At 65.2% G+C, this 55,657-nt stretch carries 54 protein-coding genes and 1 tRNA gene (2 of these 55 only partly in view); 22 read left to right on the plus strand and 33 right to left on the minus strand.

Annotation, left to right across the window (positions count from 1 at the left end; genetic code table 11):
* The 10 genes from ArtHe_RS12135 to ArtHe_RS12180 all read left to right on the plus strand — a co-directional run.
* A protein-coding gene (locus ArtHe_RS12135) for an SseB family protein (protein ID WP_248317151.1) crosses the window boundary here: on the plus strand, positions 1-251 show its 3' portion. Its footprint begins 232 nt before the window's first position; 251 of the gene's 483 nt are visible here — the last part of the coding sequence; its start codon lies beyond the left edge, outside the window; the stop codon is at positions 249-251.
* Between the two features lie 158 nt (positions 252-409).
* On the plus strand, positions 410-1,474 hold the full coding sequence (locus ArtHe_RS12140) for a M4 family metallopeptidase (RefSeq protein ID WP_248317152.1): 1,065 nt from the start codon (positions 410-412) through the stop codon (positions 1,472-1,474).
* Positions 1,471-1,746, plus strand: a complete 276-nt coding sequence (locus tag ArtHe_RS12145; RefSeq protein WP_066296700.1) for a protealysin inhibitor emfourin — start codon at positions 1,471-1,473, stop codon at positions 1,744-1,746. The genes ArtHe_RS12140 and ArtHe_RS12145 overlap by 4 nt, the downstream gene beginning before the upstream one ends.
* An 83-nt stretch (positions 1,747-1,829) precedes the next feature.
* Positions 1,830-1,903, plus strand: a tRNA-Gly gene (locus tag ArtHe_RS12150).
* 124 nt (positions 1,904-2,027) lie between these two features.
* Positions 2,028-2,447 carry an aspartate 1-decarboxylase gene (gene panD, locus ArtHe_RS12155; RefSeq protein WP_248317154.1) on the plus strand — a complete coding sequence of 140 codons (420 nt, stop codon included), beginning with the start codon at positions 2,028-2,030 and terminating at the stop codon, positions 2,445-2,447.
* A gap of 237 nt (positions 2,448-2,684) precedes the next feature.
* A complete protein-coding gene (locus ArtHe_RS12160) occupies positions 2,685-3,971 on the plus strand; it encodes an extracellular solute-binding protein (RefSeq protein ID WP_248317159.1) in 1,287 nt (428 codons plus the stop codon).
* A complete protein-coding gene (locus ArtHe_RS12165) occupies positions 3,968-4,933 on the plus strand; it encodes a sugar ABC transporter permease (protein WP_248317165.1) in 966 nt (321 codons plus the stop codon). The genes ArtHe_RS12160 and ArtHe_RS12165 overlap by 4 nt, the downstream gene beginning before the upstream one ends.
* Entirely contained in the window at positions 4,934-5,776 is an 843-nt protein-coding gene (locus tag ArtHe_RS12170) for a carbohydrate ABC transporter permease (protein ID WP_248317167.1), read from the plus strand.
* A gap of 36 nt (positions 5,777-5,812) precedes the next feature.
* A complete protein-coding gene (ugpC, locus tag ArtHe_RS12175) occupies positions 5,813-7,090 on the plus strand; it encodes a sn-glycerol-3-phosphate ABC transporter ATP-binding protein UgpC (RefSeq protein ID WP_248317169.1) in 1,278 nt (425 codons plus the stop codon).
* 91 nt (positions 7,091-7,181) lie between these two features.
* A complete protein-coding gene (locus tag ArtHe_RS12180; protein WP_248317175.1) occupies positions 7,182-8,165 on the plus strand; it encodes a hypothetical protein in 984 nt (327 codons plus the stop codon).
* Positions 8,166-8,260: 95 nt separating this feature from the next.
* Here ArtHe_RS12180 and ArtHe_RS12185 read toward each other — a convergent pair whose 3' ends face one another.
* The 10 genes from ArtHe_RS12185 to ArtHe_RS12230 all read right to left on the minus strand — a co-directional run bounded on the left by ArtHe_RS12185 (position 8,261) and on the right by ArtHe_RS12230 (position 18,482).
* The gene (locus ArtHe_RS12185) at positions 8,261-10,171 is read right to left on the minus strand and encodes an NHL domain-containing thioredoxin family protein (RefSeq protein WP_248317184.1); all 1,911 of its coding nucleotides are present in this window, start codon (positions 10,169-10,171) and stop codon (positions 8,261-8,263) included.
* Entirely contained in the window at positions 10,168-12,201 is a 2,034-nt protein-coding gene (locus ArtHe_RS12190) for a cytochrome c oxidase assembly protein (protein WP_248319788.1), read from the minus strand. Before ArtHe_RS12190 ends, ArtHe_RS12185 begins: the two co-directional genes overlap by 4 nt.
* A 259-nt stretch (positions 12,202-12,460) precedes the next feature.
* Positions 12,461-12,745 carry an HU family DNA-binding protein gene (locus ArtHe_RS12195; protein WP_066296719.1) on the minus strand — a complete coding sequence of 95 codons (285 nt, stop codon included), beginning with the start codon at positions 12,743-12,745 and terminating at the stop codon, positions 12,461-12,463.
* Positions 12,746-12,981: 236 nt separating this feature from the next.
* Complete coding sequence (gene rpsN, locus ArtHe_RS12200; RefSeq protein ID WP_055239038.1) at positions 12,982-13,287, minus strand: 30S ribosomal protein S14; 306 nt, start codon at positions 13,285-13,287, stop codon at positions 12,982-12,984.
* 2 nt (positions 13,288-13,289) lie between these two features.
* A complete protein-coding gene (gene rpmG, locus ArtHe_RS12205) occupies positions 13,290-13,457 on the minus strand; it encodes a 50S ribosomal protein L33 (protein WP_013602737.1) in 168 nt (55 codons plus the stop codon).
* Positions 13,457-13,693, minus strand: a complete 237-nt coding sequence (gene rpmB, locus ArtHe_RS12210) for a 50S ribosomal protein L28 (RefSeq protein WP_066296721.1) — start codon at positions 13,691-13,693, stop codon at positions 13,457-13,459. The genes rpmG and rpmB overlap by 1 nt, the downstream gene beginning before the upstream one ends.
* A 366-nt stretch (positions 13,694-14,059) precedes the next feature.
* A complete protein-coding gene (locus ArtHe_RS12215) occupies positions 14,060-15,202 on the minus strand; it encodes a sugar phosphate nucleotidyltransferase (protein WP_066296725.1) in 1,143 nt (380 codons plus the stop codon).
* Positions 15,203-15,709: a MarR family transcriptional regulator gene (locus tag ArtHe_RS12220; RefSeq protein ID WP_248317186.1), complete on the minus strand. Its 507-nt coding sequence runs from the start codon at positions 15,707-15,709 to the stop codon at positions 15,203-15,205.
* A 155-nt stretch (positions 15,710-15,864) separates the two neighbouring features.
* Positions 15,865-17,469 (minus strand): MFS transporter, encoded by a 1,605-nt coding sequence (locus tag ArtHe_RS12225; protein WP_066296729.1) that lies wholly within the window; start codon positions 17,467-17,469, stop codon positions 15,865-15,867.
* 239 nt (positions 17,470-17,708) lie between these two features.
* Positions 17,709-18,482, minus strand: a complete 774-nt coding sequence (locus ArtHe_RS12230) for an SGNH/GDSL hydrolase family protein (protein WP_248317188.1) — start codon at positions 18,480-18,482, stop codon at positions 17,709-17,711.
* A 97-nt stretch (positions 18,483-18,579) separates the two neighbouring features.
* Here ArtHe_RS12230 and ArtHe_RS12235 point away from each other — a divergent pair, with 97 nt between their 5' ends.
* Positions 18,580-19,569: a diacylglycerol kinase family protein gene (locus tag ArtHe_RS12235; RefSeq protein ID WP_248317189.1), complete on the plus strand. Its 990-nt coding sequence runs from the start codon at positions 18,580-18,582 to the stop codon at positions 19,567-19,569.
* A 72-nt stretch (positions 19,570-19,641) separates the two neighbouring features.
* On the opposite strand, the gene ArtHe_RS12240 is transcribed toward ArtHe_RS12235, so the two are convergent.
* The 3 genes from ArtHe_RS12240 to ArtHe_RS12250 form a co-directional block, all read right to left on the minus strand.
* Positions 19,642-20,553, minus strand: coding sequence for a M23 family metallopeptidase (locus ArtHe_RS12240; RefSeq protein WP_248317191.1), 912 nt, complete (start codon positions 20,551-20,553; stop codon positions 19,642-19,644).
* A 298-nt stretch (positions 20,554-20,851) separates the two neighbouring features.
* The gene (locus ArtHe_RS12245; protein ID WP_248317193.1) at positions 20,852-21,718 is read right to left on the minus strand and encodes an alpha/beta hydrolase; all 867 of its coding nucleotides are present in this window, start codon (positions 21,716-21,718) and stop codon (positions 20,852-20,854) included.
* Complete coding sequence (locus ArtHe_RS12250) at positions 21,711-22,742, minus strand: NADP-dependent oxidoreductase (RefSeq protein WP_248317194.1); 1,032 nt, start codon at positions 22,740-22,742, stop codon at positions 21,711-21,713. Before ArtHe_RS12250 ends, ArtHe_RS12245 begins: the two co-directional genes overlap by 8 nt.
* A 126-nt stretch (positions 22,743-22,868) precedes the next feature.
* Here ArtHe_RS12250 and ArtHe_RS12255 point away from each other — a divergent pair, with 126 nt between their 5' ends.
* Positions 22,869-23,282, plus strand: coding sequence for a helix-turn-helix domain-containing protein (locus tag ArtHe_RS12255; RefSeq protein WP_083521399.1), 414 nt, complete (start codon positions 22,869-22,871; stop codon positions 23,280-23,282).
* A 61-nt stretch (positions 23,283-23,343) separates the two neighbouring features.
* On the opposite strand, the gene ArtHe_RS12260 is transcribed toward ArtHe_RS12255, so the two are convergent.
* From ArtHe_RS12260 to ArtHe_RS12280, 5 genes are all read right to left on the minus strand, one after another.
* Positions 23,344-24,423: a siderophore-interacting protein gene (locus tag ArtHe_RS12260; RefSeq protein WP_248317196.1), complete on the minus strand. Its 1,080-nt coding sequence runs from the start codon at positions 24,421-24,423 to the stop codon at positions 23,344-23,346.
* A complete protein-coding gene (locus tag ArtHe_RS12265; protein ID WP_248317198.1) occupies positions 24,420-25,307 on the minus strand; it encodes an ABC transporter ATP-binding protein in 888 nt (295 codons plus the stop codon). Before ArtHe_RS12265 ends, ArtHe_RS12260 begins: the two co-directional genes overlap by 4 nt.
* Before the next feature lie 3 nt (positions 25,308-25,310).
* A complete protein-coding gene (locus ArtHe_RS12270; protein WP_248319789.1) occupies positions 25,311-26,279 on the minus strand; it encodes an iron chelate uptake ABC transporter family permease subunit in 969 nt (322 codons plus the stop codon).
* Between the two features lie 92 nt (positions 26,280-26,371).
* Positions 26,372-27,361, minus strand: coding sequence for an iron ABC transporter permease (locus tag ArtHe_RS12275; RefSeq protein WP_248319791.1), 990 nt, complete (start codon positions 27,359-27,361; stop codon positions 26,372-26,374).
* Between the two features lie 254 nt (positions 27,362-27,615).
* The gene (locus ArtHe_RS12280; protein WP_248317200.1) at positions 27,616-28,680 is read right to left on the minus strand and encodes a glutathione S-transferase C-terminal domain-containing protein; all 1,065 of its coding nucleotides are present in this window, start codon (positions 28,678-28,680) and stop codon (positions 27,616-27,618) included.
* Between the two features lie 144 nt (positions 28,681-28,824).
* Between ArtHe_RS12280 and ArtHe_RS12285 the strand changes: the two genes are divergently transcribed.
* Positions 28,825-29,862 (plus strand): NAD-dependent epimerase/dehydratase family protein, encoded by a 1,038-nt coding sequence (locus ArtHe_RS12285; RefSeq protein ID WP_248317201.1) that lies wholly within the window; start codon positions 28,825-28,827, stop codon positions 29,860-29,862.
* A gap of 13 nt (positions 29,863-29,875) precedes the next feature.
* Positions 29,876-30,829: a DUF368 domain-containing protein gene (locus tag ArtHe_RS12290; protein ID WP_248317202.1), complete on the plus strand. Its 954-nt coding sequence runs from the start codon at positions 29,876-29,878 to the stop codon at positions 30,827-30,829.
* 79 nt (positions 30,830-30,908) lie between these two features.
* Here ArtHe_RS12290 and ArtHe_RS12295 read toward each other — a convergent pair whose 3' ends face one another.
* The 7 genes from ArtHe_RS12295 to ArtHe_RS12325 form a co-directional block, all read right to left on the minus strand.
* Complete coding sequence (locus tag ArtHe_RS12295) at positions 30,909-31,973, minus strand: YihY/virulence factor BrkB family protein (protein WP_248317203.1); 1,065 nt, start codon at positions 31,971-31,973, stop codon at positions 30,909-30,911.
* A 78-nt stretch (positions 31,974-32,051) separates the two neighbouring features.
* Complete coding sequence (locus ArtHe_RS12300) at positions 32,052-32,363, minus strand: PRC-barrel domain-containing protein (protein WP_066296753.1); 312 nt, start codon at positions 32,361-32,363, stop codon at positions 32,052-32,054.
* Between the two features lie 94 nt (positions 32,364-32,457).
* Positions 32,458-33,678, minus strand: a complete 1,221-nt coding sequence (locus tag ArtHe_RS12305) for a mechanosensitive ion channel family protein (RefSeq protein WP_248317204.1) — start codon at positions 33,676-33,678, stop codon at positions 32,458-32,460.
* Positions 33,679-33,807: 129 nt separating this feature from the next.
* Positions 33,808-34,857 carry an iron-siderophore ABC transporter substrate-binding protein gene (locus tag ArtHe_RS12310; protein ID WP_248317205.1) on the minus strand — a complete coding sequence of 350 codons (1,050 nt, stop codon included), beginning with the start codon at positions 34,855-34,857 and terminating at the stop codon, positions 33,808-33,810.
* Positions 34,858-34,981: 124 nt separating this feature from the next.
* Positions 34,982-36,226, minus strand: a complete 1,245-nt coding sequence (locus tag ArtHe_RS12315; protein ID WP_248317206.1) for an FAD-dependent oxidoreductase — start codon at positions 36,224-36,226, stop codon at positions 34,982-34,984.
* 2 nt (positions 36,227-36,228) lie between these two features.
* A complete protein-coding gene (locus ArtHe_RS12320; protein ID WP_066296760.1) occupies positions 36,229-36,573 on the minus strand; it encodes a bifunctional 3-phenylpropionate/cinnamic acid dioxygenase ferredoxin subunit in 345 nt (114 codons plus the stop codon).
* Between the two features lie 53 nt (positions 36,574-36,626).
* Positions 36,627-37,073, minus strand: coding sequence for a MarR family transcriptional regulator (locus tag ArtHe_RS12325; RefSeq protein WP_066296765.1), 447 nt, complete (start codon positions 37,071-37,073; stop codon positions 36,627-36,629).
* Positions 37,074-37,346: 273 nt separating this feature from the next.
* On the opposite strand from ArtHe_RS12325, the gene ArtHe_RS12330 reads away from it, so the two are divergent.
* Positions 37,347-39,326: an acyl-CoA dehydrogenase family protein gene (locus ArtHe_RS12330; protein ID WP_248317207.1), complete on the plus strand. Its 1,980-nt coding sequence runs from the start codon at positions 37,347-37,349 to the stop codon at positions 39,324-39,326.
* 366 nt (positions 39,327-39,692) lie between these two features.
* On the opposite strand, the gene fmdA is transcribed toward ArtHe_RS12330, so the two are convergent.
* The 3 genes from fmdA to ArtHe_RS12345 are packed head-to-tail and all read right to left on the minus strand — an operon-like array spanning position 39,693 to position 41,934.
* Positions 39,693-40,949, minus strand: a complete 1,257-nt coding sequence (fmdA, locus tag ArtHe_RS12335) for a formamidase (protein WP_066296768.1) — start codon at positions 40,947-40,949, stop codon at positions 39,693-39,695.
* A 25-nt stretch (positions 40,950-40,974) separates the two neighbouring features.
* Positions 40,975-41,268 (minus strand): zinc ribbon domain-containing protein, encoded by a 294-nt coding sequence (locus ArtHe_RS12340; protein ID WP_248317208.1) that lies wholly within the window; start codon positions 41,266-41,268, stop codon positions 40,975-40,977.
* A gap of 12 nt (positions 41,269-41,280) precedes the next feature.
* Positions 41,281-41,934, minus strand: coding sequence for an AmiS/UreI family transporter (locus tag ArtHe_RS12345; RefSeq protein WP_248317209.1), 654 nt, complete (start codon positions 41,932-41,934; stop codon positions 41,281-41,283).
* Positions 41,935-42,195: 261 nt separating this feature from the next.
* Between ArtHe_RS12345 and ArtHe_RS12350 the strand changes: the two genes are divergently transcribed.
* On the plus strand, positions 42,196-42,990 hold the full coding sequence (locus ArtHe_RS12350; protein ID WP_248317210.1) for an SDR family oxidoreductase: 795 nt from the start codon (positions 42,196-42,198) through the stop codon (positions 42,988-42,990).
* Here ArtHe_RS12350 and ArtHe_RS12355 read toward each other — a convergent pair.
* On the minus strand, positions 42,982-44,040 hold the full coding sequence (locus ArtHe_RS12355; RefSeq protein ID WP_248317211.1) for an AsnC family transcriptional regulator: 1,059 nt from the start codon (positions 44,038-44,040) through the stop codon (positions 42,982-42,984). The two genes, ArtHe_RS12350 and ArtHe_RS12355, sit on opposite strands and share 9 nt — an antisense overlap.
* Positions 44,041-44,165: 125 nt before the next feature.
* Here ArtHe_RS12355 and ArtHe_RS12360 point away from each other — a divergent pair, with 125 nt between their 5' ends.
* The 3 genes from ArtHe_RS12360 (at position 44,166) to ArtHe_RS12370 (ending at position 48,452) form a co-directional block, all read left to right on the plus strand.
* Complete coding sequence (locus tag ArtHe_RS12360; protein ID WP_066296777.1) at positions 44,166-45,497, plus strand: MFS transporter; 1,332 nt, start codon at positions 44,166-44,168, stop codon at positions 45,495-45,497.
* Positions 45,494-47,014 (plus strand): M81 family metallopeptidase, encoded by a 1,521-nt coding sequence (locus ArtHe_RS12365; protein ID WP_248317212.1) that lies wholly within the window; start codon positions 45,494-45,496, stop codon positions 47,012-47,014. Before ArtHe_RS12360 ends, ArtHe_RS12365 begins: the two co-directional genes overlap by 4 nt.
* A gap of 70 nt (positions 47,015-47,084) precedes the next feature.
* Entirely contained in the window at positions 47,085-48,452 is a 1,368-nt protein-coding gene (locus ArtHe_RS12370; RefSeq protein WP_248317213.1) for a D-serine ammonia-lyase, read from the plus strand.
* An 81-nt stretch (positions 48,453-48,533) separates the two neighbouring features.
* On the opposite strand, the gene ArtHe_RS12375 is transcribed toward ArtHe_RS12370, so the two are convergent.
* Both ArtHe_RS12375 and ArtHe_RS12380 read right to left on the minus strand, forming a co-directional pair.
* Entirely contained in the window at positions 48,534-49,571 is a 1,038-nt protein-coding gene (locus tag ArtHe_RS12375; protein WP_248317214.1) for an NAD(P)-dependent alcohol dehydrogenase, read from the minus strand.
* Between the two features lie 277 nt (positions 49,572-49,848).
* Complete coding sequence (locus ArtHe_RS12380) at positions 49,849-51,285, minus strand: OFA family MFS transporter (protein WP_248317215.1); 1,437 nt, start codon at positions 51,283-51,285, stop codon at positions 49,849-49,851.
* 372 nt (positions 51,286-51,657) lie between these two features.
* On the opposite strand from ArtHe_RS12380, the gene ArtHe_RS12385 reads away from it, so the two are divergent.
* The gene (locus tag ArtHe_RS12385; RefSeq protein ID WP_248317216.1) at positions 51,658-53,256 is read left to right on the plus strand and encodes a hypothetical protein; all 1,599 of its coding nucleotides are present in this window, start codon (positions 51,658-51,660) and stop codon (positions 53,254-53,256) included.
* A gap of 118 nt (positions 53,257-53,374) precedes the next feature.
* Entirely contained in the window at positions 53,375-54,031 is a 657-nt protein-coding gene (locus tag ArtHe_RS12390) for a class I SAM-dependent methyltransferase (protein WP_248317217.1), read from the plus strand.
* A gap of 22 nt (positions 54,032-54,053) precedes the next feature.
* Here ArtHe_RS12390 and ArtHe_RS12395 read toward each other — a convergent pair whose 3' ends face one another.
* Positions 54,054-54,656, minus strand: coding sequence for a dihydrofolate reductase family protein (locus ArtHe_RS12395; protein ID WP_248317218.1), 603 nt, complete (start codon positions 54,654-54,656; stop codon positions 54,054-54,056).
* Between the two features lie 112 nt (positions 54,657-54,768).
* Complete coding sequence (locus ArtHe_RS12400; protein ID WP_248319793.1) at positions 54,769-55,323, minus strand: acyl-CoA thioesterase; 555 nt, start codon at positions 55,321-55,323, stop codon at positions 54,769-54,771.
* Positions 55,324-55,450: 127 nt separating this feature from the next.
* Between ArtHe_RS12400 and ArtHe_RS12405 the strand changes: the two genes are divergently transcribed.
* On the plus strand, positions 55,451-55,657 hold the 5' portion of the coding sequence (locus tag ArtHe_RS12405; RefSeq protein WP_248317219.1) for a DUF2945 domain-containing protein. 6 nt of this gene lie beyond the right edge of the window; 207 of the gene's 213 nt are visible here — the first part of the coding sequence; the start codon lies at positions 55,451-55,453; its stop codon lies off the right edge, out of view.

Below are 55,657 nucleotides of genomic sequence, written 5' to 3' on the forward strand. Positions count from 1 at the left end.
AAGGCGCAGCCCCGGTTGCGGCAACGTTCACGGAAGCCCAGCGCATTCCGCAGCGCATCCGCGACACGGCCCCGATCATGGTGAAGGCATCAGGGGAAGCAACCCTGCGCAGCATCGCACCCGGGTACGGGTTGGCGATCAACCCCGGCAATTCGCTGGGCCTGGAGCTGGGACCGGAAGGCGTGGCCGCCGTCGTCGCCGCTTTTGACAATGCCGCTGGAAGCACCGGACCCGAAACCGCTGCCGACTAGCCTCCCGTGCAGCACCCGCCCAGGCGGGCAGCAGTCTTACAGCATTATTGTTTTGGTTGCCTTATGGATAACAGGACCCGGTTTTGCCGGGTCCTGCCTTGCCGTGGGGGTGGCGCCGTCTAGTCTGGGGAACCTCACTACAGATGGAGGGCTGTAACGTGACCTGCTCAGCGAAATCCCCGACGTCCTGCTCCATAGTCCCGCCCTATCTGCTGGCCCGGATAGCCGAACACCCGGACCGCCTCGCTGCGGCGGCGGACGCGGCCAAGCGGACGCTGCTGGAACAACCTGCCGTAGTTGAATCCCGGATGCAGCGCCGCACCGCGCCGGTCCCTGGATCGGGAACCGCGCTCACGCCAAAGCTGCGCCGCACCGTCTTCGATGCCGGGCAGAAGCAGGAGCTGCCCGGCATTCCGGTCCGGACGGAAGGCGCGCCGCCCACGTCTGATCCGGCCGTGGACGAGGCCTACGACGGATTGGGTGCAACCTACAACCTGTTCAGCGACGCGTACGGCCGCTCCTCGGTCGACGGCGCCGGCCGCCCGCTCCACGCCACCGTCCACTACGGACGCGACTATGACAACGCGTTCTGGGACGGCAATCAGATGGTGCTTGGCGACGGAGACGGCGAAGTTTTTGAGCGCTTCAGCAAGTCCCTGACCGTCATCGGCCATGAGCTGGCCCACGGCGTTATCCAGTACACCGCCCGGCTGGTCTACCGGGGCCAGGCCGGCGCGCTGAACGAGTCGGTCTCCGACGTGTTCGGTGCGCTGGTGGAACAGAAATTCCTCGGCCAGTCCGCCGGGGAAGCATCCTGGCTCATCGGCGAGGGCCTGTTCACACCCGCGGTCAGCGGCCGGGGGCTCCGGTCCATGTCCGCTCCGGGCACTGCCTATAACGACGACGTGCTGGGCAAGGATCCACAGCCCGCGGACATGTCGGGCTACGTGGAAACCAGCGCCGACAACGGCGGGGTGCACCTCAACTCCGGGATCCCCAACCGGGCGTTCTACCTGGCTGCCTCCCGGCTAGGCGGTTACGCCTGGGAACGCGCCGGGCAGATCTGGTACGACACCATCACCGAACCGAACTTTCCCGCAGACTGCACCTTCAGTCTCTTCGCGGCGGCGACAGTCACGGCGGCGGAAAAACGCTACGGTGCCGGAGGCGCAGAAAGTTCTGCTGTGCAGGCAGCGTGGAAAGAGGTTAACGTCGTGGTATGAGACTGGTTGTGGTGCGCAGCGGCGGGATCGCAGGCATGACGCGCACGTGGAGCAGTGAGGTGAGTTCCCAGGAGGCCGAAGAACGCTGGCTTCCCCTGCTTCAGGACCCGCCGTCCGCCGACACCCAAAAAAACGTGCCCGACCGGTTTACCTACGAAATCAGCGTGGGAAAAGCCGCAGTCACCATCCCCGAGGAATCCCTGCAGGGACGCTGGCGGGAGCTGGTGGACCGCGCCCGCAAGGGAAACGGGGAAGCCCGGGCACCCGAGTAGGGAAACGGCCCGCGGCACCGCGTTGTGCTGGTGGTGCTGAAGGCATGTAAAGTGGTTTCCTGTGCCGGTGCTTCACCGGCCTTGCGGGCGTAGCTCAATGGTAGAGCGCTAGCTTCCCAAGCTCGATACGCGGGTTCGATTCCCGTCGCCCGCTCCAATTTCCCCTTCTTCTGGCTTCACCAGACCTCCCGCGGCGCAACTGCGGCGCCGGTGGACCCCGGCACCGAACCGCTGTTCCGGCCGCTCCGCCGGCATTCGTTCAGGCGTACACTTGTACAGCCATGAACCGCAAAATGTTTAAGTCCAAGATCCACCGTGCCACCGTCACGCATTCCAATCTCCACTACGTGGGCTCCGTGACCGTGGACCTGGACCTCCTCGATACCGCCGACATCCTTCCCGGAGAACTGGTCGCGATCGTCGACGTGGATAACGGTTCCCGGCTGGAGACCTACACCATCGCGGGAGAGCGCGGGAGCGGCGTGATCGGCATCAACGGTGCCGCTGCCCACCTGGTGAACATCGGCGATACCGTCATCCTGATTACCTACGCCGACATGAGCACCGAAGAAGCACGGGCCTTCATCCCCACCGTGGTGCATGTCGATGCGGAGAACCGCATCCTCGCCATGGGCACGGACCCCGCGGAAGCCCTCACTCCCGGGACCGAGCGCCCACCGCTGGCCACGCCTGCCGGCTGAGGACCACCTTGCATACCCCGGTTCTGCCCCGGGGATATACCGCTGACTGCGGCTGCCACCTGTGGTTACACGTGTTTCCCATGTGAACTGTGGCGCAATAGGGCGTAAAGGCATAGGGTCGGTCGAAAGGTTGCTGAGGATTGCAGCCTTTCGCGGAAAATCACTCAGTCCGTGCCTACGACGAGGTGGAGGCATACACCAATGCCAAAAGACGCTACACATCACGGCAGACCCTGGATGAGGAAGTCTGCAGCCGCGGGGTTCGCCCTCGCAGTAGGTGCCACCCTGCTGGCCGGCTGCAGTTCCGATGCGGGCTCCGCACCTACCCTGACCTGGTACATCAACCCCGACGACGGCGGCCAGGCCGAACTCGCCAAGCGGTGCACGGACCAGTCCGGTGGCGCCTACACCATCGAAACGTCGCTGCTCCCGAACGACGCTGCGTCACAGCGTGAACAGCTCGCCCGGCGCCTGGCCGCCGGCGACACGACCATGGACATCATGAGCCTGGACCCGCCGAATGTCCCGGAGTACGCCGAGCCCGGCTACCTGGCGCCCATTCCGGAAGATGTCCTCGAACGCACCACGCAGAACGTGGTGGAAGGCGCCCTGACGGGAGCCACTTGGAAGGGCGAAGTGGTGGCGGTCCCGTTCTGGGCCAACACACAGATCCTCTGGTACCGGAAGTCAGTGGCTGAAGCCGCCGGTCTGGACATGACCCAGCCTGTCACCTGGGACCAGCTCATCAACGCCGTCCGGGAACAGGGCAAGTACCTCAGCGTGCAGGGCGCCCGGGCCGAGTCGATGACCGTCTGGGTCAACGCACTGATCGAATCGGCCGGCGGACAGATCGTGGAGAACCCTGATGCTCCCGCCGACGAAATCGAGCTGGGAATTGATTCCGAAGCCGGGAACAAAGCCGCCGAGATTGTCTCCACTATCGGCAAGGACGGGCTGGGCGGACCCGGCTTGCCCACGCAGACGGAAAACTTCTCCATGATCCAGTTCCAGGGCGAGAAGGGCGCGTTTATGGTGAACTACCCCTTTGTCTGGCCCGCAACCAATGCGGCTGTCACGGAGGGCACACTGCCGCAGTCGCTCGTGGACGACATTGGCTGGGCCCTCTATCCACAGGTCAACGAGGGCGAGGAGACCGCTCCCCCGCTGGGTGGAATCGACCTCGCCGTCGGGTCCAAGAGCAAGCACCCGGATCTCGCCTACGAGGCCATCGAGTGCATCGTCAGTCCGGAAAATCAGGCCTACTACTTCCAGACCAACGGCAACCCGCCGTCGAATACCGAGGCGTACAACGATCCCACGGCACTGGAGACCTTCCCGATGGCCGGCACCATCCAGGAATCCCTCCAGCTAGCCAAGCCCCGTCCCCAGACGCCGTACTACAACGAAATCTCCACCGGCATCCAGCAGACCTGGACGCCGCCGTCGGACGTCAACCCGGACACAACCCCCGCCACTAGCCAGGAGTTCATTCTTGCGGTCCTGAAGGGAGAGAGGCTGCTATGAGTACGTCCGTCGAGACACGTGCCGCCGCCGAGGGCGGCAGCCCGAAACCGCCCCGGCAAAAACTCAGCGACCGCGCACGCAGCGAACGCCGGCTCGGGTTCTGGCTGGCCGGCCCCGCCTTCATCATCATGCTGGCGGTCACTGCCTACCCGATTCTCCTGGCCTTCTACGACTCCCTATTCAAATACCGGCTCACTGCACCGGATGACCGCACATTCGTGTTCTTCGGCAACTACATCACCGTCCTGACGGATTCCGTGTGGTGGCGGGACCTGGGCGTTACGCTGCTGATCACCGTGGTCACCGTGGTCATTGAGCTTGTCCTTGGCTTCATCCTGGCCATGATCATGAACAGTGCGCTGAAGTCCATCCGCGGCTGGCTCCGCACTGCCATCCTGGTGCCCTACGGCATCATCACCGTGGTCTCGGCGTTCGCCTGGTTCTACGCTTTTGACATCAACTCCGGCTACGTCAACCACTGGTTCGACTGGGTGCCGGGAATCAGCCCCGATCTGAACTGGTTCGCCGATTTCGGCACGGCCATCACCGTGATCATGGCTTCGGAAATCTGGAAGACCACCCCGTTCATCTCCTTGCTGCTGCTGGCGGGCCTGGCACAGGTTCCGGGCGAACTGACTGAAGCCGCAGAGGTCGACGGCGCCACCTGGTGGCAGCGCTTCTCCCGGGTGATCGTGCCGAACATGAAAGCCGCCATCATGGTTGCCGTGCTGTTCCGGGCGCTGGACGCGTTCCGCATCTTCGACAACGTCTACATCATGACCAAGGGCGCTTACGGTACGGAAACACTCTCCCTGCTGGCCTACCGCACATCGATTACCCGGTTGGAGATCGGTATGGGGTCCGCCATCTCCGTCCTGCTCTTCCTGTGCGTGATCATCATCTGTTTCATTGCGATCAAACTCTTCAAGGTGGACCTGACCGGCGCACGAGGGGGCAATTAAATGAAGTCGTCACCGATCCGCAGACGCCTCACCTGGACGATCATCTCCATCCTGGTCGTTATCTACGCGCTCTTTCCGGTCGCCTCCATCTTCGCGACCTCGTTCAAGCTCCCCAGCGACCTAACCTCCGGCACCTTCCTGCCCAGCACCTGGTCCACCGTGAACTACGAACAGATCCTGGTCGGCGACGCCCAGGAACTCTTCCTTTCGGCGTTGCGGAACTCCATCGGAATCGCCCTGATCGCCACCGTGATCGCCGTCGTGCTGGCCACGCTGTGCGCCTACGCGATTGCCCGGCTGGACTTCCCCGGCAAGCGGCTGGTGCTGACGACAGCGCTGGGTGTCTCGATCTTCCCGGTCATCTCCATCGTGACCCCGTTGTTCAACCTCTGGCGGAACATCGGCCTCTACGACACCTGGCTGGGCCTGATCATTCCCTATCTGTCCCTCACACTGCCGATCTCCATCTGGACGCTGGCCGCGTTCTTCCGGCAGATCCCCTGGGAACTGGAACAGGCCGCCCAGGTGGACGGAGCGACCACCTGGCAGGCCTTTCGGAAGGCGATCATTCCGCTCGCCGCCCCCGGAGTCTTTACGACGGCGATCATCGCCTTCTTCATCGCGTGGAACGACTTCGTCTACGGCATATCACTGACATCAACCTCTGCGGCACGCCCGGTTCCGGCAGCGCTGGCATTCTTCACCGGCGCGTCCCAGTTCGAGCAGCCCACGGGAGCAATTTCCGCAGCGGCGATCATTGTGACCATCCCGGTCGTTGTACTGGTGCTGCTGTTCCAGCGGCAGATTGTTTCCGGACTAACCCAGGGCGCCGTCAAGGGCTAGCCCCGGACGCACGGTAAAAGAAAAGGAGCCATGAGCATGGCATCGATTACCCTCAAGAACCTCGTCAAGAAGTACGGCGACGGCTTCCCTGCCGTCAATGACGTCAGCCTGGACATTGCCGACGGCGAGTTCATCATCCTCGTCGGGCCGTCGGGCTGCGGCAAGTCGACCCTGCTGCGGATGATCGTGGGTCTGGAGGACATCACCTCCGGCGACCTCCTGATCAACGGGGAACGGGTGAATGACAAGGCGCCCCGCGACCGCAATCTCGCCATGGTGTTCCAGAACTATGCCCTGTACCCGCACCTGACCGTGTACGAGAACATCGCTTTCCCCCTGCGGTTGAACAAGGGCAAATACTCAGACGAGCAGGTGAAAAAGCTCGTCCGCGAGGCCGCGGACACCCTGGAACTGACAGAGCACCTGGACCGGAAACCCGGCAACCTCTCCGGCGGCCAGCGCCAGCGGGTGGCGATGGGCCGGGCAATCGTCCGCCAGGCCGACGCGTTCCTGTTCGACGAGCCTCTCTCCAACCTGGACGCCAAGCTCCGCGGGCAGATGCGGTCGGAAATCTCGCAGATGCAGCGCCGGCTCGGGGTCACCAGCGTCTACGTCACGCACGACCAGACCGAGGCCATGACGCTCGGGGACCGCGTTGCCGTGCTGAAGAAGGGCATCCTCCAGCAGGTCGCCTCGCCGCGCGAACTCTACGAACAGCCCGTCAACCTCTTCGTGGCCGGCTTCATCGGATCCCCGTCGATGAACTTCCTTCCGGCGACGTTCAAGGACGGAAACATCCTTGAGACGGCCGTCGGAGACATCCGGATCCCCGAGGAAAAGGCAGCCAAGGCCGCAGGGAAGCAGGTTGTCCTGGTGGGTATCCGCCCCGAGTTCTTCGAGGATGCCTCCTTGGTCGAAGAACACAAGAAGCAGCACGGTTCAACGTTCAAGGCCCACATCACACACACCGAGTGGCTCGGCAATGAACAGTACGGCTACATCCACTTCGATCCGACCCCCGAGGTGCGGGAGCTTCTGGACAACCTGGCACGGGACATGGACGCTGAGGAGCTGCGGCCCCAGGTCGTGGTGACGCTCGACGCCGCCAGCCGGGTGCGCGGCGGACGCGAAGCCGAGCTGTGGCTCGATACCCGCAAGATCCATCTCTTCGACCCGGAGAGCGGGGAGAACCTGACCAGGGACCCGGAAGCCGGTGCCGAGCTGACCGAGGAAGCCAATGCCCGCCGGGCCGAGGAAATCGCGATGGCCAAGGAAGAGCTCCAGCAGGCTGCAGCCACCCCGGCCGAGTCCTAGACAACAGCAAAGGCAGTCCAGCGCCCGGCCAGCCGCAGCTCCGCGGCAGGCCGGGTCTGCCCTCTGCGCGCCGTACAGGTAACGTAAGAGCGTGCAGGGAACATCACCGGTAATTAAGGCAGTGGCCATCTGGCTCACCGCCCTCATGCTCACCATCGCGGCCGCCGTCGTCGTGATCTGGCTCGTTAACGCCAAGGCGTACGGCCCTGGCAAGCAGGTGGAGAACTATCTCCAGGCCCTGCAGGACGGCAACGGCGCCCAGGCCCTTGGGCTGCTGAACGCCGAAGTGCCTGAGGCCAATGCCGTCCTGCTGGACGGCGATGCGCTGCGGAACTCAACGGCGGGGCTCGAGGTGCTGGATATCGCGGAAGTCGAGACAGCCGTCGATGACCGGACGGATGTAGTGGTCAGCTACCGGCTGGACGATACCGAGGAGAAATCCACGTTCCAGCTGGAGAAGACCGGTACCCGCTGGATGTTCTTCGACCAGTGGTCCTTCCGGCCAACCACGCTCCCCGGGGTCCGGGTCAGCGCGGCGAACCAGAACGAGGCCGAGCTGAACGGTGCCCGGGTCGCCTTGCCCGAGGGCAGCAACACCTTCGCAGCGTTCTACCCATCCCGGGTCGCCGCGTCCTTCACCAGCGGCTATTTCGAAGCTCCGGAGCAGACCGGGGTACTGGCTGCCCCGTCAGGGTCGCTGGACCTGACGCTCCGCAGCCAGGCAACCCCGGAGCTGGTTGAAGCCGTTGACGCGCGGGTGCACGAGTTCCTGGACAGCTGTGCCGGCGAGCAGAACCGGCTGGCCCCTGCCGGGTGCCCGTTCTACCACCTGACCAATAACCGGGTGGAGCCGCCCATCACCTGGGAAATCACGAAGTACCCCACCGTGGAGATTTCTCCCGCCGACGGCCACTGGGTGCTGGCTCCGCTGCAGGGCACGGCGCGGGTCACCGCAACCCAGACGGACCTGTTCTCCGGCGCCCAGAGCCCGCTGGTGGAGGAGAAGGAGTTCTCCTTTGGAGCCCGGCTGTCAGTCAATGGCCAGGACATCAGCCTCACGGCCGTTATCGAATAGCTTTCCCACAACGCCGAAAGCGCCGCTTCCAGGACCTGGATTCCAGGGATCGTGGAGGCGGCGCTTTCTGCTGTTCCGGGTGGGCAGGCCCGGGTTTAGTCCAGGCCGCGCAGGTCCAAGGTGAGTTCTGTTTCCCCGCCCGGCTGCACGATCACGGGAATTCCCCAGTCCTGCTGGTAGAGGTGGCAAGCGGCGTGGTCCGGGATCTCACCGCCGGGTTCACCGTCACAGGCCGCGGCGCGGGCCGTGATGTGCAGGACGCCTTCGCTGACGGTGTCGGAGAGCACCAGTTCACGGACCAGGCCGATGGCGGTACCGCCGCCCGAAACCAGCAGTTCCTCCGGCGAAGCGGAGATTTTCAGCTGCGTCGGGTCCCCCCAGCGGTCATCCAGCTTCTGGCCCTTGGGGGCGGAGAAGCGGACGGTCAAGCCCAGCGGTCCTGCCTCAATAGCCGTCTTGGGGCGCTTCGTCTGCCGGGCGCCTTCGTCCACGGACTGGGCTTCCTTCGGGACCGGCAGGCGAACCAGCTGGTGCTTGTTGGCTTCCACCACCACCAGAAGCGGTTCCTCCGCCGTGGTGTCCAGCAGGACCCCGGAGGGCTCTGCCAGGCCTCGGGCCAGAGTGGAGACGGTGCGGGTGGCCGGGTCGTAGCGGCGGACCGCACCGTTGTAGGTGTCCGCGACAGCCACCGAGCCGTCCGGCAGTACCGCAACGCCCAGCGGGTGCTGCAGCCGGGCCTCGGCGGCGTCGCCATCGCGGAAGCCGAAGTCGAACAGCCCCGCACCGATCGCGGTTTCCACGGTCACGGCAGCCCGGTCACCCGAAGTGTCGAACGTGAGTTTGCGCAGGGCGGAGGTTTCCGAGTCCGCCACCCAGATGGCGCCGTCGGCGTCCTGGGCCAGGCCGGAAGACTGTGCGAACCATGCGGCGTCGCCGTCCCCGTCAAGGAGTCCTTCCAGGCCGGTGCCGGCGAGGATGCTCAGGGCACCGGTGGCAGGGTCGAAGCCGAAGATCTGGTGGGTGCCGGCCATCGCGACGACGGCCTTGCCCAGAGCCGTGGACCAGAGGACGTCCCACGGCGAGGACAGCGAGGTGCCCAGCGGGTCGGTGCCCAGTTCGGTGGGCTGTTCCGCGGGCTGGTTCTCTGCGTCCAGCAAACGCTGAACCCCGTTGCCCGCCACCGTGGTGACGGCACCGGTAGCCAGGTTCACGCCCCGGAGCCGGTGGTTCACGGTGTCCGCCACGATCACGTCGTAGTCCAGGGTTTCCGCGACGGCAGCAGGCAGCACGGCCAGGCCCTGCGGTTCGTTGAACCGTGCGGTCCCGGCGTCGCCGTCCCGCCATCCTTTGGTGCCTTCGCCGATGACGCGGCGGACGGTTCTAAGGTCTGCTTCGAGTTCCACCAGCCGGTGGTGTCCGGTGTCCGTCACGAGGAAGGTGCCCTCCGGAAGGGCTACTGCCTTGCCGGGGAACCGCAGGTCGCCAGAAGTTGCTTCGGCCGGAACGTACGGGCCGTCGCCGCGGTGCAGGGTTCCTTTCGCCTCGTGTTCGGCAATGAGCTCGGCCACCAGCGACTCCAGGCCGGCTGCGTGGCCTTCTCCGGAGAGATGAGCCACGATGTAGCCTTCCGGGTCAATGACCACAAGGGTCGGCCAGGCACGGGCAGTGTAGGCCTGCCAGGTGGCAAGTTCCGGGTCATCCAGCACCGGGTGCTGGATTTCGTAGCGTTCGACGGCGGCGGCCAGGGCAACCGGGTCGGCTTCATGCTCGAATTTGGGTGAGTGGACGCCCACCGTCACCAGGACGTCGGAGTACTTCGCTTCCAGCGGCCGCAGCTCGTCCAGCACATGCAGGCAGTTGATGCAGCAGAACGTCCAGAAATCCAGGATGACGATCTTCCCGCGGAGGTCTTCCAGCCCCAGTTGTTTCCCGCCTGTGTTGAGCCAGTTGCGGCCCTCAAGCTCGGAAGCCCGGACGCGGTATCCGGCTCGCACCGTTTCAGTCATCGATGTTCTCCTTGGTCTGTCCTTGCATCGCGTTCGGCCAGCTGGGCGAACATATTGTTGTAAGCCGTCAGGTCCGCGTCATTATTCCGTTCCGCGGCCCGGTCCTTGCGTTTGGTTTCACGTGCATCCGAACGTGACCACCCAATGGCGACGCCGATCGCGACCAGGACGGTCGGGATTTCCCCGACGCCCCACATGATGGCGCCGCCCAGCTGCTGGTCGGCCAGGGCGCTCAGGCCCCAGTCGCGGCCCATGTTTCCGAAGTAGGACGCCTGGATCAGCGAGGTCTGTCCCATGACAGCTACGCCGAAGAAGGCGTGGAACGCCATGGTGGCCAGCAGGATCAGCAGCCGGAGCGGGTAGGGCGCGCGGGTGGGCAGCGGATCGATCCCGATCATCGTCAGGACAAAGATGTACCCCGCCAGCAGGAAGTGCAGCACCATCAGCTCGTGGCCCACGTGCTGGCGCAGCGCAAAGCCGAAGGCCTCCGAGTAGTAGAAGATCACGATCGACCCGGCGAAGTTCACGGCGGCGAAAATCGGATGCGTAATGATCTTGGACCAGCGCGAGTGCACTCCGATCAGGATCCATTCGCGCAGGCCCCGGCTGCCGTCCGTGCGGGGAGTCAGCGCCTTCAGCGCCAGGGCGACGGGTCCGCCGAGCACCAGGAAGAGCGGGATGACCATGGAGAGGGACATGTGCCCGAGCATGTGGGTGCTGAACAGCACCATGCCGTAGACCGTCGGAGCTCCGGAGGTGACATAGGTCAAGGCGATGAGGCCAACGAACCAGGAGAGGACCCGGGCGATCGGCCACTTGTCTCCGCGCCGGTAGAGCTTGATCACTCCGAGGACGTACGCCACGGCCAGGGTGACGGCGATGGCGATCCAAAGCCAGTCGGGGCGCCATTCCGTGAGGTAGCGTTCCGGCGTCAGCTCAGGGGGCAGATCGTAGCCGGTGAGGATGCGGGCAGGAGTGGCGTTGGGCGGAAGCTCTTCCGGCCGCGGCGGCGCCGTGCGGGCCAGGGCCGCCGCCACACCGGAGATGGCTGCCATAATCAGCAGTTCCACTCCGACGAACTGCCACAGCACCCGGCGGGCGCTCAGGCTGCCGGCGGTGTCCGCGGGAACGCCCTTGTTCGCACCGGCCCCCGTCGCCTGGACTGGAAGGCGCGGAATAATCCACCGGCGGTGCAGGAAACCAATAATGCCGAGGACGACGGTGGCAGCGACTTTGAAAATCACCAGTCCGCCCCAGCGGGAGTCGAGCTGTTCCAGGGAGGTGATGCGCAGGGATGCGTTGACGATTCCCGACACTGACACCAGGACAAAGCCAAACAGCGCCAGTGCGGAGAAGCGGCGGAGAACGGCGCCGGTCATGTCTCCCAGATGCTTGGCAATCACGGCCAGGACGATGATCCCGCCGATCCACAGGCAGACGCCGAGCAGATGCAGCCCGATCGAGTTAACCGCGGCACTGTGATCGTCCCCGCCGGCGGCGTGTCCCACCAGGGCCATGGGAAGCAGGCCGCCAACCGCCAGCACAGCAGTGAGCGCCAGCCCGGTAAGGGACCGGACGCCGAAGGTGAGGGTCGTGACCACGGCCGCAATGATGCTCACGGCGAGCCACGCGCGGCCGGTGGAGAAATCGGTAAGGAAGGACGCTAGCCCTTCGGTGTAGGACGGGTCCGGGCTTAGCGGCAGCCCGGAGACATCCGAATAGGTGAACAGCAGCACACCGATGGCGGAGATGGTCCAGACGGCGGCGGCACCGGCGGCCAGGGCCATGGTCTGGGTGAAGGCTGGGTGTTCCGGCCGGGCTTCCCGTTCTCCCCTGCCCCGGCGCGGGCCGGCATGTTTAGGCAGGATGACGACGGCGAACACCAGGGCGCCGATCACTGTCGCGACTGCGCCGTTCTGGATGGCCTTGGCTACCGGAAGTCCCCAGCGCGTAAGCGCTCCGGGGTCCGAAAGCTGGGCGGCGGCCGCAGCGCCGGTGAAGAGGAGTGCTGTGACCAGAGCCAGGACCATTACGCCTATCCCTGCGGCCAGCCAGCCGTTTCGAGCGGGGTTGCCGGGCACGGATTCGGAACCGGTGGGACGGCCCGGCAGCGTGTTCTGGGTCTTGGCAGTGTTTGGCACGCTATCTATTCTCTACCCCTTGTAAAAATTGGGCCAATCACCGGCCATATACAGGCCGGCGGTGGTTCAGCCCGCCCGTAGACATCGGTAAAAAACAGGACGGGACCGGCACCTTCCGGCACCGGCCCCGTCCCAGGACTGCGGGGTCTTACTTCTTGGAGACAGCAGCCTTCAGCTTCGAGCCTGCGGTCAGCTTGACGCTGTGGCCGGCCGGAATCTGGATGGTTTCGCCGGTCTGCGGGTTGCGGCCCTGGCGAGCGGCGCGGTCGGTGCGCTCAACAGCAAGCCAGCCCGGGATGGTGATCTTTTCGCCGTTGGCAACGGAGGTTGCGAAGATGTCGAAGACGGCATCGAGCACGCCGTTAACGGCGGTCTGGCTGTTGCCGGACTTTTCTGCGACTGCGGCAACAAGTTCACTGCGGTTCATAGCCAATTTATGTCCTCCTGGACTCTGGTGTTTAGCGCGAGCGGTTCACGGATGCGTAACCGCCTCTGTTCGAAAACTTACCAGCTTGGCGGCCCAAATCGCGCTGAAAACCGCGGGTTTTCGGGGTTTTTTCGGGTTTTTTCCCAAATTTGGGCGGGTTGTACATACCGAGGGCCGCAGGGTACGCAAAAAGGGCGGCAACCTCAAAGGTTGCCGCCCTTTTCAGGCGTGGAAAGCGGTGCTTACCAGCTGGACTTCTTGATGCCGGGCAGTTCGCCGGCGTGTGCCATGTCGCGGAAACGCACACGGGAGATACCGAACTTCTGGAGGGTACCCCGGGGGCGGCCGTCGATCTGGTCACGGTTGCGCAGGCGCACCGGTGAAGCGTTGCGGGGCAGCTTCTGCAGGCCGAGGCGTGCAGCTTCCCGTGCTTCGTCGGTTGCGTTCGGGTCAACCAGGGTCTTCTTCAGTTCGAGGCGCTTCGCAGCGTAGCGCTCAACGACAACCTTGCGCTGCTCGTTGCGGGCAATCTTGGACTTCTTTGCCATTCTTAGCGCTCCTCACGGAATTCGACGTGCTGGCGGATCTTCGGGTCGTACTTCTTCAGGACCATACGGTCCGGGTCGTTACGACGGTTCTTGCGGGTCACGTACGTGTACCCGGTGCCGGCGGTCGACTTAAGCTTGATGATCGGACGTACGTCCTTGTCCTTTGCCACTAGAGCTTCACACCCTTCGCAAGGAGGTCGGTGACGACAGCGTCAATGCCGCGGACGTCGATCGTCTTGATGCCGCGTGCAGAAACCTGCAGCGTCACGTTACGGCGCAGGGACGGAACCCAGTAGCGCTTCTTCTGAATATTCGGGTCGAACCGGCGCTTGTTGCGTCGGTGCGAGTGCGAAATGCTGTGACCAAAGCCGGGAATAGCTCCGGTTACCTGGCAGTAAGCTGCCATGATCTCTCCTCCAGTTGTAGTAAATATGACGGTCCTCAAAAAACAAGCACCAAGGCGATGCCGCCATGGCACCTGCAATAAAGAGCGTCCCGCCACCAGTTTTGACACCGTTATTACTGCGACTTTCCGGAGGTTGACCTGGCGGGGTGAGATCCAGCCGAAGTGCCTCGCCGCGGGGAAGACGGTGAAGTTCAGGTAGTCACGGCAAACTGCTGTGACAGCCTTCAATTCTAGGTTTACACGGGCGGCCACGCAAATGTTCTGCTCCGCACCGGTGAGGAGCGAACCAGATCATAGGCGTGACTTAACGCCTTCCTATCCTAGACGCCCGGCGCGTTTGAGCCAAACCGGGGCGGACGGCGCCGGTTAGGCTGACGGCTTCTCCAGCGCGCCTGTGGCGGTCACCACAGCTATTCCCGTTTCAGGGTCTTCAGCGGCTCCGTCCAGGTCCGTTGCCCCGCCGATCACGGCACCGGAATCCACCACCATGTTCCTCAGCCGTGCGCCGCTGCTGACCCGCACGCCGTCGAGCAGGACGCAGCCGTGCACTTCCGCTCCGGGCTCGATGTCGCAGTCCGGTCCCACCACGCTGCGGGAGACGGCGCCGTCGATCCTGGATCCGGGCGCCAGCAGGCTCGTCTCCACCCGGGCTGCTGCCCCGATGAAGGCCGGCAGCCGGCGGGGAGTTGCCGAAAGAATGGGCCAGGCCGGGTCATCGAACACCATTCCGTGCCCGTCCAGCAGGTCCATGTGCGCCTGGTGGTAGCTCTCCGGCGTCCCCATGTCCCGCCAGTAGCCTTCGAGCCGATGCTCAACGACCTTTTCCCTCTCCACAAAATACGGCAGCAGCTGGTCGCCGTAATCCTCCAGCTGGCCGTCGCGCTCCACGAGCTCATCCAGGCTCGTCAGCAGGGCTCCCGCGTCGTAAAGGAAAATCTCCGCCGTGATGAGGTCCGTCCGGGGTTTCTCCGGCTTGTATTCAAAGCCCGTGACAACGCCGCCGCTGGTTTCGACCACGCCGTGGTCCGAAGGATTGTTGCTGATCCGGTAGGTCACCACGGTCAGGGCAGCTGCGGCCTCGAGATGGGTGGCGATGACATCGCGGTAGTCCAGCCGGTAGAGGTGGTCTGCGCTGAGCACGAGGACCAGGTCCGGATCGTATTCGCGGATGTAGTCCGCCTGCCGGTACAGGGCATCGGCGTTGCCTTGGGCGAACCCCCCGCCTTCGGAGTCCTGGTAGGGCGGCAGCACCCGCAGCCCTCCGTTCGTCCGGTCCAGGTCCCACGGACGCCCACTGACCAGATGGTCATTCAGGGACTTCGGTTCATACTGCTCGACGATCCAGACGTCGCTGAGCCCGGAGTTGTGGAGATTGGAGAGCGGCACATCGATCAGCCGGTAGGACCCGCCCACGGGCATGGCCGGTTTCGCCCGGGTATCGGTCAGGCTTCCCAGCCTGCCTCCGGCTCCTCCGGCGAGAATGATGGTCAGTACCTTCGGCTGGCGCATTCAGGGTCCTTCGGTTGGGGTGCACGGGCGGGCCGAGGCCGGATCAAGCAGGGTCAGGATCTTGCCGCCGATCCGCGCGAGGTCTGCCACATCATCCTCGTCCAGGGCGTCAAAGACGGCGTTGCGGACGGACTCCACGTGCCCCGGCGCCAGTTCCACGAGAGCGGCCATCCCCTCCTCGGTGATCGCCGCCGTCGTCACCCGGGCGTCCTTCGGAGACGGGAACCGGCGCATCCAGCCCCGCTGCTCAAGCTTCTTCACCACATGGGACAAACGGGACAGGGAGGCGTTGGACCGGAGGGCGAGCTCGCTCATCGCCAGCTGCTTCTCCGGGGATTCCGAGGTCATGGCCAGCACGTGGTAGTCGAAGAGCGTGATCCGGGCCCGCTTGAACAGGTCGGCGTCCAAGGTTCCGGGCAGCCGGGTAGCCACGGCATAGAGGGCCAGCCATGCCTGCCGCTCCTCCGGAGTGAGCCAGCGGGCGGGAGCGGACTGCGGTTCGGTCATGGGCGCAATTCTCTCACGGCACTTGAGCCTTCAACGGAATACCCCCGACACACGGCTGGCACCTTCCCCTGGCGGGGAGGGTGCCAGCTGTGTTGTCCCGGGCAGGACACGCCGGCCCGGCGGCGGGGCCTGCACCGGCTGCGGTCCGGGTTGCCCTAGCGGACGGCTTCCGGCTCGCCCTGCGCGGCCTCCGGAGCAGTTCCGGGGGTTCCGGCTGTCTCGAAGGGGAGGGAGTCGACGTCGAGCAGCGGGTTCTCGTCCTGGGTTGCGACGAGCTCGCGGGCTTCTTCCTCGGTGGCCACGCTCGGCATGGAGCCGGGCATGGGGCGGTTGGCTGATTCCTTCATGATTCCGATGGCGACCGCACCGATGAGGGACGTGGCCATCAGGTAGTAGGCGGGCATCATGTCATCACCGGTGAGGGTGATCAGGCCCTGCATGATCAGCGGAGCGGTGCCGCCGAAGATAGCCACGGCGAAGTTATAGGCAATGCCCATCGCCCCGTAGCGGCTGGCCGTGGGGAAGAGCGCCGGCAGCGACGAGGCCAGGTTGGCCACGTAGAAGGTGACCGGGATGGCCAGCAGTGCCAGGCCCAGCAGCGTGGACCAGATGGGCCCCATTCCGATGAGCAGGAAGGACGGGATGGCCAGGACGACAGTGGAGCCGGCACCCATCCACAGGACCGGACGGCGTCCGATCCGGTCCGAAAGCAGGCCGGTCAGCGGGATGCACAGCGCCATGATGACGAGCACCGGGATAGTCAGCAGTGTGCCGTGGAGCGGATCGTACCCCTTCGAGTCGGTGAGGTAGGACGGCATGTAGGAGGTCAGCGCATAGCCCACGGTGTTGGCGGCAGCCACCAGGACCACGGCCAGCACAATCGGGCGCCAGTAAACGCGGAAGATCCCGAAGGTGCCCTGCGCGACGGCGTCCTTGTCTTCTGCACCGGTGCTGCCCGAAGCAGCAGCAGAGGCAGCGGTCTCCTCCTGCGCGTCGAGCGTCGCCTGGAAGGCCGGGGATTCCTCGATCTTCAGCCGGAAGTAAATGGCGATGGCACCCAGCGGGCCCGCGATCAGGAACGGAATGCGCCAGCCCCAGTCCAGCATGGTTTCTTCGCTGAGCGTCATTTGCAGGATGGAGACGGTCAGGGCACCGAGGGCAAATCCCATGTAGCTGCCAAGGTCCAGGATGCTGGCCAGGAAGCCGCGGCGCTTGTCCGGCGCATACTCGGAGACGAAGGTGGTGGCACCGGCGTACTCGCCGCCGGTGGAGAAGCCCTGAATGAGCTTCATGAGGATGAGCAGCACGGGGGCTGCCATGCCGATCTGCGCGTAGCCGGGCAGGAGCCCGATGATGAAGGTCGAAGCCGCCATCATAATCAGGGTGGCGGCCAGGGTCTTCTGGCGTCCAATGCGGTCGCCGATCCGCCCGAAAATCATTCCGCCGAGCGGGCGGGCGATGAACGTGACTGCAAAGACACCCAGGCTGAAGAGCAGCTGCGACGCAGGATCTGCGTCCGAAAGGAACACTGCGCCCATGGTGACGGCCAGGTAGCCGTAGACGCCGATATCGAACCATTCCATGGTGTTGCCGACGACGGTTCCACCGACGGCTTTCTTCATCATCGAATGGTCAACAACGTTGACGTCATCCACCTCGAGGCGGCGCTTGCGCAACGGATTGCGCTTGGGCTTGCGCGGTGACCGGGGTGCCGGTGCGCCGGGCGGTGCTGCGCTGTAATCAGGTGCTTCTTGCTGCATTTTGGCCTTTTCTCTAGAGGTCATCTGCTCAGGACAAAGCATCCATCGCCCAGGAACGGGCCGGGGAGACCATCTATTTTAGAAAATTTCGGCTCAAATACCGAATCCTAAGCGTGCTTATGACGCTTAATGTGAATTGCGTCGTGTTGTCATTCGCTGTAAATCAAGAGAAATGTGACTTAGTTGTGAATTAAGCCACACAGGCGCCGGAACGTGGTTTTTGGGGGTGCTGGAGCCGCTCAATCCTCCGGTTGGAGCCGGACCGGGGACGGGTACCGGGCACTGAGATTGTCTCCCGAGGAGACCCCTCTGAGCCGGCGCCCGACCCACGGGCCGAGGTACTCGCGCGCCCACCGCGCATCCTGCTTCAACCGCTGGATCCGGTCCCGGGCGGGCAGGGTGTCGAGTTCCGGAACATCCAGCGCATCGGTGGCGCGGAGCACCTCCAGGACTTTCTTGGCGGTGAGGATGTGGCCGGCGGGAGACATGTGCAGCCGGTCGACGTCCCAGTACCGCTCATCCTGGAGGACCTTCATCCGCCAATAGTCGACCAGCACCGCGCCTTGTGCATCCGCTGCCTCCCGCACCAGCTCGTTATAGAGGGCGGTACGGCCACGGGTCCTGCCGAAAATCGGAGACTGCCCGGAGTCGAATCCGGTGAACACCAGCACGGCAGCGCCTGCGGACCGCAGCCGGGCAATAGCGCCCTCGTAAGCCTGGACAATCGCATCGATGTCCACTTTTGGCCGCAGGATGTCATTTCCACCGGCGTAGATGCTCACCAGCGTAGGTTCCAGGGCCAGGGCAGGCTCGATCTGCTCATCAATGACCTGGCGCAGCTTCTTCCCCCGGATAGCCAGGTTGGCGTACTCCCAGGAGGAGTCCGCCAGGCTCAGCTGCTCCGCCACCCGGTCCGCCCACCCCCGGACACCGTTGGGCCGGGACGGATCCCAGTCCCCCACGCCTTCGGTAAATGAATCGCCAAGTGCTACATATCGCTGCGTCACAGTCACCTCCACAGCCTACAAGTTGCCTGAGCAAACCAAGACGCCGGCTGCCGGCGGCAGTCTAGACTCAGAGCCGGAACACTCCCATCCAGCGAAGGGCACCATGTCCAGCCAGCCACAGGCTCAGGGCCTCCCAGCAGACGCCGCTCCGGCTCCCCGCCGCGCCGCCGTCGTTATCAATCCCACCAAGAAAACAGACACGGATATCCGTGCGTTGGTGGAAGGTGTCTGCCGCGAAGAGGGCTGGGCGGAACCTCTGTGGCTGGAAACCGAAAAGGAAGATCCCGGCCACGGAATGGCGCGGCAGGCACTCAAGGAGGGGGTCAACGTCGTTATTGCCGCCGGAGGTGACGGCACTGTCCGGTGTGTGGCCGCCGAACTCGCCGGCACGGACACCCCGCTGGGGCTGCTCCCCCTCGGCACCGGCAACCTGCTGGCGCGCAACCTGGACGTCCCGGTCGATGACCCGGCCGGCGCGATCCGCACCGCGCTCACGGGCACCGAGCGCCGGATAGACGTGGTCCACGTCAAGGTGGACGAGGCCGTGGACAGCGATATCTTCCTGGTCATGGCGGGGCTGGGCTACGACGCCGTGATGATGGGCGACACCAACACCGCGCTCAAGGACCGGGTCGGGTGGCTGGCCTACGTGGATGCAGGCATCCGGAACCTCCCCGGGAAACCCGTCAAGACCATGATTTCGATCGACGGCGGCACCCCCTTCCAGCGCCGCCTGCGCAGCGTTATGGGTGGAAACTGCGGCAAGATCATCGGCGGGCTGGAAGTCTTCCCGGGCGCGAAAATCGACGACGGGCTGCTGGACATCATGACAATGGCCCCCAAAGGGGGCCTGGGCTGGCTGTCGGTTGCCGCCGGGCTGCTGCGCCGTGGCAAGGGCCGCGGCACCGCTGTGGAATACTTCCAGTGCCGGAGCGCCGAAATCTGGGCGGACGTGCCGCAGGAATTCGAGATGGACGGCGACCATTTGGGCACAGCGTCCCACATCTCCATGCGCGTGGACCCGCAGGCGCTGCGGATCCGGATGCCTTACGGCAAAAAGGATCCCGCTATCCTGACGAACCCGGAGCCGTAGCCGCGGCGCCGGGCGCGCGGCGGACCGCGCACCCGGCCAGCCGGGTTCAGCTGGTGGTTCGACAGGTGAAGGCTAGAGCCATTCCATCGGATCCACGTACTCGCCGTTGATCAGCACTTCAAAGTGCAGGTGCGGTCCGGTCGAGTTGCCGGTGCTGCCCACAGCGCCGATCACCTGGCCGCCGTCGACCCACTGGCCCGGCTCCACCCAGATGTCGTTGAGGTGGTTGTAGGTGGATTTGGTGCCATTGCCGTGGTCAACGACGATGCGCAGTCCGCCGCCGCCGTTGGTATGCCAGCCTGCCTCGGTGACGGTGCCACCCAGGGTGGACTTCACATGGGTGCCGGTGGCCCCGCGGAAGTCCGTCCCGGTGTGCCATTCCAGGCCGCTGCCGGTCATCGGGTTGATCCGCCAGCCGAACGGCGAGGTGACATAAACGTTGTCCACGGGGGTCACCGGCCCCGCCTCCACGGCGGGCGCGGTGGAACCGACGCCGTCTACGGCCGCCGCGTCGGCGGGCGCTTCTGCGGCAGGGGGCTCTGCAGCCGCAGTTTCCACCACTGGATCTTCCTGCCCCGGGGATGCTGCGAAGGGCTGGGCATCCAGCAGCTGGCGGTCGGCCAGGGTCCGGGGTGCCGCTTCCGCGACGCCAAAAACCATCCCGGACAGCACCAGGGAGGCCCCGGCACCGAGCGCAGCTGTTTTGCGGGCAGGTGTACCCAGCGTTGCGGCCCGGCTCCGGAGTTCCTCCAGCCGCCGGGAGAATTCGGTGCTGCGGCTGTCCCATCGGGGACCGGAATGCTTCCCCCGAGTCCGGTCCTGTGCATCAAAAGTCTGGTGTCCGGCCGTGTTTCCGGCCTTGTTCTTGGTGTTCTTGGTTTGCTCAGTTTGCTCATCTGCCCGATACCGGGCCGCGGTGTCAGTCATGTACCGGCGGACAGAGTCAGCGAGGTTCCTGACGGTCTCGTTGACGTTTACGGTCATTCATCACTCCACTGAATAGACAAAAGTTCGGTCGGTACTGCTTTGCCTCTGGAGGGTGCGCGGAATCAGATAATTCCTAGTGATACTTCAAGGCTAGGCGACGCCGTGTTGACAGTGGAGTGGTTTGTGTGGAAGGAAACAGGGTCGGGTGGGTGGGGACACAGAGGGTCGGGTGGGTGGGAACACAGAGGGTCGGGTGGGTGGGAACACAGAGCGTCGGGTGGGTGGGAACACAGAGCGTCGGGTGGGTGGGAACACACCGCTCTCCCCCCGCCCGCGTGCCGGGGAGTGCCTCCTACTACGCCCCCAGATGTTCCAGGACGATGCTGCTGAATTGTTCGTGGTGCTGGAACACTCCACCGTGACCGGAATTCGGGTAGATCGTGAGTCTGCTGTTGGGGATGCGGCGGTGAAGGCCGGCGGACAGGTCCGAGGGCACCATCCGGTCGTTGTCGCCGTTCGCAACCAACGTGGGTGCGGTGATGAGCGAGAGATTTTGGGGCTCTGCCCGGCCCCATGCCTGGATGGCTTTCAGTTGTGTTCGGAAGGCACGGACCGTGATGGGAGTATCGCGGTCCATGATCCGTTCGCGGAGACGTCCCAGGTAGGCCTTGGCCGCGGTCTTGCCTTCAGCGCCGCGGTTGAAGAACAGGAACTCCTTGGCGTCGGTCCGGGCCAGTGCACCGCGGACCATGTCCCAGTACACATAGGCCGGGCCTGTGGTCCTGTTAATGCCGTGGCCACCAGCGGGGCCGGTTCCGGCCAGCACCAGACGCCGCACCAGGTCTGGCCGATCCAACGCAATCTGCTGTGCGATGAAGCCGCCCATGGAAAATCCTGCGATATCCACGCTCGTGAAACCCATCGCCTCCATGAACCCGACCGCGGCGTCTGCCATAGCCTTGATCGTCCCGCGGACGCTTCCAGTAGAGGCTCCAACGCCGGGCAGATCCACGGCAACGACATGGTGTTTCCGGGCCAGAGCATCGATGACCCGTGGATCCCATTCGTCCAAGGTTGCCCCCAAATGGGCCAGCATCAGCACAGGCGGGCCACCGGGTGATCCCAATTCGCGGTAAGCCAGTATCTCCCCTCCCGCCTCAACGCGCAGGGTCGGCGCTTCGCTCCAGGTCGAGGCCACTGGCTGGCTGCGGGTACTAGGCATCATGGTTTCCGCCCGCCGTGACATCGCTGGGGTTCACACTGACCAGTACCTTGCCACGTGCACCGTGTGACAGGAGCGATTCGAAAGCCTGCGGGGTTTGGTCGAAAGGCAGAACCCGGTCCACGACCGGCCGGATAACGCCGCTGTCGACAAGCTCGGCGATCTTGCGCAGGTGCTCACCGTTGGGCCGGATGAACAGGAAACGGTAGGTGACGCCGAGCCGGCGGGCCCGCCGGCGGGTGGCGGCACTCAAACCCCGGATTGCCAGCTTCACCAGCGGGTTGGCTCCGGCCTGGGTTGCGAAAGCGGGATCCGGAGGCCCGGTAATGCCGATGACGGTACCTCCAGGGCGGAGGACGCCGAGCGACCGCTTCAAGGTTTCGCCGCCCTGCGTATCCAGCACGAGGTCAATGTTCGACAGCTTCTCAGTGAAGTCTTCGGTGCGGTAGTCGATGACGATGTCTGCACCAAGTTCCCGCACGAACTCTGCGTTGGCGCTGTTGACGGTAGTGGCAACAACAGCTCCCAGATGCTTTGCCAGCTGGATCGCCACCGATCCGACTCCGCCGGAGCCTCCGTGGATAAGAACGTTCTGCCCAGACTGCAGCTTGCCCATCTCTACCAGGCCTTGCCAAGCCGTCAGAGCGACCACCGGCAGTGCTGCTGCTTCCACCACGTCCGTGGATTGCGGAATCAGGGCCAGATCGTCCTCCTGTACGGCGACGAATTCTGCAAAGGCTCCCATGCGGGCCTGATCCGGATAGGCGAATACCTGCATGCCGGGTGTGAATTTGGAGGCTTTCGAGCCAAGAGCCACAACTTCCCCGGCAAACTCGCTGCCTAGGACCATGGGCAGCTTGAACGGGAAGATCTGTCTAAATTCACCAGAGCGGAGCCGCTCATCACCGTGATTAATGCCCGCGGCGCGCATCCGCACCAGTACCTCGTGGTCCCCCAGCACCGGTTCAGGCATGCTCACCTGGGTAATGGGTGCTCCGTATTTCTGGAGGACAAACGCCTTCATTCCTGCTCCTGTCATTCCGCGGACCTGGATGATTCTGATCGGCGGCTACCTTGGTGGTTGCATTGTGTTACCGGTTTGACCGTATAAAATCCAGTAACGAAGTGCAACCACTTAGAAGGGGGCCACATGATCACGTCGCCTCGGTCCGACTGCCCGGTCAACCGTGCCCTTGAGATGATCGGTGACCAATGGAGCCTGGTGATCCTGCGGGATATCGCGGCCTACGATCGGCGAAGCTTCCGTGAGCTGTGCACCGCGAATGAAGAAGGGATCAGCGCCCCGGTATTATCGAGGCGGCTTGCCGACCTGACGAGGGCCGGTTTCCTTACTAAGGCCGATACCTCACCCGGGAAGCAGGGCCAGTACTCGTTGACCGAGTTGGGCCTGCAGACGATCCCGCTGATGGTGGAGTTGGCGCGGCTCGGGGTTCTCCTGGACCCCGCGACAGCCCGGAATGCACCGGAGTTTGTGCACCCGTCGGGTGCCGGCGGCCTGGAGTCGGAAATCGGAGAGCTTCGCCGGCGGCATCTGGGCGGCTAAAGGGAACCGGACGGTGGCCTGCCCAGGCACACGTCAGGAAGGGCTGGTGAGGAAATAGCCGTCAGGACAGTTCTGCGCGGCCGTGGCGCCAATAACCCATAAAGGCGACCTGCTTGCGGTCAATCCCGGCGTCACGGACCAGGTAGCGCCTCAGCCCGCGGACCACTGCGGCTTCGCCGGCAATCCACGCGTAGAACGGCAGGGCGCCGGCCGGGGTGTTCGGGCTCGGTGAGTTCTCCACGACTTCCGGGGTGAGGCGGGCCGGGGTTTCCCACAGAATCGCCGAATCGATGTCCACGTCCTCCGGCTCCTGGCCGCGGCCGGGGGCAACCGTCGCCGGCGGTACACCGTCAGCGGTGCCCAGGCTCGCGTAGCCCGGCACGGCAACGGCTTCCCGGACAGCGGCCTCCAGGAGCTCTCCGTGGGGGCGGCTTCCGCGCGGCAGCCAGGTGACGGTGACGCTGGAGGCGGTGCTGATCGGCTGGGCATCTGCCTCGTCCGGGATTTCCAGCAGCGCATGGCCGGTGATGCCTGCCGGCAGGTTTTCCAGAATGGACGCGACCGCAGGTACGGCGGTTTCGTCGCCTGCCAGAAGCACATGCTGAGCCAGCCCGGGCCGCCACTCGATGCCGCCGTAGGATTCCGCGGTGACGCAGTGCACCGCGTTCGGGCCGATGACGGTGACCCTGTCCCCCGGCTGCGCCTCGGCAGCCCACTGGGATGCAGGTCCGCCCACACCGTCGGCATCGAAGTGCAGAACAAAGTCGACGTCGATTTCCGGTTGCGGGGCAGTGCAGCGGGAAGCTCGGACGGTGTAGGTCCGCATGGAGCCGCGCTGCTGCGCATCCATGGCGAGCCAGTTCTGGTACCAGCCGGCGTCGTCGCAGTTAAGCTCGGGAAGCGTCTGCCGCGTGCCGTCTTCGGCGGCCGGCGGGATGACGACCTTGATTCGCAGGTCATCAGCCGGTCCCTGCACGCCGAAGCTGCGCAGGCACTCCCCTCCGAATGTGATCCGCTGGAAGTTGGCGCTGAGCCGGCGGACGGAACGGACTTCGACGTCGAAGGCAGTTACCGCGGCGTTGGCACCCTGGCGGCGGGGTTTTACTGCGGCCGCTGACGTGCGGGTACGTGTGCCGGTCATGAAGCTGCCTCCAAAGGATTGCGGTTTTCCGTGCGGGTGTCGTGCGGGTTGGGCAGGTAGCCGGTGGCTTGCGGCACCGGTTCGCGGTGCCTGCGGGAGTGGTGCCGGCCAACCGGAACCACCATGGGTGTCCCGGAGACCGGATCCGGGATCACCGAGGCGTCCAGGCCAAAAACGTCGCGGACCAGTGCCGTGGTGACAATCGTTGCGGGATCCCCCTGCGCGGCGATCGCGCCGGCCTTCATCGCGATCAGGTGGTCGGCGTAGCGGGCTGCCAGATTCAGGTCATGCAGCACGATCACCACGGTGGTTCCGGAGCGCCGGTTGAGGTCGGTCAGCAGGTCAAGGACCTCCACCTGGTGGGTGACATCCAGGAAGGTGGTGGGCTCATCCAGCAGCAGGATGTCCGTTTCCTGGGCCAGGGCCATGGCGATCCAGACCCGCTGGCGCTGCCCGCCGGAGAGCTCGTCGACGTCGCGTCCCGCAAGCTCCAGCGTGCCGGTGGCTTCCAACGCGGCTGCCACGGCTTCATCATCGCGGCTGTTCCACTGCCGGAACCACCCCTGGTGCGGGTAGCGTCCACGGCCCACCAGATCCGCGACCGTAATACCGTCCGGCGCGTTGGGAGTCTGCGGGAGCAGTCCGAGCGTACGGGCCACCTCGCGGCTGGGCAGCGCGTTGATGTCCCGGCCGTTTAGCTGCACGACGCCGGCGGCCGGCTTGAGCAGGCGAGCCAAGCCGCGGAGCAGGGTGGATTTACCGCAGGCATTGGCGCCGACGATGACGGTGATCCGCCCGGGAGGCAGCTCGACGCTGAGCCCGTCGACCACCTTGCGGTCTTCATAGGACAGGACCAGGTCCTGTGCTCCCAGTTTGTTCTGCATGCTTTAGCCTCCTCGGCCAACACGGTTGGAGCTGACCAGCAGCCACAGCAGGAAAGGTGCGCCCAGCGCACCGGTGACGACCCCCACCGGCAGGGAGGTGCCGGGCACCAGGTTGTGGCCTACGAAGTCGGCCGCGAGCAGGATCACGGCGCCGGTCAGGCCGGCGGCGGGCAGCGAAGCCCGCCCGCCCAGCAGCCGGCGGGAAATCGGCCCGGCGAGGAAGGCTACGAAGGCCACCGGTCCGGCAGCGGCGGTAGCCACCGCAGCGAGGCCGACGCCGGTGAAGAGCAGCCCGGCGCGGGTAGCCTCCACGGGCAGCCCGAGCCCGGCGGCGAAGTCGTCCCCCAGCTCGAGGACCCGGAGCCGGCGGCCCAGCAGCACCGCAGTGGGCAGCAGGACCACCAGCGCCGCGGCCACAATCCCGGCGCGTTCCCAGGAGGCGGAGTTCAGGGAACCGGTGAGCCAGACCAGCGAATCGGCGGCTGTCCGCACATCGGTGCGGGTGAGCAGGAAATTGACCACGGCCTGCAGTACGGCGGCGAACCCGACGCCGATCAGGACCAGCCGGGCTCCGGCCGCACCGCCCCTGCGGCTGAGCAGGAAGAGGGCGACGGCGACGGCGGTGGCTCCCAGCAGCGCCGCGGCGGAGACCGCTCCCCCGGTGGCACCGAAGACCACCATGGCGGCCACGGCTGCGGCGCTCGCACCATAGCTGATGCCGATGATGTCCGGGCTGGCCAGCGGGTTCCGCAGCATGGTCTGGAAAAGATGCCCCGAGACACCGAACGCGACACCGATCAGGACGGCCGTCACGGCGCGCGGCAGCTTGCTCTCCATCACGATGAAGCTGGCGCCGGGGATCTTTTCCCCGCCCAGGATCCGGAGAAAGTCGGGGACGGTGACGGTGTAGTTCCCCAGCAGGACGTAGACGAAAAAGAGGACCACGACGGCGGCGGCCAGGGAGGCCAGCACCGCCCTGCGGCGGCGGCCGCTGCGGCGCCTGACATCACGGATGAGGGCGGCTGAGCCGGCGGTACGGTCCTGGCGCAGCACGGGGGCGGCGCTCACAGTTCTGCCAGCTTCCGCCGGCGGATGATGGCTATGAAGACGGGCGCGCCGATCACGGCGGTCATGATGCCGACCGGCACCTCGCCCGGGGGCAGGATCAGCCGGCCGACGACGTCGGACACCAGCAGCAGCACGGGTGCGAGCACGGCGGAAAGCACCAGGATCCAGCGGTAGTCGGGGCCGGTCAGCCCGCGCACCAGGTGCGGGATGACCAGGCCGAGGAACGCGATGGGCCCTGCGGCAGCCGTTGCGGCACCGCAGAGCAGCACCACGCCGACCGCCATGATGCCGCGGGAGAGGTTGACGTTCTGCCCCAGTCCGCGGGCGACGTCGTCGCCGAGGCTCAGGCCGTTCAGCAGCCGGCCCGAAGCCAGGAGGATCGCTGCGCCCACGGCGAGGAAGGGGATCAGGGGAAGGAGGACGTCCCAGCCGCGGCCGGAGACGGTGCCGACCTGCCAGAAGCGGAAGGTATCCAGCGTCTGCCGGCTGCTGACCAGGATGGCGGAGAGCAGCGAGGTCAGCCCGGCGGTCAGTCCGGCACCGGCCAGCGCCAGCTTGACCGGGGTGGCGCCCTCCCTGCCCAGGGAAGCCACGGAATAGACAATCACTGCGGCCACCGCGGTGCCGGCCAGGGCAAACCAGACGTAGCCGGTGAAGGAGGTGATACCGAAGACGTAGATGGCGGTGACGACGGCGAAGGCCGCTCCCGCGTTGAGTCCCATGATCCCCGGGTCTGCCAGCGGGTTGCGGGTCATGCCCTGCAGGGCGGTTCCTGCCAACCCCAGGGCTGCGCCGATAAGCAGGGCCGCGACGGTCCGCGGAACCCGGCTCAGCACCACCGCGTGGTCGCCGTTGGCGGGGTCCGGGCTGGTGAGTGCCTGCAGCACAGTTTCCAGGGACAGCGGCCGGGCTCCGAGCGCTACGGAGGCGAAGGTTGCCAAGGCCAGGGCCAGCAATCCGGCGGTCAGCAGCCAGACCGGCGGCAGTTTGCGCGAACGCTTGCGGGGAGGCGCGTGGACGCCGGAAACAGGGGTGCGGTTAACGGCCGTTGAGGTCACGGCAGCACCTCCTGAGGGCAGCGGAATTGAACTTAAGTAAGGCTAACCTACGGCGAGTCAAATTAAGAAACAGTTCCATGCCGTATTAGACTGTCCCGCCTTCAGACGTCCACCTTCGGTGTTGCGGGACCGCCGGTCCGGCGTTGGTGCTGGCTGGGACTGCCGGACCGGCTGGCTGAAGCCTAGGCTCCGTGCCCCGGGGTGACTTCCTCGCCCGGGCGGACCGGGCCGGGAGGGGTCCCGTCGCCGAAGGGACGTCCGCCGAGGGCTTCCCGGCCGTGCGGGGTCAGCCACCCGGAGGTGTCCGGTCCGTCGGGGACGATCTGTGTGGGGTTCAGGTCCTCGTGCACGATGTAGTAGTGCTGCTTGATCTGCACAAAGTCCACGGTGTCCCCGAAACCGGGTGTCTGGAAGAGGTCCCGGGCGTACCCCCAGAGGGCGGGCATCTCGGTGAGCTTGTTCCGGTTGCACTTGAAGTGGCCGTGGTAGACGGCGTCGAAGCGGACCAGGGTGGTGAACAGCCGGACGTCGGCTTCGGTGATGGTGTCACCGATCAGGTAGCGCTGTTTGGAGAGCCGGTCCTCCAGCCAGTCCATGGCCGTCCAGAGCCGTTCGTACGCGGCGTCGTAGGCTTCCTGCGATCCGGCGAAGCCGCAGCGGTAGACGCCGTTGTTCACTTCGGTGAAAATGCGTTTGTTGACCTCGCGCATCTCCTCCAGGTGCTCAGCCGGGAGCAGGTTGGGGGCGCCCTCGCGGTGGAATTCGGTCCACTCGGTGGAGAAATCCTCCGTGATCTGCGGGAAGTTGTTCGTCACCACGGCACCGGAGGGGATATCCACGACCGCCGGGACGGTGATCCCCCGTGTGTAGCCGGGCACGCGGCGGAAGAATGCTTCCTGCAGGCGTTCGATGCCGAGCACCGGGTCCTTTCCGTCCGGGTCAAGGTCAAAGGTCCAGCTGCGCGAATCGTGGGTGGGGCCGGGCATTCCAAGGGAGATGGCATCCTCGAGACCCAGCAGGCGCCGGACGATGATGGTGCGGTTGGCCCAGGGGCAGGCGCGGGCGGCGATCAGCCGGTACCGGCCCGGCTCCACCGGGTAGCCGTCACGTGCGTCGCGGGTGATGCGCGTTTCAATGTAGTTGGTGTCCCGGGTGTATTCCTGCCCGCCGGATACGTAGGAGCCGCGGGTGCTGTAGTCCCCGCTGGCTGCACCGGTGTCCGTTTCCTGCTTTGATGTGCCTGTCATATCCGCTCCATCCATCAGCCGAATTGTTCCGTCTCCTTCCACGGTAACGCCCTTGCCCGGGGGTGCTGCTCCCGCTGTAGAGTCGTGGACCAGCAGCGCCGCCTGCGAGGCGCTGGTTTTTCTCGTTACTGAAGGGACATTGTGATGCGTGTAGCCGTCCTCGGAGCCACAGGAAATGTGGGGACCGCCGTCCTGCGCCGGCTCCAGGCCGCCCGGGCCGAACGCCCGGACGGACTGGAGATCATCGGCGTCGCCCGCCGGATTCCGGCCCAGCCAACCGGTCCCTACGAAGGTGTCCAGTGGCACAGCATCGATGTCGCGTCCAAGACCGGCCGGGACGAGCTGGCGGAGGTGCTCGACGGCGTTGATGCGGTGGTCCACCTGGTCTGGGCTATCCAGCCAAACCGCGACGAGGCCGAACTGCACCGGATCAACGTGCACGGCACCGAGAACATGCTCTCTGCTGCCGCCGAGGCCGGTGTGCGCCAGGTGGTGTGCGCATCCTCGGTGGGCGCCTACTCCCCCGCCCCCAAGGACTCCCTGACGGACGAATCCTGGCCGGCGCGCGGCATCGCCACGTCCCACTACAGCCGGCACAAGGGCGAGCAGGAAGAATTGCTGGACGACTTCGAACGGCGTTACCCGGAGATTCCCGTGGCCAGGCTGCGTCCGGGCCTGATTTTCCAGTCCGACGCCGGCAGCGAGATCGGGCGGTACTTCCTGGGTCCACTGGTGCCCAGGTTCATCCTGAACCGGCTGAGCCTGCCGCTGATTCCGCTGCCCGCCGAGTTTTCGTTCCAGGTGGTCCACGCCGATGACATGGCCGACGCCTACTGGCGGGTGATAGACCAGCGGGCCGAGGGCGCCTACAACATTGCCGCTGATCCGGTGATCACCCCCGAACTGCTGGCCGGATTGCTGGGTGCCCGCAGAATCCTGAACGTTCCCGTTGGCCTGATCCGGGCCGTCGTAGCGCTCACCTGGGCGGCACGGCTCCAGGCGACGGATCCGGGCTGGATTGATATGGCCGCCGGAGCTCCGCTCATGGACACCTCGCGTGCCCGGGAGGTGCTGGGCTGGGAGCCTCAGCGGTCTTCACTCCGCGCCTTCCAGGACGTCCTCGACGGGCTCAGCGAGCAGGCGGGGCTGCCGTCGTCGCCACTGCTGGGGCCCGGCCGCTAGTAGCGTGGACTTGATGGCCTCACTCTCCCCCTCCCAATTGTCCCCTCCGCCCCCGGCGCAGCCCACTGTCCGCTCCAGCGTTGCCCATGCGGGCCGCGGAGCCCTCATCGGCCTGGTGGAACTCGTACCCGGTGTTTCCGGCGGCACCGTGGCACTCGTCCTCGGCGTCTTCGACCGGCTGATCGCGTCGGCGAACCACTTCATCAGCGGTGTTGCGCATCTTGCCGTTCGACGGGATCGGGCCGCTGCCGTCCGCAAACTGGCACCCGTCGAGTGGAACCTGGTGCTTCCGCTGGCCGCCGGCATGTTCCTCGCCCTGCTCGTTTTGTCCGGACCGCTGCATTCCTTTGTCGAGAACCAGGCCACCATTGCCAGTGCACTGTTTTTCGGCATGGTGTCGGCGAGCCTGCTTGTCCCCCTCAGCATGGCCCGGGAAGCAGGCCCAACGACGCCGTCCGGCCGGTTCCTCGGCCCGGTGGCAGTGCTGCTGATTGCCGCGGCGGCATTTGCGCTGCTGGGGATTCCGGCCCTGCAGATTGAGGATCCGCCGTGGTGGGTCCTGGTCCTCAGCGGCGCCGTGGCCGTGTGCGCGCTGGCGCTGCCCGGCCTTTCAGGATCTTTCCTGCTGCTGACCTTTGGTATGTATGAACCCACCCTCGCGGCGGTCAGTAACCGGGACGTTGGCTATCTGGCACTCTTCGTCACGGGAGCCATTATCGGCCTGGCTTCCATTGTCCGTTTGCTGGGATATCTCCTCCGCGTCCGGCGGCGGGCCGTCCTGCTGGCAGCGACCGGGTTGATCCTGGGCTCCCTCCGCGCGCTGTGGCCTTGGCAGGAGAACAGCTCCCTGCTCCCTCCGGACGATGCCTGGATGTGGCCCCTGGCCGCGTGTCTGGCAGGGGCCGGTGTGGTGCTGCTCCTGTGGTTCCGCCAGCCTCGAGGCACGGCAGCCGCACCCACCCCCTAGCCCGGCTGGACCAGCCGGACGAAGCTTAAAGCCAGCGGCCCGGTCACGCATCTGCGTGGCCGGGCCGCTGGCTGATCTCTTACAAGTCGTCGTCGTAGTCCTTACCGGCGTGCTGCTGGCGCAAGGCCCGCCCCTGCTCCACATCCTTAGCTTCCTGTTCCGCCCGCTTGTCCATCTGTGTGGTGTCCCGCGGCGGAAGCTGGATCGAGTGCTCGGCCTGGATGCCGGCCTGCAGTTCGCGGCCGCGTTCCACCTCGGCGTCGAACTCAGCGCCGAACAGCAGCGAGATGTTGACCAGCCAGATCCACAGCAGCAGCACGATCACGCCGCCGATGGCGCCGTAGGTGGCGTTGTAGCTGCCGAAGTTGCCGACGTAGAAGGCGAACCCTGCAGTCGAAATTGCCATCACGATCAGGGCCAGGAAGGCACCCATGCTCATCCAACGGAATTTGGGCTGCTTCACGTTGGGGGTGGCGTAGTACAGGACGGCGATCAGGATGACGGCGAAGATCAGCATGACCGGCCACTTGGCGATGTTCCAGACCATCAGGGCCTCACCGCCCATGCCGATCCAGTTGCCGATGCTCTCCGCAATCGGTCCGCTGATCACCAGCATGATCAGCAGGCAGGCGACCAGCAGGATCATGATCAGGGTGACCAGCAGCTGGAGCGGACGCAGCTTCCAGATGGGCCGGCCTTCCTCCACTTCGTAGATCCGGTTCATGGCCCGGCCAAAGGCACCGGTGTAACCGGATGCTGACCACAGGGCACCGGCGAGGCCCACAAAGAGTGCCCAACCGGCAGCGGTTGAGGAGGTGAGCTGGTCGATCGGGCCTTGGAGAACCGTGACGGCTTCAGCAGGTGCGAAGGACCGGACGTATTCCATCAGCGCGTCGGTGGTGCTCTCCGCCTGGCCCACCAGGCCGAGGATCGAGACCAGCGCCAGCAGTGCCGGGAACAGCGCCAGCACGGTGTAGTACGTCAGCGAGGCAGCCAGATCGGTGCACTGATCCTTGGAGAACTCGCGGATGGTCTTGCGGAAAATGTACATCCAGCTGGGTTTGGTGACTTCCGTCGGGGAATCCGGCTTGGCAGCCGTTCCGAGCGAAGCGCCATCCTTCTGGGCACTGTCCTGCTGAGCCATTGGGCCCTCCTGGCTGTTTGAATCCGGGGTACCCATCGTATTGCTAAGCAGGCTTAGGTCCAAGCAGGCCCGCCGTGGTCACCAGCCTTTGTAATAGTCCTCCAGTGCCGCTTCCTCGTCCGGCGTGAGGGCGCCCTCGTGGTCCATGTCCGGGGAGTCCTCGATCGCCTTCCGAGAGTAGTTCACGTACAGGTCGTCGTCCTCGCGGCGGGCGCCGGCCAGCGGAACAAAGTACTGACGGCCTTCAAAAAGGCCCAGCGCCACCGTGATCCAGGCGGGTTCGCCGGTGGCCCGGTCCAAATGGACGTTGCCCACCAGCCCCAGCCGCTCACCGTCCTTGGCCCAGACTGTGCAGCCCTGCAATTCGTGGATCACGTACTGGTCAACCATGGCTCGGGTTTCCTATCCGTTTGTTTTCCGCAGTCCACCGCATGCTGCGCCGTGGGTATCATTCCAGCCCTCCCCACCCCCGGCTTGTCAACACCTAGCGGTCGACCCGCTCATCCCGGTCCTCCCAGACATCCGCTCCGGGGCCGGCGAAACTGCGGTTGCGCTCCACCGCGTCAATGCTTCCGGTGAACAGCTGGGACGTACGGGTGTCCTCCGGATCACCGCCGTGCAGGTGCGGGACTTCCGTGCGGCGCCGCGGAGTTTTAACGAGGGGGGCGCGCAGCTGTTCGATGCGCTGCCGCGGCAGGGCGGCGGGGTGGTTCTCCTGCAGGAAGGAGACCATCGATTCCCGCACCAGGCAGCGCAGGTCGAAAAGGGTTCCGCTGTCCGGTGCGGAGACCAGGACACGGATCCGGATCAGGCCCTGGATGGCGTCGGTTACCTGCAGGACGCTGGTCCGGCCGTCCCAGAGATCCGTATCGGCAAGGATCCGCTTCAGTTCAACCCGCAGTTCAGCAACCGGTGCCTCCCAGTCCAGGTCGAGTTCCACGGTGCCCAGGATGTCGGAGTGCTTCCTGGTCCAGTTCTCGAACGGCGTTGACGTGAAGTAGGTCGAGGGCAGGATCATCCGCCGGTCATCCCAGATGTGGACCACCACGTAGGTCATGGTGATTTCCTCGATTTTGCCCCATTGGCCTTCGACCACCACTACGTCGTCCACACGGATCGCATCGGTGAAGGCCAGCTGTAGGCCCGCGAAAACGTTGCCCAAGGTGCTCTGGACGGCCAGGCCGGCGACGATGGAAAGCAGGCCGGCCGAGGCAAGGAGACCGGCGCCCAGGGCCCTGACTTCGTCGATGGTCAGCAGCACGCACGCCACGGCCACTGTGACGATCAGGGCCACGGCGACGCGGCGGCCCAGGATGATCTGTGTCTTGAGCCGGCGCAGCCGCCGGTTGTCCTTGGTATCGGTGTCGTACTTCGTCAGCACCACGGCCTCGACGATCAGCAGGCCGACGACGGCGAGCCAGCCGATCGCTGCGATCAAGCCGATCACCAGGACGTAGTCAACCGCCCCAAACCAGGCCTCGGAGCGGGCAGTGGTACCGAGCGCGATTCGGGTTCCGATCAGGGCCAGGACCAGGCGCAGCGGGTTCCGGCCCAGCGCCGTCACCTCCCGGATCCGCGGCACCTTCCGGAAGATGCGTGTGACGGATCCGCGGACAATCCGCGCTGCGATGAGGGCTGCCGCGACGGCCGCCGCAACAGCAATCAGGGGTTTGAGCGGGTCGATGGCATCGAGGAATTCCTGCATCCTGCTGATGATTGCAAACCCACCGGGGGGCCTGTCCAATTATGTGATTTGCGTCCGTTATGCGGGGCAGACACGGAGAATGCCCCTTCAGCCGAAGCTGAAGGGGCATTCTGAGGGGTTTTGCCGGGACTACTTCACCTGTGCTGCGGCTTCACCGAGCAGCGGGACAAAGTTGTCCAGCGCGTACGGGATGCTCAGGACGTTCGCGGCAGAGATGGACAGTGTCAGCGTGTTGTCCGAATCGGCCACGAGTCCACCGTTCTTGACGGCCGGGATCTGGCTCAGCAGCGGATCGGCAACGATCGCTTCCTTGGCGGCGTCGTCGGCTACCCAGCTGACGAACAGGTCCGCCTCAAGCTCGTTGGCACGTTCCGGCGACCAGGTCAGGTAGAACGCGTCAGACGGTGCGTTCTCGTCAACGATCGGCGCCTGGACCATCCCCAGTTCCTTCAGGAACTTGGGACGGTTGTCTCCCGAAGTGTAGATCGAGATGTGGTCGGCGCCGGCAGCTGTGTCGAGGTTGCCGTAGATGAAGCTGGTTCCGGCCAGTTCGGGGTACTCGGCAGCCTTGTCGGCAATAGCCTTCTCGGTGTCTTCCACCAGCTGGGCCGCTTCGCCGCTCTTGCCCAGGGCTTCACCGATCATGGTGGCGGAGTCCTGCCAGGACGTGTAGTACGGGACGTCGGGGTAGGCAACCACGGGCGCGATCGAGCTGAGCTTGTCGTAGTCCTCCTGCGTGATGCCGGAGTACGCAGCCAGGATCACGTCCGGATCGGTCGCTGCGATTTCGTCGAAGTTAATGCCGTCGGTTTCCGGGTACTGGACCGGGGCGTTCTCCGAGCCGATGGGTGCACCGAGTTCTTCGAGTGCCTCGTCGATCCACGGCGTCGTGCCGTTTTCGTTGCCGCCCCACTCGTAGAGGGGCATGCCCACCGGTACAACGCCCAGGGCCAGCGCGGTGTCCGTGTTGACCCAGGAGACCGTCGCGACACGCTCGGGGACGGCGTCGATGGTGGTCTCACCGAAGGCGTGTTCGATGGTGACCGGGAACTGGTCGCTGGAGGCGGCGGTACTGCCGGAGCCCGAGTCCGACGACGTCGAACCGGTGGAGCAGGCGGACAGGGACAGCACGGCGACGGCAGCGACGGCCGCAAGACTGCGCATGCGGGACAGGGCCATGGGGGCTCCTAGATTTTTACTTTGTGGACGGGGATGCCGGATTTTGTCCGGCAAGGTAAGGCTAACCTACCGATCGGCGAAATACGCAACGCGCATGTGCCCTAATGGGCGTCCTGGTGGCCGGTCAGGGACGGGACCGGGCAAGACGCCGCAGGTCGGCGCCGGGATCGGCGAGCTGCTCTGCCGGGACCGGTTTTTTGAGCGCGATTAGCCGGCGGGCAGCGCGCAGGGTGTTGCCGGCGTCTACTCCGGCCGCGCCGGCCAGAGTACCGTCCGGAGCGGTCCGGAACACCACGTAGCCCGGCCCGGGCACGCCGCGCTCCACAGACTTTCCGTCAGCCGCCATGTTTCCCACGGCTTCAGCATGAACGCCGTGCCGGTCCGTCCAGAACCACGGCACAGCCTCCGGCTCAGGTTCCCCGCCGAGGATCCCCGCCGCGGCGGCCCGGCCCGAACGCACGGCCGAATCCCAGTGTTCAGGGCGGCGTTCAAGGACGCCGCCGGTTTGCCGGCGCACGGAGTCGCCGGCCGCGAAGACGCGCGGATGGCTGGTGCGTCCGGAAGCGTCCACCAGCACGCCGTCGTCCACTGCAATCCCGGCTGACTGGGCAAGGAAGGTGTTGGGCACCATACCAACCGCTGCCAGCACGGCGTCCGGGTCAATCAGTGAGCCGTCGTCCAGAAGGACCGAGTTCCCTCCCGGCCCCTGGAGTACATCCACCGGCAGTCCGGTGATGGTCTTGATACCTGCTTCGGCGTGCATCGAGTGCAGGTATGCGGCCAGCTCCACCCCCACCGCGGGAACCAGCGGCACGGGTACGGGATCTATGAGCACGACGGCGGTTCCCAGTGCTGCGGCGGTCGAGGCCACTTCGGCGCCAATCAAACCGGCTCCAATGATGGCCAGCCGCTTGCCCGGACCCAGCACCGGACGCAGGGCATCGGCGTCCGCTTTGCTGCGGAGCGTGTGGACGAAGGCGGTTCCGGGAAAACTGAGCGCGCGGGCAGCGCCCCCGGTGGCGAGCAGCAGGATATCGGCCTGAAGTTCCCCACCGCCGGCGAGGGTGGCCGTTCCGGCGTCAGGGTCCAGGGAAACAGCTGCATCGGCCACGAGTTCCACGGCGTTTTCGCTGAACCACCCCGGGGCGGCGAGCGCGAGACCGGACTCCTCCAGCGTTCCTGCCAGATAGGCCTTGCTCAGCGGCGGCCGGTCGTGTGGTTGCCCGCTCGGATCCACGAGCTGGATGCCGCCGGTAAATCCGCGCCGCCGCAGCTCGGCTGCGGCACTGAACCCGGCCGGACCGGCACCGATAATGGCGACGGAACCCGGCCCGGGTGCGGCATCCGGGCCGGGTGCGGTGTCAGCCATGGTTAGGAAGCGGTGGGGGCAACGCCCGGGTAGAGGATGATGTCACCGTCAATGACCTCCACGCGGTGGGCGACGGCGTCAACCGTGGCGGGAAGGCACATCGCGGCTCCGGTCTTGAGGCAGAAGCGGGCGGAGTGGACGGGGCATTCAACTTCACCGTCTTCGATCCAGCCCTCAGCCAGGGAAGCCTCTTCATGCGTGCAGGTGTCATTCAGGGCGTAAAAGTTGCCGTCATCGCTGTGGAAAACAGCAATATCGTCTCCTGTTCCAGCGGTCTGCGAATCTACGGTGACAGCCTCACCCTCGTCGATCTCATCTGCTGCGGCTACGCGGATACCTTCAGTCATGCTTCCACGTTACCGCGCGGCGGGGGCGGGCTGCCGGTTGCCTCGACCGGGCTTCAGGCACCGGCCGAGCGGGCGGTGCCGTATTGGCGGGTGCTTTCCAGCTCAGTGATGAGTGAGATCAATTCACGGCGGAGGGCCGGGCGCAGTTCCGCGGTGAGATTCTGGCCTTCCAGGCGGATCGCATCATCCAGGGCTGTCCGCCCATGGTCAGAAATGCCTACGGCACGGCGGGGGGCGCCCCCGGCATCGTCGCCGAGTTCGTTAACCAGGCCCTGCGCCTGCATGCTGACCAGCGTGGTCCCGAGCGTCTGCGCGGTAACCCGCAGCCGGCGGGCGAGTTCCGCCCGGCGCATCGGACCGGCGTCGCGCAGAACCTTCAAGGCCGTTACCCGCTCCTGGGTCAATCCCATCGCGCGGAGCCGGTTGTCCATTTCACGGCGAAGCATCCGCGCAGCGGTGGACAGCAGTCGGATGGCCTCCCAATCAGCATCATTTTGCATTCCCTGGGTCCCCCTGAAATAGCTGTGACTGGTGTTCCAAATCCTCAGTGTACTTACTATCCAAACCTCAGGGCAGGGGTCGCTGTCAAGCTCACTCCGCTTTTGCGGCCGCAAAAAGGCCAATCCGAGGTCCAGCCCTGCGGGATCACCCAGAGTTGCCGCCGGGTTGCCCGTTACCCCTTTACCGGCCAGTAGTAACGCGTAGCATGGTCGGCACAGCGAGCCGGGGCTGCATGGGGAGCGGCCCTGATCAATCAGGCCATAGGGGAAAACATGAGTTCCACTAATCTGCAGGATGCCCGGAACACCGGCGGGGACGATTCAGCCCGGAGGCTCCGCGAACGCAAGGTCAGCGAGAAGGACGCCCGCGACGTCGCCGAAGCATCGCGGATCACTGATGAACAGCGGCCGAGTTTCGCCAAGGGGATTTATCTGGGCGACTTCGATCTCTCCCTGATCCGCCCGCACCCGTCCCTCCCTCAGGTGGAGATCGAACGTTCTGAGAAGTTCCTGGCCGACCTCACCAGCTTCTGCGCCACCCTGGACGGCCAGCTCATCGAACGCACCGGCGTCATCCCGGATGAGTACCTCAGGGGGCTGGCGGAGCTGGGTGTCTTCGGCATCAAGATCCCCCGGACATACGGTGGGCTGGGGCTGTCCCTGCTTTACTACGGGCGTGCCCTGATGATCCTGGGCACCGTTCATCCCAGCTTGGGAGCCCTGGTGTCCGCTGATTTGTCCATCGGTGTGCCGGAGCCGGTGAAGGTGTTCGGCACCGAGGAACAGCGCCAGGAGTATCTGCCCCGCTGTGCCGCGGGTGCCATCACCGCGTTCCTGCTCACCGAACCGGATGTCGGTTCCGACCCCGCCCGGATGCGCACCACCGCGGTGCCGTCGGAGGACGGCAGTGAATATGTGCTCGACGGCGTGAAGCTCTGGACCACCAACGGCGTGATCGCCGAACTCGTCGTCGTGATGGCCGCAGTCCCGCCGCACGACGGCCAGAAGGGCGGGATCAGTGCCTTCATCGTGGAGATGGACGCGCCCGGCATCACCGTGGAGAACCGCAACAATTTTATGGGTCTGCGCGGCATCGAGAACGGTGTGACCCGGCTCCGCGGTGTCCGGGTTCCGGCCCGGAACATGGTGGGCCGCGAAGGCCAGGGCCTGAAGATCGCGCTGACCACGCTGAACACCGGCCGGCTGTCCATTCCTGCAATGTGCGCTGCGGGCGGGAAATGGTCACTGAAGATCGCCCGCGGCTGGTCCGGGGCACGTGAGCAGTGGGGCCGGCCGATCGGCCGCCACGAAGCGGTGGGTAAGAAGCTCGCCTTTATTGCGGCCACCACGTTCGCCCTGGAATCGGTTTTTGAGCTTTCCGCGGAGATGGCCGACGCCGGCACCAAGGACATCCGGATCGAGGCAGCGCTGGCCAAGCTCTGGGCCAGCGAGATGGCCTACAACATTGCCGATGAGCTGGTGCAGGTGCGCGGCGGGCGCGGCTTCGAAACCGCCGCTTCCCTGGCTGCCCGCGGCGAGCGCGCGGTGGCGGCGGAGCAGCAGCTCCGCGATCTGCGGATCAACCGGGTCTTCGAGGGTTCCACGGAGATCATGCACCTGCTGATTGCCCGCGAGGCAGTTGACGCGCATCTGCGGGCGGCCGGCGACCTTGCTGTTGCGGACGCCCCGCTGGGCAACAAGGTGAAGGCTGGGGCCAAGGCCAGCGGGTTCTACGGCAAGTGGCTGCCCACCCTCGCCGTCGGACGGGGCAACGTGCCGACGTCGTACGCCGAATTCGGACCGCTGGCCCGGCACCTGCGCTATGCGGAGCGCGCCTCCCGGAAGCTGGCACGCTCCACCTTCTACGGCATGGCCCGCTGGCAGGCCGCATTGGAACACCATCAGGCGTTCCTCGGCCGGATCGTGGATATCGGTGCGGAATTGTTCGCGATGTCCGCGGTCTGCATGAAGGCGGAGACGATCCGGCTTCAGGACCCCGCGGAAGGTGCCACCGCCTACGAACTTGCGGATGCCTTCTGCGCCCAGTCCCGGGTCCGGGTGGACGCATTGTTCACCGAGCTGTGGAACAACTCCGACCCGGAGGACCGCAAGCTCTCCAAAAAGGTGCTCGACGGGCGTTACACCTGGCTCGAAGACGGCATCCTGGACCAGTCCGAGGGCACCGGCCCGTGGATCTCCGCCTGGGCTACCGACGGCACACCGAAGGAGAACCTGCATCGGAAGTACCGGTAGTCCGGAGTGGTTGGTTGCGGGCGGGGGCCGTGGCTGGCGGGCGCGGGCTGAAGGATTGACCGGGTGCCGGGCCCGGAATGGGTCCCGGCTGGTGAAGCAGCTGGGTGCAGATGACCTTCCGCGACACGCGTTCCCACTCTTTGTGAACTCCTGTGGCTGAGGAGACCACACCAGCCACAGGAGGCTCCTTACAGTGGGAACCCGCGTCGGTGGAGGCGGACAGCTAACGCAGCTTCAGCCGTCGTTACCCCTGCGACTGGCGGGACAACAGCCACGCCAGCAACGACCGCTGGGAAACTGCGCGGGCAGAGCCAAGAACCCTGAGCCCCCGGCCCAGGCTGGCTTGCACCAGCCTGGGCCGGTGGGTCAGCGGTTGCTGGCCCGCGGAGCGCCGATTCCGGGATCGATCTGGAACGGCCCGGAGCTGGAGGGCCGCACGTCGAAGTCGAAGATCGACGTCGGGATGTACACCGTGGAACAGGAGTTCGGAATGTCCACAACCCCGGACAGCCGGCCCTCAATGGGGGCGGCACCGAGCAGCAGATAGGCCTGCTCCGGGCTGTAGCCGAACTTTGTCAGGTAGTCGATCGCATGCAGGCAGGCCCGCTGGTAGGACAGGTGCGAGTCGAGGTAGCGCTGCTCGCCGCCGAGTGTCACCGACGTGCCGGAGAACGCAATCCACTCGCTGAACTGCGGATCGACGTTGCCCGGCATGAAGATCGCGTTCTCATGAACACCGTAGGTATCCATTCCGCCCTTGATGATGTCCACCCGCAGGTCGATGAAACCACCCATCTCAATGGCGCCGCAGAAGGTGATTTCGCCGTCGCCCTGGGAGAAGTGCAGATCGCCCACGGAGAGGTTGGCCCCGTCCACAAACACCGGATAGAAGATCCGCGAGCCCTTGGAAAGGTTCTTGATGTCCTGGTTGCCGCCGTTTTCTCGGGGCGGCGCCGTCCGCGCAGCTTCATTGCCGACCCGTTCCCAGTCTTCCCGCGGAAGCCCGCCGAGGACAGCATGCGCACCTTCCGGCGGCAGCGCCAGCGGCGGGACCCGGTGCGGGTCGGTGGCGATCAGGTCGCCTTCACGCTTGTTCCACTTGGCGAGCAGGGCGGCCGACGGAGCGGTCCCCATCAGCCCGGGATGGATCAGTCCGTTGAAGGAGACGCCGGGAACGTGGCGGGAGGTCGCCGTCTGGCCGTTGAAATCCCAGATGGCCTTGTAGGCGTCGGGAAACTGCTCGGTCAGGAACCCGCCGCCGTTCTCCGTGGCGAAGATGCCGGTGTAGCCCCAGCCCTGGCCTGCGAGCGGACCGGAGTCCTCCTGCGGGATCGGCCCGACGTCGAGGATGTCCACCACCAGCAGGTCGCCGGGTTTTGCGCCTTCCACGCCGAACGGTCCGCTGAGCTTGTGCACGGTCAGCAGCGGAGCATTGAGGATGTCCTCCGCTGAGTCATCATTTACGATCGCGCCGTCGAACCATTCCCGGCAGTCCACCCGGAAGGACTCCCCCGGTTTTACGACGGCTACGGGAGGAATTTCCGGATGCCACCGGTTATGGCCAATTTTTTCCTGGTCCTCGAACTTCTTCGAGGAATCGAGGGGAAAGACGACTTGAGGCATAACTTCTCCTTTGAAATTGTGGCGCTTAGTCGGGTCTTGGGAGCTTTTGGTGGAGGGGATTCATTGTGATTCCGCCGCCCCGGGAAACACGTTTCGCGCCACCCGGGGATGAGACGATTGCCGGCTCGGAGGCGGAACGGGCCGTGCTTTCGATGAGTTTGTACGCGTTGGAGGAGGAACGGGAAAGATGCGGGGCGGTGAATTTGCGGAACGCCTGGGTGCCGCATTCCGGGCAGGTCATCGACTCACGGATCTGGCCCATGGCGGACTGGACCTCGAAGTCCCGGCAGTCCGGGCAGCGGTAGACGTACAGCGGCATGGTTTTCCTTTGCTAAGTGACGGCGGGAGTGGCACCGGATCCCGGCTCCCGGCGGGCCTGGTCTTTCCCTGGGTCAGCCATCCGCGCGCGGCCGAGGTAGAAGGACACGGCCAGGACGGCGGCGCCTGCCACTGCCATGGCCGCAGCTGTTGCGCCATTGGAGACATAACTGCCGGTCAGCAGCAGGAACGCCGGCAGGGTGGCGGTGAGCTGGCCCCCAAGCGCCGCGAACCACCCCGTGGTTCGGGTCAGCGAGTCCCGGGCCAGACCCAGCACCAGGAAGAACAGCAGCCAGAGGACCGCCCATAGATACCAGATCACCCCAAACACCGGGTCCAGGACCATGGTGAACTGCAGTGTTCCAATAACGACGGCGCAGACGGCTACGAACAGGGAGAACCACCCCAGCCCCTCGGGGCCCACACCGGTGACCTGCACCAGCCCAACATAGAGGTAGGTAAAACCGAAGAGATACAGCCCGGCGGCTGCGAAGGTCACGGCCGGGTCTCCGGCCGCCTGGATGAGGATGATAGTGGGAAAAATAACCTGCATTCCACCCACAAAAAAGTTAAGCATTGCTGCCGATTTTCCCGGGATCTTCCCTAGGAGCAGGAGTCCGTTTATCAGCAGGACAGCACCAACATAAAGCAAACCAACACTGGCCATATTTGCTCCATTGCAAATAGAAATCCATCGGTGGGTTCTGCGGCCGCAGCAGTTCCGGTAGGAAAGTATGGGGGCCATTACCTAGGTAAGACGTCAGCTTATGGAGCTTTCCGGTACTCGTCAATCACATTGCACACCCTTCGCCAAAGAAAACGAGCTGCCCCAGCAGCATGCCTTGACGCGGACCCGTCCCCTCGCACAGACTCGGCCCGTCCGGACACACCCCAGCGACGGAGATTCCCGCGGACGAAAGGACCCCAGATGAGCTCAGCACCCGGTCAGCATTCCGGCAGCGTACGGCGGCTGGAAGGTAAAACAGCACTCGTTACCGGGGCCAGCCGCGGGATTGGCCTGGCGGTTGCCCGCCGGTTCGTGGCTGAGGGAGCCCGGGTGCTGATCACGGCCCGGAACAAGGGACCGCTTGAAGAGGCAGCCGCCGGCTTTCCGCCCGGGACAGCCATCGCGGTTGCCGGGAATTCCACCGACCCCGCTCATCACCGCGAGGCGCTGGACGCCGTAACCGCGGAGTTCGGCCCGTTGGATGTGCTGGTCAACAACGCCGGCACCAACCCCGTCTACGGATCGCTGCTCGACCTGGATCTGGATGCCGCCCGGAAGATCATGGACGTAAATGTCCTGGGTTCCCTGGCGTGGGTCCAGGCCGCCTGCCGGCATCCGAAAGCCGACTTCAGACGCGGCGGAGGGTCGGTGATCAACATGTCCTCCGTCAGCGCGCAAACCCCGGCCAAAGGCATCGCGTTCTACGGCATCAGCAAGGCCGCCCTGGAACAGCTCACCCGCTCCCTCGCCGTCGAACTGGCGCCGGATCTCCGGGTGAACGCACTGGCTCCGGCCGTGGTCAGGACGGCCTTCTCCCGCGCGCTGTACGAGGGCCGGGAAGAGAAGGTGGCCGGCGCTTATCCGCTGGGCAGACTCGGCAGTCCCGGCGATGTGGCGGCGGGCGCGGCTTTCCTGGCCTCCAACGACGCCGCCTGGATCACCGGGCAGGTCCTGACGCTCGACGGCGGTCTCCTGCTCGCGGGCGGGTCAGCCTAACCCGGCCGGTGCGGTGCTGCCTTCTGCCGAACCTCCGTTCCGGATGCTGCGGATCCAGGGATCCACCGGCACTACGCCAACGGATCGGCCGGCCGGGTCGAGGATGCGCCCGTAGATTTTCGCCATCCTGGTGATGACCCTTCGATCAAGCACCTCGGCGGAGGGATGGTCCTGGGACAGTTCGCCGAGGACGCGCTCAGCGTCGGCAAGATCATGCAGCCCGACAACCAGGATGATGTTGGCTGTACCGATGACTGACGCGCAAAACCGGGTCTCCCGCCGTCGACCCAGCAGGCGTGCCGTGCCTTCCGCCTCGAGCGGAGGCGCCTTCATCAGGACCAGCATTCCCAGGGGCAGGTCGAAGGCCGGCCGGGCGACGTCGCACCGGAAAACGACCTGGTTTTGTGCTTCGAGCTCCGCCAGCCGCCGGCGCACCGAGCCTGGGGAACGCCCGAGGTTCCGGCCCAGCTCCGCGGGCGACCGCCTGCCGTCCCTTCCCAGTTGGAGAAACAGCTGCCGATCGCTGATTGAAAGAGGGGAGATTGATTCCGGGCGCTTCGAATGGTGTTCTTCCTGCAGCTGTTTCTCATTGGAGGCAGACAAAATGCCCTGGCGCCAATCCACTCCCCCGGTCATCTGCCGGAAGAGGCTGATCCGCATCTGGACGGCATCCAGCAGTTCCGGAAGCCCCCCATGGACACAGCGCAGGACTTCCTCCAGGACTGTGGCGATCGTGATGCAAAACAGGTTGTAGTCGCCGGTGGTCTGCCCGACGGTGATGACGTCAGGGTGCCGGCCCAGGGACGCCAGCAGCCGGTCCAGGTACTTCGCGTCGCAGCGCACTTCGATGAAGGCTCCCTGAGACGTCGAGGGATGCAGGGCAACACTGGTCCAGGCGAGCCCGCGGTCCTCCAGGCTTTTCCAGCGGCGCGCAACGGTCACTTCGGATACGTCCAACGCGCGGGCCACCATCGCCCAGCTGGCCCTGGGCGCGATCTGCAGGGCATCCACAATCTCCAGATCCGTTGCATGGACTTCGAGCGCCGCCATCTTCACCTACCCTCTTTCTGGAAGCATATTCCAACAGTTTGAGTCTGTACTAGGAAGATTCCTTCATTTTGACTGCCTGATACTTCTGGATCCTAGACTGTGCAGCACCTTACACAGGAGGCAATATGCCAGTCACACACCAGGGACGCCTCAACGGCAGCCAGCCCGCCATCACAGAGGAATCCGTTTACCGCAAGATCAACAGGCGCCTGTTGCCGCTGCTTTTGCTCTGTTACACCTTCGCGTACCTGGACCGCGTGAACATTGGTTTCGCGAAGCTCCACATGCAGGAGGACATTCCGGCGCTAACCGAAGTGGTTTTCGGTATCGGTGCAGGTTTGTTCTTCCTGGCCTATGCCTGCCTGGAAATCCCCAGCAATATGCTGATGCACAAGGTTGGTGCGCGGCGGACGATCACGCGCATCATGGTGCTGTGGGGCATCACCTCAGCGTCCATGATGTTCGTCCGGGATGAGACGAGCTTCTACATCCTGCGGATTCTGCTGGGTATCTTCGAGGCCGGCTTCGCGCCCGGCATCATCCTCTACCTGACCTATTGGTTCCCCGCCCGGCGGATGGCTGCTGTTATGGGCATCTATATGCTGGCCGGGCCCATCGGCTCCATTCTCGGCTCCGGTGTCTCGGCCGCCATTATCGCTGCCATGGACAACATCGGTGGATTGGCCGGCTGGCAGTGGATGTTCCTCATCCAGGGCCTGCCCTGTGTGCTGCTGGGATACCTCTTCTGGAAGACGGTGGCGGACCGTCCGGAACAGGCGGGATGGCTGAACGACGCAGAGAAAGCAGTCGTTGCGAAAGCCATCGGCCAGACAAAAGCCGGACAAGGCACCCACCGGTTCATCGACGCCCTGAAAGAGCCAAGCGTCTATGTCATGGCGGTGGCCTACTTCGGCATCATGTGCGGGATCTATGCCGTCAGTTTCTGGCTGCCCACTATCTTGAAGGACAACGGCGTCCAGGGTACGTTCTCCATCGGCCTGCTGACAGCGGTGCCGTATGCGCTGACCATACCCACCATGATCCTTCTCTCCCGGAGCTCCGACCGCCTTCAGGAGCGCAAATGGCATGCGGTTATTCCTGCCCTCATTGCGGCCGCCGGGCTGACGGTAGCCGCTTTTACCGCCACGAACTTCCTGGTCTCCTTCATTGCCCTGTGCATCGCAGTCTGCGCTGTCTGGGCCGCGTACACAGTCTTCTGGGCCGTCCCCAGCCAGCACTTTGGAGGTACGGCCGCTGCAGGCGGCATCGCGTTCATCAACACGATTGGAATTCTGGGCGGATTCGTTGCCCCTACCCTCATGGGGTTTGTGCGGGAAGCCACCGGGAGCACCCAGGGCGGCCTGCTGACCATGGTCGGCCTCCTGGTCCTGTCAGCCTTCACCCTGCTGCTTTTGCCCGCAGCGCTCCGCCGCAGAAAGCTTGAGGTCAGCCTGTGACGCGCGTATTGATCGCAGGGTTCCTGCACGAGACCAACACCTTTGCTCCAACTCCGGCGCGCTGGGAGAACTTCCAGAACGGCGAGGGGTTTCCCCGGATGCACCTCGGCGATGAGGTACTGACGCTCGCCTCCGTCAACATACCGCTCGGCGGGTTTGTCCTGGCTGCGGATCCGGCCTGGGAAATGCTGCCGGTGGTCTGGTGTGCGGCTTCCCCCTCGGGCCCGGTCGAGTCCTCCGCCTTTGAACGCATCATCCGCATGATCGAGGACGCGTGCACCGAGGAAACCCCCGATGCCGTCTACCTTGACCTGCACGGGGCAATGGTCTCGGAGGACTATCCGGACGGCGACGGCGAAATCCTTCGCAGGGTGCGGAATGTGGTTGGTGCCGAAACGCCCATCGTCGTGAGCTTGGACCTCCATGCCAATGTGAGTGACCTGATGCTGGAAACAGCCGATGCCATGGTGGCCTACCGGACCTACCCCCACGTCGACATGGCTGATACCGGCAGATCAGCGGCGGCACTGCTGCACCGCATCCTCTCCGGTGAGCGGATGACGGTGAGCGCGCAGCGCATCGGTTTCCTCATCCCAACAATTTCGGGAAGCACCCTTGAGGGACCTGCGCGGACGGCGTACGGGCTGCTGGACTCCGCGGACCAGGATGCCGTCGTGTCCATTGCCATGGCTTTTCCTGCCGCCGACGTCGAAGAGTGCCAGCCCTGCGTCTTTGGGTACGGCGTGGACGAAGCACAGCTCGCCCACGCCGTTGATGGCATTGCCGCGGCCATCCATGACCTTGAACCCGAGTTCCGTTTGACGGCACTCCCGGCTGACCAGGCGCTGGACGAGGCGGTGCAGGCCATCGCCGAGGGGCAGGTGCCTGTTGTTATCGCAGATACGCAGGATAATCCCGGGGCCGGCGGAGACGCGACGACCACCGGGCTGCTGCGGGAACTCGTCCAGCGGAACATAGCCTCCAGCGCCTTGGCGGCAATGTGGTCTCCGGAGATCGTCCAAACGGCGGTCGCGGCCGGGCGGGGAGAAACCGTGACCGTCACGTTTGCCGGGTCGGAAACGGACGGCGACGGCCCGTTCAGCGGGACATTCCAGGTCGAGGAGATCACCGATGGAAAAGTCCACTTTGACGGCCCCATGATGCACGGCAACGAGCTGTCCGTGGGGCCTTCAGTTCTTCTGCGGTGCGGCAATGTGCGGGTTGTCGTCAACAGCCACAAGGCCCAGATCATGGACCGCAACCAGTTCCGTGCAGCCGGGGTGGTCCCCGAAGGGCAGCAGGTCCTCGTGGTGAAGAGTTCCGTCCACTTCCGTGCCGACTACGCCGGATTGGCAGGCCGGATCATCGTTGCGCTGGCCCCCGGCCCGTTCCCGGCAGACCCCGCCGTGCTGCCGTGGCGCAATCTGCGGCCGGGCATTCGCTTGGGCGCCCTGGGTCCGGCCTTCACCCCGGCAGCTGCCGGCCCCGGCGGCGGGCCGGAACCCAGGTCTGTGTGATGTGCTTGGGATAGCTTGCCGTCAACCCGATCAAGCCGCTCGAGCCACAGATCCTGGAGAAACAATCACCGTGAACCGGCTGCCCGCCTTCGAACAACTCCTGAATGATCCCCTGGTGGCTGCCCTGGCCCGGGGCGAAGAAACCGCATGGTTCCGCGACCGGCCGGTACCGGTGGCCGAGGGAATCGAGCGTTCCGGAATCTCCCCTGCCATTGTCTCGGACGCCCGGGCACGCTTCCGGCGCTTCGCGCCCTGGTTTGCGGAACGGTTTCCGGATACCCGTCCTGCGTACGGCATTATCGAGTCGCCTTTGCTCGGGGCGCCCGCCATGCAGCGGGACCTTGGCGCATTACTCGGGAGGGAACTTCCGGGACGGCTCTGGATCAAGCGTGACGACGTCCTTCCGGTGAGCGGCTCAATCAAGGCCCGTGGGGGCATCCATGAAGTGCTTCAGCTCGCTGAACAGCTCCTGGCCGACACCATTGACTTGGACCGATACGGATACGCCCAGGTGTTCGCCTCACCGGGTGCCCGGAAAATTCTGGGGTCACGCGGGATAACCGTTGCCTCCACGGGCAATCTGGGACTGTCCATCGGGATTGTCGCCTCGGAGCTGGGGTTCCGCACGACAGTGCATATGTCCGTGGACGCCCGCGCATGGAAGAAAGAACTCCTCCGGAGCCGAGGAGTGGAGGTCATCGAGCACAACGCCGATTTCTCTGCCGCCCTGCGGGCGGCACGCGGGACCGCACTGAGCACACCGGACACCCACTTTATCGACGACGAGGACTCCCTGGGGCTGTTCGCAGGTTATGCCGTGGCCGGGGCCCGGCTCGCGGGCCAGCTGGCCGCCCTGGAGGTGCCCGTTGACGCGGACAACCCCCTGTTCGTGCATTTGCCGTGCGGCGTCGGAGGTGGCCCGGGCGGGGTAACCTTCGGACTCAAGCTGGCCTTCGGAGATGCCGTCCACTGCGTCTTTGCCGAACCCACGCGGTCGCCGGCAATGTCGTTGGGAGTCCGGTCCGGGCTGCACGACCAAATCTGTGTGGCGGACATTGGGCTCGACGGCCGCACCGCGGCAGACGGGCTCGCCGTCGGCCGGCCGTCACGGCTGGTGGGACAGCGCATGCAGGACCTCGTGGACGGGTACGTGACGGTCAGCGATGAACGGATGAAATCGCTCGTCGGCCTGCTGCAGGACGCCGAGGGCATCGCAGTGGAGCCATCGGCCGCAGCGGGATTCACCAACCCCTGGCGGATCCTGTCCGACGACGCCTACCTCACAGCGTTCGGCTTCGACGAGGCCCGGCTGGCCGCCGCGAACCACATCGTGTGGTCAACGGGAGGAGGAATGGTTCCTGCTCCTGAAATGGACCGTTATGTGGAGGAGGGCCGGAGCCTCCTCCGCGGCGCCGGCTGGGTGCCGGCGGCGGAGTGACGGCTGCCGGCTGAACCCGCCGAACCCTGCTGAACCCGCCGGACTCCGCCGGCCCCCGGGAGCCGGATTCTGCCGCCTGAATTAGGGAACGACGACGGCCCGGCCGACCAGCTCGTTGTTCTTCAGCTTTTCGTAGGCTTCCGGAGCCTTCTCCAGGGAAAAGGTTTCGGTGTGCACGTTGATGGCTCCGTCCCGGGCCAGCTCCAGCACTTCGAACAGCTCGGTGCGCGATCCCCAGTAGGGGGCGCGGATGGTGGTTTCCCAGGACGACGTCGCGGCGAGTCCCACCGGGAGCGTGCCGGAGCCGACACCCACCAGCACCTGGTCGCCCTGGGACCGGACCATCGCCTGGCCCAGGTCCAGGGTGGACTGGACTGTCACGAAGTCGAAGACGGCGTCGACACCCAGGCCATTGGTGAGGTCCTTGATCATGTCCACGGCTCCGGCTTCGGAGGGGAAGGAATACTGGGCGCCGACGGAAGCCGCGAGGTCCAGCTTCGCCTTGTCCACATCCAGCGCGACGACGGTGGCTGGGGTCAGCGCACGCAGGATCTGGATGGCTATGTGGCCGAGCCCTCCGACGCCGATTACAACGGCAGTCGAACCGGAGTGCAGTTTCTCCAGGGATCCCTTGATCGCGTGGTACGGGGTCAGCCCAGCGTCGGTCAGCGAGACATTCTGCACCGGGTCCAGATCGCCGAGCGGCACGAGGTGACGGGCGCTGTCCACAATGAGGTACTCCGCCATGGCTCCCGGCGCACCAAGACCGGGAGGTGCGATGCCGTACTGGACCGCATTGCGGCAGTAGTTCTCCCGCCCGGACGAACACTCGTAACAAAGGCCGCAGCCCCAGGGACCGTACACGGCCATGGACTGCCCCTCGTCGATGTGCTTCACTCCGGCGCCGATCTTGTCCACCACCCCGGCTGCTTCATGGCCAAGAGTCAGCGGCAGGCCGTAACTGTACTGGTCCTTGGGCAGCGACATGATGAATTCGTCCGAATGGCACACACCTGCGGCGGTGACTTTCAGCCGGATCTGCCCTGGCCCCGGCTCGGGGGTTTCGATCTCGACGACTTCGGGGGCGGCACCCAGGCTGCGGTACTGAAGAGCCTTCATGGCATGCTCCTGTCTCCGCACCGGCAGATCCCGCCAGCACGGGTGGATGGATTTGCCCCTTAAGCGTGGCACCGATCAGTCAAATGCACAGCCCCGGCAGGCGGTCCAGCCCTTCCAAAGCGGCTGGCTGGATCCGCCGGCGGCCGTTCAGCTGAACACTCGATCAGCTGAACAGTGAATCAACTAAACAGTGCGGCGGCTTTGGTCAGCGTCTGGAAAACCCCGTAGGCCAGCGGGATTCCCACCAGCAGCCAGCTGATGACGAGTTTCATGTTGCTCATCGGTGCCCTCCATCGAGGTTGAGATCCAGCCTGGTGCCGTCGCCGGCGGCTGTCGGGTTTACGGTCCGGGCCGGGGGCTTGGCGGGTTCGTGGAACTTATCGGCCACCGGCTGGACCAGCAGGTTGGCAATGAACCCTACGATCAGCAGCCCCACCATGGTCAGCAGGGCCGGCTGGTAGGCCTGCGCGGTGAGTTCCCCGGGCGTGCCCTGCGCGTCCAGGAACGAGTTCACGATCAGCGGTCCGGCAATACCGGCCGCGGACCAGGCGGTGAGCAGCCGGCCGTGGATGGCGCCAACCTGGAACGTTCCGAAGAGGTCCCGCAGGTAGGCGGGCACGGTGGCGAATCCGCCGCCGTAGAAGGAAAGGATCACGAAGGCCAGCAGCACATAGAGGATGGTCGAGGAGGACCCGAACATCGCCAGCAGCACGTAGCAGGCCGCCCCGACTCCGAGATAGACCATGTAGATCCGCTTCCGTCCGATCGCATCGGAGGTGGCGGACCAGACGAACCGCCCGCCCATGTTGCCGATCGAAAGCAGGCCAACGAACCCTCCGGCGACGGCGGCAGTAACCAGGGAAGCGCCGTCGGGCTGGCGGAAGAAGTCCTGGATCATGGGCGCTGCCTGTTCCAGGATGCCGATACCGGCGGTGACGTTGCAGAACAGGACGATCCACACCAGCCAGAACTGGCGGCTCTTGATCGCGTTCGCGGCGGAGACGTTCGCCGTGGTGACCAGCGGTTTTTTAGCCACGCTTGCGGGGTCGAATCCGTCCGGCTTCCATCCTTCAGCCGGCACCCGGATGGTCCATGCCCCGTAGAGCATATACAGCAGGTAGACGACTCCGAAGGTGATGAACAGCTTGCCCACAGCGTCGCCGCTGGCAACCCAGCCCTCGGTTCCCGACTCCGGATCGTAGAACGCCAGCAATGCGGAGGAAAGCGGGCTGGCGATCAGCGCACCGCCTCCGAAGCCCATGATGGCCATGCCGGTGGCGAGTCCGGGGCGGTCCGGAAACCATTTGATGAGGGTGGAGACGGGGGAAATGTAACCGATCCCCAGGCCGATGCCGCCGAGGAATCCGTAGCCGAGGTAAACCAGCCAGAGCTGGCCGGTGAAGATGCCGAGCGCACCCACCATAAAGCCGCCTGACCAGAACAGGGCGGAGACGAACATCGCTTTGCGGGGACCGTTGCGGTCCACCCAGGTGCCCATGACCGCCGCTGAGAGACCGAGCATCACGATCGCCACGGAGAAGATCACGCCGATTTGGGTCAGGCTCGCATCGAAATACTCAACCAGCGCGGTCTTGTACACGCTGGTGGCGTAGGCCTGGCCGATGCAGAGGTGGACGGCGAGTGCCGCCGGAGGGATGAGCCACCGGTTGAAACCCGGCGGGGCAATGGTGCGTTCACGGTCCAGCCAGCTCATCCGAACTCCAATGTTCTTCCAGCGGTTTTGGGTGCCGGCGCCGCCAGGGCGGCGCCGGCATGCGCCCCAGCATGGTCCATTTCGTTTCTTCGTGCGCCCCGACACGCCGCTGGGGCCCCTGAGCACACCCCAAACCCGTCTGCAACCTACCCGCCGGTAACAAATTTCCCGAAACCCTTGCTTTGTTACCGATGAGTAAGTTAGATGTAACCGACATCACATTCCTACCGGCCGGTAACCCCCCGTGTATGACACCGCATGACACAGGGAAACCCGCCCGGCGCACCACCCTTATGCGGGGCTCACAGGCGATACACCCGCAGTCCGTGCGGTCGAAGCAGGCCGCTGTTTGAACCAGAAAAGGGATATTCAATGACGAGTTCCACGTCCGGCCGGCCCACTAACCGGCCGCACCTCATTCTGACCGGCCTCCTGGCCCTGTTCCTGGTCCTCCTGCTGGCCTTCTTTGTGCTCTTTACGAGCCAGGTCGCCAGCGGTGCAACGCAGCTTTCCGACGGCGCGAAACGCGCCTCCACCGGCGCCTCCGATCTGAACGACGGCGCCGTGAAAGCAAAGGAGGGGGCGGATAAGGTTGCGGCCGGCAGTGCGAAGGTCGACGACGGCGCCCAGACCCTGGCCCAGGGCATCGGGACCGCCAAAACCGGAGCGGACTCCCTCAACGAAGGCGCCGCGACGCTGAACGACGGCGCCGCAGCGGCATCCGCCGGCGCCAGCAAACTCGCCAACGGCGCGACGAACGCCTACACCGGCGCATCGACCCTGGCCAACGGAGCATTCAGCGCTTCGGAAGGTGCCAACAAGCTGGCCTCCGGCGCAACCGCCGCCCGCGAAGGTTCCGGCACGCTGTCCGCCGGTGCATCCGAGCTGCACACCAAGATGGAACCGCTGGTTGGCGGATCGAAGGAACTGGCTGCAGGGGCAGATGCTGCTGTTGCCGGGATCGGGCAGCTTGCGCCCGGGGCGGAGAGCCTCAGCGCCGGCGTCGAGCGGGTCTACGCCGCCATCAACCTCCAGCCGGATGCTGAGGGGCTCACCCCCTACCAAAAGATTGAGGCTGACCTGGTCCCTTACTCCACGACGGGAACGTCGACGGGTGCTCAGGAGCTGCGCGCTGCAGGGGCGGCGCTCGCCCCGCTCGAGGCACTCGGCGTCGTGCCTAAGGGCAGCGGCGCCAAGCTGGCTGTTGCCGCCGACAAGCTCGAAGGCCTCGAACGCCTGGTTGTCGGCATCGACCTCGGGCTCAAGGGCAACCCCGGAGCACCTGCACACACCACCGTCTTCGGGACAGTCGTCAACCAGGGCGGGCTGGTCCACGGTGCAGACGCCGTTGCCGGCGGTCTTGCCCAGCTGAACACCAAAGCCCCCGCCCTCGCAGAGGGAGCACATGCAGCAGCCAACGGCGTCGAGCAGCTTTACGCCGGTGCCGGGCAGCTGTCCGCCGGAGCGCAGACTCTCAACCAGGGGCTGACCACTCTCGAGGACGGCGCCTACACGCTGGCCGAGGGCAACGCCAAACTCGCCAATGGTGCGGGAACCCTGACTGCCGGCCTGGGCACGCTCGAAACCGGTGCTTACACACTGGCCGACGGCAATACAAAGCTCGCCGACGGCACGGGCCGCCTGCTCTCCGGCTCGGATTCGCTGAACGAAGGCATGGGCAAGCTCGACGCCGGTGCGCAGACCCTCAGCGACGGAACCACCACGCTGAAGACAGGCGCTTCCGACCTGGCCGAGGGCAACGGAAAGCTCGCTGACGGCACGGCCACTCTGGCCGGAGGCAACGGCGAAATCTCCGCTGGTGCGGACACCATGATGGAACGCACCTCCGCCATGACCCCGGGACAGCTTCTGACGTCCCCGGCGATCCTGGCGGTCCTGATTCCGGTGGCTCTGCTGCTGATCCCGCTGGCCCTGCTGATCTCGGCCCGCAGCCGCCGCTCTCAGCACTAGGAGCGGCGCGCGGATCAGCGCACCACCGACGGTGGAAGGCCGGATGCCAGTTACCCATGTTGGGAACGGCATCCGGCCTTTCTTTCGTCCGCAATCATCCGGACGTAAAGTTCATGTCATGCATGACCACCCCACAGCATCTCAGCCACCGGACCAGTTCTGGGACGGTTTCTACCGCGAGCGCAGCCAGGTCTGGAGCGGCAATCCCAATGCCTTGCTGGTCCGCGAAGTCACCGGCCTGGCGCCCGGCACAGCCCTTGACCTTGGCTGCGGCGAAGGTGCCGACGCCGTCTGGCTGGCACGGCAGGGATGGCAGGTCACGGGAATCGATATTTCCGCCGTCGCCCTGGAGCGGGCAGCCGCCCATGCCCTGGACGCCGGCGTTGAGGGCCTGGTGACGTGGGTGCAGGCCGATCTTGCCGAATGGGCACGCACCGGTCCCGGCACCAACCCGGGATATGACCTGGTCTGCGCACAGTTCCTGCACTCCCCCACCGATCTTCCCCGGGATGCCATCCTGCACCGGGCCATGGCCGCTGTTGCCCCGCGCGGGCGGCTGCTCGTCGTCGGGCACCAGGATTTCCCGCCCTGGTCCAGCCACCCGGCACCGGTTCCCCCGCTGCCCACCGCCGGCGAACTTGCCGACGAGTTGAAACTCGAAGCACTCGGCTGGATGGTGGAGACAGCCGCAGCGGTGCCGCGGACCGTCGAAGGCCCGGAGGGTCAGCGCGCGGTCCTCAACGACAACGTGCTGCGGGCCCGCCGCGGAGTTTAGGCTTCCGTTGCTGTGCGGGGCGCTACATCTCGTCGGCGCTGAACGGCCGCGGCAGCAGGGAGAGGGACACGGTTCCGGACTTGGTCACATGTGAGCCCGTCACCATAAACGACGACGGCGCCGCATCTTCCGCGAACAGCCGTTTTCCTTCCCCGACAACAATGGGGAAGATCAGGAGCCGGTATTCGTCCACCAGGCCGGCATCGTGCAGGGCCCGGGCCAGCTGGTGGCTGCCATGCACCTGGAGTTCACCCTGCGGCCGGTCCTTGAGCTGCTCGACGGCGGCCAGTACGTCGCCCGAAATGACTGACGTGTTGTGCCAGGTGGGGTTGGTCAGTGTGTTGGAGACCAGGTATTTGGGCAGCTGGTTCAGCGACCTGGCCACAACGTCCGAGCTGTCCGGCACCGGCTCCCAGTACGGCTGCATCATCTGGTAAGTCGACCGGCCCAGGAGAAGCGCATCGGCCTGCCTGAACCAGCCGGCGACGACCTCTTCCATCCCGTCGTCCGCCAGCGGGACCAGCCAGCCGCCGCGGGCGAACCCGTTGGACGGGTCCTCATCCGCACCGCCGGGCCCCTGCATCACGCCGTCCAGGCTGAGGAAGGTGTTGACGGTCAGCCGCATAGCGGACCTCCGCAGTCTCGCCGGTCTGGTGCCGCGTTCCGCGGCGTTCATCCAGACTGGTTCAGTGCCGGAACCCCGTCAAGAGCGGGCGCCCCCGGGGGACGGTGCGGAGCTACGCTGCCCAGGCGTGGGGTGCCGGGCGCCGGGCTCCGGGCAGGGCGACGTTCCCGCGCCACTGCGCAATCCATTCCGGAAGAACCATGTCCACCGGCGGGCGCTGCCCTGCGGCCTCGAAGATCTCCTCGTTGGTGACCGGTCCCTGCTTTGACACCATCCGGGTGGCGATGAAGGCGCTGGCGTAAATCTCGCCGTCGGCCACCATCCGCTGCTCGAAGTAGATGGCCCGTTCATCGAAGCCGATGATCCGGGTCTCAATGGTGTACCGCTGCCAGGGTGCGAGCGATTTCCGGAAGCTGATGGTCTCGTTGCTGACCACCGGGCTCCATCCGTTGTGCCGCATTTTCGCCCAGAAACCGCTGCGGATCATCAGGTCAAACCGGCCCAGGTCCATCAGCGAGAGGTACATGCCGTTGTTGACATGGTTGGCGATATCGAGGTCCGTCGGCAGGACCCGCATCGGCAGGGAGGAGGTATCGAAAATGTTGAGTTTCGGCCTGCGCCGGCGGGCAGTCAGCAACAGCAGCAGGGTGCGGAAGATCAGGTGCATGGCGCCCATATTACCCATCAGTAACTTATCTGTCCGCAAGGCGCCCACCGGATTTTTCGCATCGGACCGGATTCTTCCTGTCCATTACCCGTTACACGGATGGGTAGACGGTGTTAGGACGGTCGCCATGAGTGATCAATTGAGGGTGGGCGACCGGGTGCGGTGGAACTCGCGTACTGGTGCGGTGACGGGAGAAATCACAGAAGTCCACACCGCGGACTTCGAGTTCATGGGCAGACGCCGCCTGTGCTCCGAGGCCGAGCCGCAGTACAAGGTCCGCAGCGACGCGACCCAGCTGCACGCCGTGCACCGGGCTGAAGCCCTGCACCGGGCT

Source organism: Arthrobacter sp. Helios (assembly GCF_023167125.1).
Lineage (GTDB): Bacteria > Actinomycetota > Actinomycetes > Actinomycetales > Micrococcaceae > Arthrobacter_B > Arthrobacter_B luteolus.

What these genes read in the sequence shown, in the direction of transcription:
- ArtHe_RS12355 (WP_248317211.1), bottom strand. Translation starts at nt 44,040, where the DNA reads ATGGCGGCGCTCGAAGTCCATGCAACGGATCTGGAGATTGTGGATGCC.
- ArtHe_RS12160 (WP_248317159.1), top strand. Translation starts at nt 2,685, where the DNA reads ATGAGGAAGTCTGCAGCCGCGGGGTTCGCCCTCGCAGTAGGTGCCACC.
- ArtHe_RS12190 (WP_248319788.1), bottom strand. Translation starts at nt 12,201, where the DNA reads ATGGTCCTGGCTCTGGTCACAGCACTCCTCTTCACCGGCGCTGCGGCC.
- ArtHe_RS12350 (WP_248317210.1), top strand. Translation starts at nt 42,196, where the DNA reads ATGAGCTCAGCACCCGGTCAGCATTCCGGCAGCGTACGGCGGCTGGAA.
- ArtHe_RS12185 (WP_248317184.1), bottom strand. Translation starts at nt 10,171, where the DNA reads ATGACTGAAACGGTGCGAGCCGGATACCGCGTCCGGGCTTCCGAGCTT.
- ArtHe_RS12375 (WP_248317214.1), bottom strand. Translation starts at nt 49,571, where the DNA reads ATGAAGGCTCTTCAGTACCGCAGCCTGGGTGCCGCCCCCGAAGTCGTC.
- ArtHe_RS12240 (WP_248317191.1), bottom strand. Translation starts at nt 20,553, where the DNA reads ATGACCGTAAACGTCAACGAGACCGTCAGGAACCTCGCTGACTCTGTC.
- ArtHe_RS12260 (WP_248317196.1), bottom strand. Translation starts at nt 24,423, where the DNA reads ATGACCGGCACACGTACCCGCACGTCAGCGGCCGCAGTAAAACCCCGC.
- ArtHe_RS12380 (WP_248317215.1), bottom strand. Translation starts at nt 51,285, where the DNA reads ATGAGCTGGCTGGACCGTGAACGCACCATTGCCCCGCCGGGTTTCAAC.
- ArtHe_RS12165 (WP_248317165.1), top strand. Translation starts at nt 3,968, where the DNA reads ATGAGTACGTCCGTCGAGACACGTGCCGCCGCCGAGGGCGGCAGCCCG.
- ArtHe_RS12215 (WP_066296725.1), bottom strand. Translation starts at nt 15,202, where the DNA reads ATGCGCCAGCCGAAGGTACTGACCATCATTCTCGCCGGAGGAGCCGGA.
- ArtHe_RS12385 (WP_248317216.1), top strand. Translation starts at nt 51,658, where the DNA reads ATGACGAGTTCCACGTCCGGCCGGCCCACTAACCGGCCGCACCTCATT.
- ArtHe_RS12330 (WP_248317207.1), top strand. Translation starts at nt 37,347, where the DNA reads ATGAGTTCCACTAATCTGCAGGATGCCCGGAACACCGGCGGGGACGAT.
- ArtHe_RS12305 (WP_248317204.1), bottom strand. Translation starts at nt 33,678, where the DNA reads ATGCAGGAATTCCTCGATGCCATCGACCCGCTCAAACCCCTGATTGCT.
- rpmB (WP_066296721.1), bottom strand. Translation starts at nt 13,693, where the DNA reads ATGGCAGCTTACTGCCAGGTAACCGGAGCTATTCCCGGCTTTGGTCAC.
- ArtHe_RS12360 (WP_066296777.1), top strand. Translation starts at nt 44,166, where the DNA reads ATGCCAGTCACACACCAGGGACGCCTCAACGGCAGCCAGCCCGCCATC.
- ArtHe_RS12225 (WP_066296729.1), bottom strand. Translation starts at nt 17,469, where the DNA reads ATGCAGCAAGAAGCACCTGATTACAGCGCAGCACCGCCCGGCGCACCG.
- ArtHe_RS12170 (WP_248317167.1), top strand. Translation starts at nt 4,934, where the DNA reads ATGAAGTCGTCACCGATCCGCAGACGCCTCACCTGGACGATCATCTCC.
- ArtHe_RS12280 (WP_248317200.1), bottom strand. Translation starts at nt 28,680, where the DNA reads ATGACAGGCACATCAAAGCAGGAAACGGACACCGGTGCAGCCAGCGGG.
- ArtHe_RS12395 (WP_248317218.1), bottom strand. Translation starts at nt 54,656, where the DNA reads ATGCGGCTGACCGTCAACACCTTCCTCAGCCTGGACGGCGTGATGCAG.
- fmdA (WP_066296768.1), bottom strand. Translation starts at nt 40,949, where the DNA reads ATGCCTCAAGTCGTCTTTCCCCTCGATTCCTCGAAGAAGTTCGAGGAC.
- ArtHe_RS12285 (WP_248317201.1), top strand. Translation starts at nt 28,825, where the DNA reads ATGCGTGTAGCCGTCCTCGGAGCCACAGGAAATGTGGGGACCGCCGTC.
- ArtHe_RS12310 (WP_248317205.1), bottom strand. Translation starts at nt 34,857, where the DNA reads ATGGCCCTGTCCCGCATGCGCAGTCTTGCGGCCGTCGCTGCCGTCGCC.
- ArtHe_RS12265 (WP_248317198.1), bottom strand. Translation starts at nt 25,307, where the DNA reads ATGCAGAACAAACTGGGAGCACAGGACCTGGTCCTGTCCTATGAAGAC.
- ArtHe_RS12300 (WP_066296753.1), bottom strand. Translation starts at nt 32,363, where the DNA reads ATGGTTGACCAGTACGTGATCCACGAATTGCAGGGCTGCACAGTCTGG.
- ArtHe_RS12245 (WP_248317193.1), bottom strand. Translation starts at nt 21,718, where the DNA reads ATGCCTAGTACCCGCAGCCAGCCAGTGGCCTCGACCTGGAGCGAAGCG.
- ArtHe_RS12295 (WP_248317203.1), bottom strand. Translation starts at nt 31,973, where the DNA reads ATGGCTCAGCAGGACAGTGCCCAGAAGGATGGCGCTTCGCTCGGAACG.
- ArtHe_RS12390 (WP_248317217.1), top strand. Translation starts at nt 53,375, where the DNA reads ATGCATGACCACCCCACAGCATCTCAGCCACCGGACCAGTTCTGGGAC.
- ArtHe_RS12145 (WP_066296700.1), top strand. Translation starts at nt 1,471, where the DNA reads ATGAGACTGGTTGTGGTGCGCAGCGGCGGGATCGCAGGCATGACGCGC.
- ArtHe_RS12235 (WP_248317189.1), top strand. Translation starts at nt 18,580, where the DNA reads ATGTCCAGCCAGCCACAGGCTCAGGGCCTCCCAGCAGACGCCGCTCCG.
- ArtHe_RS12255 (WP_083521399.1), top strand. Translation starts at nt 22,869, where the DNA reads ATGATCACGTCGCCTCGGTCCGACTGCCCGGTCAACCGTGCCCTTGAG.
- ArtHe_RS12220 (WP_248317186.1), bottom strand. Translation starts at nt 15,709, where the DNA reads ATGACCGAACCGCAGTCCGCTCCCGCCCGCTGGCTCACTCCGGAGGAG.
- ArtHe_RS12400 (WP_248319793.1), bottom strand. Translation starts at nt 55,323, where the DNA reads ATGCACCTGATCTTCCGCACCCTGCTGCTGTTGCTGACTGCCCGCCGG.
- panD (WP_248317154.1), top strand. Translation starts at nt 2,028, where the DNA reads ATGAACCGCAAAATGTTTAAGTCCAAGATCCACCGTGCCACCGTCACG.
- ArtHe_RS12320 (WP_066296760.1), bottom strand. Translation starts at nt 36,573, where the DNA reads ATGACTGAAGGTATCCGCGTAGCCGCAGCAGATGAGATCGACGAGGGT.
- ArtHe_RS12290 (WP_248317202.1), top strand. Translation starts at nt 29,876, where the DNA reads ATGGCCTCACTCTCCCCCTCCCAATTGTCCCCTCCGCCCCCGGCGCAG.
- ArtHe_RS12340 (WP_248317208.1), bottom strand. Translation starts at nt 41,268, where the DNA reads ATGCCGCTGTACGTCTACCGCTGCCCGGACTGCCGGGACTTCGAGGTC.
- ugpC (WP_248317169.1), top strand. Translation starts at nt 5,813, where the DNA reads ATGGCATCGATTACCCTCAAGAACCTCGTCAAGAAGTACGGCGACGGC.
- ArtHe_RS12345 (WP_248317209.1), bottom strand. Translation starts at nt 41,934, where the DNA reads ATGGCCAGTGTTGGTTTGCTTTATGTTGGTGCTGTCCTGCTGATAAAC.
- ArtHe_RS12325 (WP_066296765.1), bottom strand. Translation starts at nt 37,073, where the DNA reads ATGCAAAATGATGCTGATTGGGAGGCCATCCGACTGCTGTCCACCGCT.
- ArtHe_RS12250 (WP_248317194.1), bottom strand. Translation starts at nt 22,742, where the DNA reads ATGAAGGCGTTTGTCCTCCAGAAATACGGAGCACCCATTACCCAGGTG.
- ArtHe_RS12315 (WP_248317206.1), bottom strand. Translation starts at nt 36,226, where the DNA reads ATGGCTGACACCGCACCCGGCCCGGATGCCGCACCCGGGCCGGGTTCC.
- rpsN (WP_055239038.1), bottom strand. Translation starts at nt 13,287, where the DNA reads ATGGCAAAGAAGTCCAAGATTGCCCGCAACGAGCAGCGCAAGGTTGTC.